This is a genomic window from Mesorhizobium sp. M0954, from assembly GCF_040319155.1.
GTDB lineage: Bacteria > Pseudomonadota > Alphaproteobacteria > Rhizobiales > Rhizobiaceae > Mesorhizobium.
The window spans coordinates 283,432-340,028 of sequence record NZ_JAMYNR010000001.1 but is presented as its reverse complement, the minus strand read 5'-3'; the positions used below and the strand labels follow the sequence as shown (position 1 = coordinate 340,028).

General features: G+C 62.0%; 51 protein-coding genes (2 of these 51 only partly in view). 24 read left to right on the top strand and 27 right to left on the bottom strand.

Features of this window, described 5'->3' with window-relative positions:
- Positions 1-1,076 carry the 5' portion of a PQQ-dependent sugar dehydrogenase gene (locus NKH93_RS01600; protein WP_352918167.1) on the bottom strand. It extends 256 nt beyond the left edge of the window, so 1,076 of the gene's 1,332 nt are visible here — the first part of the coding sequence; it begins with the start codon at positions 1,074-1,076; the stop codon falls past the left edge of the window.
- A gap of 399 nt (positions 1,077-1,475) precedes the next feature.
- Between NKH93_RS01600 and NKH93_RS01595 the strand changes: the two genes are divergently transcribed.
- Positions 1,476-2,435, top strand: coding sequence for a DMT family transporter (locus NKH93_RS01595; protein WP_352539483.1), 960 nt, complete (start codon positions 1,476-1,478; stop codon positions 2,433-2,435).
- Between the two features lie 68 nt (positions 2,436-2,503).
- On the opposite strand, the gene NKH93_RS01590 is transcribed toward NKH93_RS01595, so the two are convergent.
- Complete coding sequence (locus tag NKH93_RS01590) at positions 2,504-3,700, bottom strand: ROK family transcriptional regulator (RefSeq protein ID WP_352918168.1); 1,197 nt, start codon at positions 3,698-3,700, stop codon at positions 2,504-2,506.
- 143 nt (positions 3,701-3,843) lie between these two features.
- Between NKH93_RS01590 and NKH93_RS01585 the strand changes: the two genes are divergently transcribed.
- The 12 genes from NKH93_RS01585 (at position 3,844) to NKH93_RS01530 (ending at position 16,382) form a co-directional block, all read left to right on the top strand.
- Positions 3,844-5,109, top strand: coding sequence for an ABC transporter substrate-binding protein (locus NKH93_RS01585; protein ID WP_352918170.1), 1,266 nt, complete (start codon positions 3,844-3,846; stop codon positions 5,107-5,109).
- A 57-nt stretch (positions 5,110-5,166) separates the two neighbouring features.
- Entirely contained in the window at positions 5,167-6,105 is a 939-nt protein-coding gene (locus tag NKH93_RS01580; RefSeq protein ID WP_352466746.1) for a carbohydrate ABC transporter permease, read from the top strand.
- On the top strand, positions 6,098-7,000 hold the full coding sequence (locus NKH93_RS01575) for a carbohydrate ABC transporter permease (RefSeq protein WP_352539299.1): 903 nt from the start codon (positions 6,098-6,100) through the stop codon (positions 6,998-7,000). Before NKH93_RS01580 ends, NKH93_RS01575 begins: the two co-directional genes overlap by 8 nt.
- 10 nt (positions 7,001-7,010) lie before the next feature.
- Positions 7,011-8,108 carry an ABC transporter ATP-binding protein gene (locus NKH93_RS01570; protein ID WP_352918172.1) on the top strand — a complete coding sequence of 366 codons (1,098 nt, stop codon included), beginning with the start codon at positions 7,011-7,013 and terminating at the stop codon, positions 8,106-8,108.
- A gap of 4 nt (positions 8,109-8,112) precedes the next feature.
- Entirely contained in the window at positions 8,113-8,886 is a 774-nt protein-coding gene (locus NKH93_RS01565; protein WP_352994495.1) for an SDR family NAD(P)-dependent oxidoreductase, read from the top strand.
- Positions 8,887-8,923: 37 nt separating this feature from the next.
- Positions 8,924-9,925 carry a sugar phosphate isomerase/epimerase family protein gene (locus NKH93_RS01560; protein WP_352918174.1) on the top strand — a complete coding sequence of 334 codons (1,002 nt, stop codon included), beginning with the start codon at positions 8,924-8,926 and terminating at the stop codon, positions 9,923-9,925.
- Complete coding sequence (locus NKH93_RS01555; protein ID WP_352918176.1) at positions 9,922-10,734, top strand: SDR family NAD(P)-dependent oxidoreductase; 813 nt, start codon at positions 9,922-9,924, stop codon at positions 10,732-10,734. The genes NKH93_RS01560 and NKH93_RS01555 overlap by 4 nt, the downstream gene beginning before the upstream one ends.
- 198 nt (positions 10,735-10,932) lie before the next feature.
- A complete protein-coding gene (locus tag NKH93_RS01550; protein WP_352918178.1) occupies positions 10,933-12,180 on the top strand; it encodes an ABC transporter substrate-binding protein in 1,248 nt (415 codons plus the stop codon).
- A 4-nt stretch (positions 12,181-12,184) separates the two neighbouring features.
- A complete protein-coding gene (locus NKH93_RS01545; protein ID WP_352833859.1) occupies positions 12,185-13,138 on the top strand; it encodes a carbohydrate ABC transporter permease in 954 nt (317 codons plus the stop codon).
- 7 nt (positions 13,139-13,145) lie between these two features.
- The gene (locus tag NKH93_RS01540) at positions 13,146-13,961 is read left to right on the top strand and encodes a carbohydrate ABC transporter permease (RefSeq protein WP_352539303.1); all 816 of its coding nucleotides are present in this window, start codon (positions 13,146-13,148) and stop codon (positions 13,959-13,961) included.
- 22 nt (positions 13,962-13,983) lie between these two features.
- Positions 13,984-15,318 carry a sulfatase family protein gene (locus NKH93_RS01535; RefSeq protein ID WP_352539304.1) on the top strand — a complete coding sequence of 445 codons (1,335 nt, stop codon included), beginning with the start codon at positions 13,984-13,986 and terminating at the stop codon, positions 15,316-15,318.
- Positions 15,319-15,386: 68 nt separating this feature from the next.
- Positions 15,387-16,382 (top strand): LacI family DNA-binding transcriptional regulator, encoded by a 996-nt coding sequence (locus tag NKH93_RS01530; protein WP_352918180.1) that lies wholly within the window; start codon positions 15,387-15,389, stop codon positions 16,380-16,382.
- Between the two features lie 12 nt (positions 16,383-16,394).
- Here NKH93_RS01530 and NKH93_RS01525 read toward each other — a convergent pair whose 3' ends face one another.
- Complete coding sequence (locus NKH93_RS01525) at positions 16,395-16,835, bottom strand: DUF2267 domain-containing protein (RefSeq protein ID WP_352448133.1); 441 nt, start codon at positions 16,833-16,835, stop codon at positions 16,395-16,397.
- Positions 16,836-17,526: 691 nt separating this feature from the next.
- Between NKH93_RS01525 and NKH93_RS01520 the strand changes: the two genes are divergently transcribed.
- Positions 17,527-17,952, top strand: a complete 426-nt coding sequence (locus NKH93_RS01520; protein ID WP_352469607.1) for a VOC family protein — start codon at positions 17,527-17,529, stop codon at positions 17,950-17,952.
- Positions 17,953-18,028: 76 nt separating this feature from the next.
- On the opposite strand, the gene NKH93_RS01515 is transcribed toward NKH93_RS01520, so the two are convergent.
- The 5 genes from NKH93_RS01515 to NKH93_RS01495 form a co-directional block, all read right to left on the bottom strand.
- A complete protein-coding gene (locus tag NKH93_RS01515) occupies positions 18,029-19,225 on the bottom strand; it encodes a glycoside hydrolase family 172 protein (RefSeq protein WP_352833851.1) in 1,197 nt (398 codons plus the stop codon).
- 24 nt (positions 19,226-19,249) lie between these two features.
- Positions 19,250-20,092, bottom strand: coding sequence for a carbohydrate ABC transporter permease (locus NKH93_RS01510; protein ID WP_352682611.1), 843 nt, complete (start codon positions 20,090-20,092; stop codon positions 19,250-19,252).
- Positions 20,085-21,020, bottom strand: coding sequence for a carbohydrate ABC transporter permease (locus NKH93_RS01505; RefSeq protein ID WP_352767192.1), 936 nt, complete (start codon positions 21,018-21,020; stop codon positions 20,085-20,087). Before NKH93_RS01505 ends, NKH93_RS01510 begins: the two co-directional genes overlap by 8 nt.
- A 12-nt stretch (positions 21,021-21,032) precedes the next feature.
- Positions 21,033-22,388 (bottom strand): ABC transporter substrate-binding protein, encoded by a 1,356-nt coding sequence (locus NKH93_RS01500; RefSeq protein ID WP_023675491.1) that lies wholly within the window; start codon positions 22,386-22,388, stop codon positions 21,033-21,035.
- Between the two features lie 73 nt (positions 22,389-22,461).
- Positions 22,462-23,466: a LacI family DNA-binding transcriptional regulator gene (locus NKH93_RS01495; RefSeq protein ID WP_352918183.1), complete on the bottom strand. Its 1,005-nt coding sequence runs from the start codon at positions 23,464-23,466 to the stop codon at positions 22,462-22,464.
- Between the two features lie 893 nt (positions 23,467-24,359).
- On the opposite strand from NKH93_RS01495, the gene NKH93_RS01490 reads away from it, so the two are divergent.
- Positions 24,360-24,800 carry a hypothetical protein gene (locus tag NKH93_RS01490; protein ID WP_352918185.1) on the top strand — a complete coding sequence of 147 codons (441 nt, stop codon included), beginning with the start codon at positions 24,360-24,362 and terminating at the stop codon, positions 24,798-24,800.
- Between the two features lie 39 nt (positions 24,801-24,839).
- On the opposite strand, the gene NKH93_RS01485 is transcribed toward NKH93_RS01490, so the two are convergent.
- From NKH93_RS01485 to NKH93_RS01475, 3 genes are all read right to left on the bottom strand, one after another.
- The gene (locus tag NKH93_RS01485) at positions 24,840-25,514 is read right to left on the bottom strand and encodes a LuxR C-terminal-related transcriptional regulator (RefSeq protein WP_352448141.1); all 675 of its coding nucleotides are present in this window, start codon (positions 25,512-25,514) and stop codon (positions 24,840-24,842) included.
- Positions 25,511-26,953 carry a sensor histidine kinase gene (locus tag NKH93_RS01480; RefSeq protein ID WP_352926828.1) on the bottom strand — a complete coding sequence of 481 codons (1,443 nt, stop codon included), beginning with the start codon at positions 26,951-26,953 and terminating at the stop codon, positions 25,511-25,513. The genes NKH93_RS01485 and NKH93_RS01480 overlap by 4 nt, the downstream gene beginning before the upstream one ends.
- A 148-nt stretch (positions 26,954-27,101) precedes the next feature.
- A complete protein-coding gene (locus NKH93_RS01475; RefSeq protein ID WP_352818039.1) occupies positions 27,102-28,619 on the bottom strand; it encodes a S10 family peptidase in 1,518 nt (505 codons plus the stop codon).
- Between the two features lie 282 nt (positions 28,620-28,901).
- On the opposite strand from NKH93_RS01475, the gene NKH93_RS01470 reads away from it, so the two are divergent.
- Positions 28,902-29,399 carry a hypothetical protein gene (locus tag NKH93_RS01470; protein ID WP_352741965.1) on the top strand — a complete coding sequence of 166 codons (498 nt, stop codon included), beginning with the start codon at positions 28,902-28,904 and terminating at the stop codon, positions 29,397-29,399.
- 109 nt (positions 29,400-29,508) lie between these two features.
- Here the strand turns inward: NKH93_RS01470 and NKH93_RS01465 are convergent, their stop codons facing one another.
- A complete protein-coding gene (locus NKH93_RS01465; RefSeq protein ID WP_352469596.1) occupies positions 29,509-30,843 on the bottom strand; it encodes a four-carbon acid sugar kinase family protein in 1,335 nt (444 codons plus the stop codon).
- Positions 30,844-30,847: 4 nt separating this feature from the next.
- A complete protein-coding gene (gene oiaX, locus NKH93_RS01460) occupies positions 30,848-32,110 on the bottom strand; it encodes a 3-oxo-isoapionate-4-phosphate decarboxylase OiaX (RefSeq protein ID WP_352469595.1) in 1,263 nt (420 codons plus the stop codon).
- A gap of 181 nt (positions 32,111-32,291) precedes the next feature.
- Between oiaX and NKH93_RS01455 the strand changes: the two genes are divergently transcribed.
- Together NKH93_RS01455 and NKH93_RS01450 are read left to right on the top strand one after the other, a co-directional pair.
- Positions 32,292-33,005 carry a transcriptional regulator NanR gene (locus tag NKH93_RS01455; RefSeq protein ID WP_292663135.1) on the top strand — a complete coding sequence of 238 codons (714 nt, stop codon included), beginning with the start codon at positions 32,292-32,294 and terminating at the stop codon, positions 33,003-33,005.
- Positions 33,006-33,309: 304 nt separating this feature from the next.
- Positions 33,310-34,278 carry a GlxA family transcriptional regulator gene (locus NKH93_RS01450; RefSeq protein WP_352968944.1) on the top strand — a complete coding sequence of 323 codons (969 nt, stop codon included), beginning with the start codon at positions 33,310-33,312 and terminating at the stop codon, positions 34,276-34,278.
- Positions 34,279-34,354: 76 nt separating this feature from the next.
- Here NKH93_RS01450 and apnL read toward each other — a convergent pair whose 3' ends face one another.
- The 7 genes from apnL to NKH93_RS01415 all read right to left on the bottom strand — a co-directional run bounded on the left by apnL (position 34,355) and on the right by NKH93_RS01415 (position 42,698).
- Positions 34,355-36,262, bottom strand: coding sequence for a D-apionate lactonase (gene apnL / locus NKH93_RS01445; protein WP_352968942.1), 1,908 nt, complete (start codon positions 36,260-36,262; stop codon positions 34,355-34,357).
- The gene (locus NKH93_RS01440; RefSeq protein ID WP_352767585.1) at positions 36,259-37,293 is read right to left on the bottom strand and encodes a Gfo/Idh/MocA family protein; all 1,035 of its coding nucleotides are present in this window, start codon (positions 37,291-37,293) and stop codon (positions 36,259-36,261) included. The genes apnL and NKH93_RS01440 overlap by 4 nt, the downstream gene beginning before the upstream one ends.
- Before the next feature lies 1 nt (position 37,294).
- Entirely contained in the window at positions 37,295-38,359 is a 1,065-nt protein-coding gene (locus tag NKH93_RS01435) for an ABC transporter permease (RefSeq protein WP_023675478.1), read from the bottom strand.
- Complete coding sequence (locus tag NKH93_RS01430) at positions 38,356-39,900, bottom strand: sugar ABC transporter ATP-binding protein (RefSeq protein WP_352469590.1); 1,545 nt, start codon at positions 39,898-39,900, stop codon at positions 38,356-38,358. Before NKH93_RS01430 ends, NKH93_RS01435 begins: the two co-directional genes overlap by 4 nt.
- Positions 39,897-40,550: a DUF2291 family protein gene (locus NKH93_RS01425; RefSeq protein WP_352682588.1), complete on the bottom strand. Its 654-nt coding sequence runs from the start codon at positions 40,548-40,550 to the stop codon at positions 39,897-39,899. Before NKH93_RS01425 ends, NKH93_RS01430 begins: the two co-directional genes overlap by 4 nt.
- Positions 40,551-40,663: 113 nt before the next feature.
- On the bottom strand, positions 40,664-41,605 hold the full coding sequence (locus NKH93_RS01420; RefSeq protein WP_352469588.1) for a D-ribose ABC transporter substrate-binding protein: 942 nt from the start codon (positions 41,603-41,605) through the stop codon (positions 40,664-40,666).
- A 265-nt stretch (positions 41,606-41,870) separates the two neighbouring features.
- On the bottom strand, positions 41,871-42,698 hold the full coding sequence (locus tag NKH93_RS01415) for a phosphogluconate dehydrogenase C-terminal domain-containing protein (protein WP_352586635.1): 828 nt from the start codon (positions 42,696-42,698) through the stop codon (positions 41,871-41,873).
- A gap of 341 nt (positions 42,699-43,039) precedes the next feature.
- On the opposite strand from NKH93_RS01415, the gene NKH93_RS01410 reads away from it, so the two are divergent.
- The 3 genes from NKH93_RS01410 (at position 43,040) to NKH93_RS01400 (ending at position 45,543) form a co-directional block, all read left to right on the top strand.
- A complete protein-coding gene (locus tag NKH93_RS01410; protein WP_352918193.1) occupies positions 43,040-43,714 on the top strand; it encodes a DUF2161 domain-containing phosphodiesterase in 675 nt (224 codons plus the stop codon).
- A 146-nt stretch (positions 43,715-43,860) separates the two neighbouring features.
- Positions 43,861-44,286, top strand: a complete 426-nt coding sequence (locus NKH93_RS01405) for a hypothetical protein (protein WP_352918195.1) — start codon at positions 43,861-43,863, stop codon at positions 44,284-44,286.
- Positions 44,287-44,352: 66 nt separating this feature from the next.
- Positions 44,353-45,543, top strand: coding sequence for an NADH-quinone oxidoreductase subunit D (locus NKH93_RS01400; protein WP_352501918.1), 1,191 nt, complete (start codon positions 44,353-44,355; stop codon positions 45,541-45,543).
- Positions 45,544-45,829: 286 nt separating this feature from the next.
- On the opposite strand, the gene NKH93_RS01395 is transcribed toward NKH93_RS01400, so the two are convergent.
- Positions 45,830-46,261 carry a hypothetical protein gene (locus NKH93_RS01395; protein WP_023675469.1) on the bottom strand — a complete coding sequence of 144 codons (432 nt, stop codon included), beginning with the start codon at positions 46,259-46,261 and terminating at the stop codon, positions 45,830-45,832.
- Positions 46,262-46,745: 484 nt separating this feature from the next.
- Between NKH93_RS01395 and NKH93_RS01390 the strand changes: the two genes are divergently transcribed.
- Positions 46,746-47,705 (top strand): HlyD family secretion protein, encoded by a 960-nt coding sequence (locus NKH93_RS01390; RefSeq protein ID WP_352968939.1) that lies wholly within the window; start codon positions 46,746-46,748, stop codon positions 47,703-47,705.
- Positions 47,702-49,315 (top strand): DHA2 family efflux MFS transporter permease subunit, encoded by a 1,614-nt coding sequence (locus NKH93_RS01385; RefSeq protein ID WP_352539321.1) that lies wholly within the window; start codon positions 47,702-47,704, stop codon positions 49,313-49,315. Before NKH93_RS01390 ends, NKH93_RS01385 begins: the two co-directional genes overlap by 4 nt.
- A 320-nt stretch (positions 49,316-49,635) precedes the next feature.
- On the opposite strand, the gene NKH93_RS01380 is transcribed toward NKH93_RS01385, so the two are convergent.
- Together NKH93_RS01380 and NKH93_RS01375 are read right to left on the bottom strand one after the other, a co-directional pair.
- Entirely contained in the window at positions 49,636-50,388 is a 753-nt protein-coding gene (locus NKH93_RS01380; RefSeq protein ID WP_352469581.1) for a metallophosphoesterase family protein, read from the bottom strand.
- Positions 50,381-51,193: a nucleotidyltransferase family protein gene (locus tag NKH93_RS01375; protein ID WP_352539322.1), complete on the bottom strand. Its 813-nt coding sequence runs from the start codon at positions 51,191-51,193 to the stop codon at positions 50,381-50,383. The genes NKH93_RS01380 and NKH93_RS01375 overlap by 8 nt, the downstream gene beginning before the upstream one ends.
- Before the next feature lie 718 nt (positions 51,194-51,911).
- Between NKH93_RS01375 and NKH93_RS01370 the strand changes: the two genes are divergently transcribed.
- Positions 51,912-52,784 carry a hypothetical protein gene (locus tag NKH93_RS01370; RefSeq protein WP_352539484.1) on the top strand — a complete coding sequence of 291 codons (873 nt, stop codon included), beginning with the start codon at positions 51,912-51,914 and terminating at the stop codon, positions 52,782-52,784.
- 59 nt (positions 52,785-52,843) lie between these two features.
- Here the strand turns inward: NKH93_RS01370 and amaB are convergent, their stop codons facing one another.
- The 4 genes from amaB to NKH93_RS01350 form a co-directional block, all read right to left on the bottom strand.
- Positions 52,844-54,358, bottom strand: a complete 1,515-nt coding sequence (gene amaB / locus NKH93_RS01365) for an L-piperidine-6-carboxylate dehydrogenase (protein WP_352918198.1) — start codon at positions 54,356-54,358, stop codon at positions 52,844-52,846.
- 183 nt (positions 54,359-54,541) lie between these two features.
- Entirely contained in the window at positions 54,542-55,816 is a 1,275-nt protein-coding gene (locus NKH93_RS01360; protein WP_352918200.1) for an RNA polymerase sigma factor, read from the bottom strand.
- Positions 55,813-56,187 carry a YciI family protein gene (locus tag NKH93_RS01355; protein WP_254817007.1) on the bottom strand — a complete coding sequence of 125 codons (375 nt, stop codon included), beginning with the start codon at positions 56,185-56,187 and terminating at the stop codon, positions 55,813-55,815. Before NKH93_RS01355 ends, NKH93_RS01360 begins: the two co-directional genes overlap by 4 nt.
- Before the next feature lie 84 nt (positions 56,188-56,271).
- Positions 56,272-56,597 carry the end of a DNA topoisomerase IB gene (locus NKH93_RS01350; protein WP_352918202.1) on the bottom strand. The gene runs 793 nt beyond the window's last position, so the window shows 326 of its 1,119 coding nt (coding positions 794-1,119); its start codon lies beyond the right edge, outside the window; its stop codon occupies positions 56,272-56,274.

The following is a 56,597-nucleotide window of genomic DNA, read 5'->3' as shown; positions in this document are numbered from 1 at the left end:
TAGGCCGGACCGAGTTGCGCGCCTTTGGAGAAGGTCAGTCCGAGCGAGGCCGTATGAGAGCCCAGGGCGTAATCGGGCTTGATCGCTGCCGCCACGAGATCGGGGCGCTGCGGCTTGACGCGTTCGTCGACGTTCTGTCCGTAGTAGCTGTAGGGCCAACCGTAGAAAGCGCCGTCACGAACCGAGGTCATATAATCCGGCACAAGGTCGTCGCCGATCTCGTCACGCTCGTTCACAGCGACCCAAAGCTGGCCAGTCTCAGGATTCCAGGAGAGCCCGTTCGGGTTGCGCAGGCCCGAGGCGAAGACCCGAGTGCGGCGGGTAGACCGATCCACTTCAAGGACAGCGGCGCGGTTCTTCTCCGCGGCTATGCCGTTTTCTCCAACGTTGCTGTTGGACCCAACGGTGACATAGAGCTTGCGTCCATCCGGAGTTGCGATCACGTCCTTGGTCCAATGATGGTTGAGGTCCCCGGCCGGCAAGTCGATGATCTTTTCCGGCGACGTGCTGACTCGGGTCTGGCCATTGGAGTAGGGGAAAGCGACGAGCGCGTCGGTATTCGCGACAAAGAGTTTGCCTTTGGACAGCGTCATGCCGAAGGGCGAATTGAGGCCTTCCGCGAACGTCGTGCGCACATCCGCAATGCCGTCGCCATCGGTGTCGCGCAGGAGCGTGATGCGGTTGGCGCTTTTGGTCGCGGCGCCAGCCCGCTTCATAGCCAGGTCCATGAAGACCTTTCTAAGACTGAAGCCTTCATCATGCTTGGCAGGGGCATTGGTTTCAGCAACCAGCACGTCGCCGTTCGGAAGCACATGTAGCCAGCGCGGATGGTCGAGGCCGATGGCGAAGGCGTTCACCGTCAGCCCCTTCGCCAGGGTCGGCATACCTTCTTTCTGCCAGCCTTTCGCCTCGGCGATGTTAACAGTCGGGATCAGCGTCGGTCTTGGTTTCGGTAAAGTGGGGTTGGGGCCATAGCCGGTTATTGCCCCGGTTTTTTGCGCCGGAATGCCAGCGCAGCTTGCCATGACGGTGCCCAACACCGCTACGAGTACGCTTCCTCGGAAGCCGGCATGCATCGGACGTCCTCCGCATGGATCTGTGTCGCGCTCTTTGTGTAAACGGAAGTCAGTGGCTTATTCTTCCAATTGCTTCGAAACAGCGGCGCTCGTGATCCTAGGAACCAGGAATTCGCGACAGATCTGCTCTCGGTAGAAATATGGCGCGAGAAGATTGTGGCAACCGCGCGAATATCTGTCGCGCGATATGAATCTCACATTCGTGTCGCGCGAAATCGATACGGCTTGCGCTTTTCGGTATCGAGTTGCTCATGGGCCAACATGCGTTCGAATGGAAGGAGACCGTGAACGGCGGGACCCACAATGACCCACCGATTGCGCCAGCTGGTGAAACAGCTGTTGTTGCTGCTTAGCAAGACGCTGCCAATCTGCTAAAGTCTGCGGTGGGAGGAGACGGATATCCAATCGCTGCCGATAGCACATCCAAGTGTAGCGAAGGCGACACCCGGCGCATCACTTCCGCTCGCCTATTCCCTCGCGACGCTCTGCTGGCTCCTGTCGGCCGGCGTCTATATCGCCGCCAAGTGGGTTGCCCCCGAGATGCCGCCTTGGGCGCTCTGCTTCTGGCGGCTGACGCTCGCGTGCGCGATCCTGCTGCCTATCGTCCATCGTCATCACGGGGCGATGCTCGTGCTGATCCAATCCCGGGTGATCGAGGTGCTGGTCATCGGCACTATCGGGCTAACCTTGTGTCAGGGCATGATCTACACAGGCCTCAACTACACCAACGCGACAACCGCCGGCATCATCATGGCGCTGTCGCCGATCATGACCATGGTGCTTGCCCGCTTCGTGCTCGGCGAGCCCCTCGGTGTCTGGAAAGCGCTTGGAGCGCTGGTCGCTCTGGCCGGGATGGTGGTGATCGTGGCGCGCGGCGACCTTGCCGCGCTGATGCAGCTGCAGTTCAATTCCGGCGAGTTGTGGATCGTCGGCAGCGCGTTTTGTTGGGGCCTCTACACCGTGCTGCTGCGTCGCGCCAAATTCGCTATCGAGCTTCTGCCGATGGTGGTCCTGCTGCTGGGAGCCGGCGCGCTGGCCGCACTGCCCTTCTATCTCTGGGAACTGTTTTCCGGGGATCGTTCGGCGCTGCATGCGAACGGCCTTCTGGCTCTCGCCTATGTTGCCGGCCCCGGCGGCGCTCTGATGTACTATCTCTACAACCGCAGCGTCGAGACGCTTGGTGCGGGGCGCGCCAGCATGCTGCTCTATCTCCAGACCGCCTTCGTCGCCGTTCTCGCTTATCTGGTCCTTGGCGAAAGCTTGCACGACTACGATCTCGCCGGCGCCGCCTTCATCATCGCCGGCCTGCTGCTCGCCACCGCGATCAAGCCGAGGCAGCGCACGGTGCGTGTCGCGTAGGCAAACATCAGTTCCGCTGCTTCGGCGAGCAGCTCGCAAAATCAGAGCGCCACCCGAAGCAAGCCGGGTCACTGAAGTCGGCTGTTGTGACGCAGCACGAGGCCGACCGCGCCGAGCAATGCGTCGTTCTCCGTGTGCTTGCCAACGATTATCCGCGTGCGCAGCGCAGGCGCCACATCGCGGGACTTGATGAGCGTGTGGCGTTCATATGATGCGATCAGTGGCGCCAGGAGAATGTCGCCCGCCAAGGCCATGCGGCCGCCGATGATGATGAGCGGCGGATTGAGAACCGAACCGATCAGGCCAAGGCCACGGCCGGCGAACTCGGCGGTGTCCTCGATCATCCGCAGCGCCCTCACGTCGCCCTGCTCGGCCATCATGATCACGTCGTCCATCGTGACCGGCCGCCGCACGATGCGCGAAATCTGCTCGAGCGGTCGGGCAAAGCTGGCATAGAGCTCCAGGCATCCTCGATTGCCGCACCGGCAAAGGTCGCCGCCGGGATCGATGCTGATGTGCCCGAATTCGCCGGCGCCGCCGGCGATGCCGCTCACCAGCCGACCGTGGTGGACAATGGCCCCGCCGACGCCCAGATCGACCTTGAACAGCACGAAATCGTCCTGGCCGACGGCCGCACCCCACATCAGCTCGGCAATGGCCGAGCAGTTGCTCTCATTGTCGGCGAAGATCGGCTGTTCAAGGACCGGCCCGAACACATCGCGGATGTTGACCCCGGCCCAGGTCGGAACGATACTCGCGCGCAGCACCACTCCTTCGCGGCTGACTGGGCCCGAGACGGAGACCCCAACCCCCAGGAGCCCCGCCATCGGCAGACCGTTCTCTTCGTAGCATCGGGCAATTACTGACTTGGCGAGCTGGGCCGCCTGTTGCGGCTGGTAGTCCAGACCCATGGGGATAGTTTGTTCGGCAACGAAAGAATGCGAGACGTCGGCGACGACGCACCGCATCTCGTCGAGGCCCAGATGGATGCCGACGCAGGTGCCCGCAGCGGGATTGAGCGTCAATGTCGTGGCAGGCCTGCCGATACCCCTCGCCGCGTCATGATGGGCCGGGGATTCGATCACCATCCCGGACTTTCTCAAGCCGTTGAGCGCGGTCGAAACCGTCGACCGCGCCAAACCGGTAATGCGGGTAATTTGCGACGCAGAAAGCGCGCCGCGCTCGCGCAGGCATCGGACGATCAGGCTCTCCGGCGACGCGGACGGCCTGTCGATCAGCCAATTTCTAAGCGAAGGTTTGTTCATGATGGGCACAAAGGACGTTGACTGATAGCCCAGATATGTCATTTTGGAAAGAACGGAGATTACTGCATCTCGCCGGCCACGACCTCAAATCGCGGGCCACAAGCGGTCGATACGAACCGTGCATCATATAGGGGAGTGAAACGATGAAATACCTGAGGACGGCCTTTGCGGCCGCTACCGCCTTCACCTTGATTTCCGGAACAGCCCTCGCGGAGCCGAAGACCAACCTCTTGCATCAATGGGCCACCGGATCGGACGCCCAGGCTATCGCCAAGCTCGGCGAGATGTTTACCGCCAAGGGTGGCATCTGGCAGCAGACCTCCATCGCAGGCCATACGGCCAATACCCTGGCCAAACTGCGTGCTGACGTGATCGCCGGCAACGCACCTCCCGCTGTGCAGCTAAAGGGCCCCGAGATCGCCGAATGGAACGAGACGGGCATGACAGCCAATCTCGACGACCTGGCGAAAGCGGAAAATTGGGAGAAGGTCGTCGCTCCCGAATTGCTGCCGGTGATGAAGCCGACCGGGAATTGGGTGGCCGCGCCGATGAACATCCACCGCATCAACTGGCTGTGGGCATCGCCGAAGGTCATGAAGGACGCGGGCGTCACCGAGATGCCGAAGACATGGGCGGAATTCAACGCCGCCTGCGACAAGATCGTGGCCAGCGGCAAGATCTGCATTTCGCACTCGACCGCCGACTGGACCGACTCGACCGTCTTCGAAGTGGTCGTGTACGGTCAGGACCTCGATCTCTACAAGAAAGCCTTCGTCGAGGGCGACGTCGACGCCATGCGCAGCGACGGCATGGTCAAGGCCTTCGAGCAGTTCCGCACCATGACCTCGAAGTACATGGACCCCGGCATGAACGGGCGTGACTGGGATACCATGTCGCATCTGGTCGGCCGCGGCGAGGCCGCCTTTCACATCATGGGCGACTGGACGATCGGCCTGCTGACGGCCGGCGGCTTCAAGGAGGGCACCGACTATGTCTGCGCCCAGGCGCCGACCGATTGGGGCAAGCCGGGCTTCATCCTGAATTCAGATTCGGTCGTGTTCTTCAAGCAGAAGGACCCGGACTATATCGAGGGACAGAAGCTGCTTGCCAGCATCATCCTGTCGCCCGAATTCCAGACCATTTTCAATCAGACCAAAGGGTCCATTCCGGCGCGCCTCGATGTCGATCTTTCGAACGGCTTCAATCCCTGCCAGCAACTCTCGCAAAAGGATTTGCAAGCCTCGATCGCCGCGGGCACGCTCGTGCGTTCGATGGCGCACAACATGACGGTTCCGCAAAAGGTCCGCGGCGCAATAATGGATAGCATCACGGAGTTTGTAGCAACGCCGGATATGAGTGCGCAGGACGCGGCCAATGCGATGGCGGATGCGGCCGAAGCGCAGAAGTGACGCTGCCGATGATGGCCGGGGGCGAAGCTCCCGGCCAGACCTCGCCGGAGCAGCCCGATGTCCACCCATGATCTGATTGTACCAGCCGCAGCTGCCGCGGCCCGTCCGTGGCGCGAGCGCCTGGGCACGATGGTGCCCATTCTGGTGCTGGCGCCGTCGATAGCGGCGAGTTTCATCTATGTTTTCGTCTTCACGCTCTGGACGCTCTACATCTCGCTGTCCAATTCGTCGCTGTTGCCGACCTATGGGTTCGTCGGCCTGGACAATTACGCTTCGCTCTGGGCAAACCGGCGCTGGAACATCGCCTATACCAATCTCTTCCTGTTCAGCGGCTTCTATATCGTTGGCTCGATGGCCGTTGGCCTGCTGCTCGCGATCGCGATCGACCAGCGCGTCCGCGGCGAGGCGGTTTGGCGCACCATCTTCCTCTATCCGTTGGCGGTGTCCTTCATCGTCACCGGTACGGTGTGGAGTTGGCTCTATAATCCTGTCGACGGTATCCAGGCCTTCGTTCGCGGGCTTGGCTGGACCGACTTCAGCTTCGCCCTGACGGCCAACCGCAACACTGCGATCTATGCGGTGATCATAACCGGTATCTGGCAGTCGTCCGGCTTCGCAATGGCACTTTTCCTGGCCGGTCTGCGGTCGGTCGATCCGGATCTCGTCAAAGCCGCGCAAATCGACGGCGCGTCGGTATTCCGGACCTATCGGAGGGTCATCCTGCCAACCATCGCTCCGATATTCCTGGCGGTGGCGGTCATTCAGATACAATTCGCCATCAAGACCTTCGACCTAGTGGCGGCGTTGACGCGAGGCGGCCCAGGTGTGTCCACCACCTTCCCCGCCATCTATGTCTACGACCTGATGTTCCAGCGCGGCCAAATCGGCGAAGGTGCCGCCGCGGCGATGATGATGCTCGCGGCGGTCGCGGTGGTGCTGGTGCCGTACTCCTTGTGGATCGTCTGGCGCCGGCGGGCGGAGGGCCGCAATGGCTGAAATTGGCCCTAATGCCCGTTTTGATCCGGAAGAAGCCGCTGCCACGCGCCGGCATTTCTGGAGCCGCTTCCTTGTCTATGCCGTGCTGACGCTTTTCGCGGTCGTCTATCTCGTGCCGCTACTGGTGGTGATCTTCAACTCGTTGCGCGAGCAGTCGGAGATTGCCCGCAACGGCCTCATCTCCGTACCGCGCAGCTTCCGGTTCGATGCGTGGGCGCAGGCCTGGGGATCCTACTGCGTCAGCGGTACCTGCGAGGGAATGAAGCGCAATTTCTTCAACTCCCTGGCCATGACGATCCCCGCCACCATCATCTCGACCATTCTCGGCGCCATGAACGGCTACATCCTCTCCAAATGGCGCTTCAGGGGCTCCGAACTGATCTTCAATCTGATGCTGCTCGGCGTATTCATGCCCGGCCAGATTTCGTTGATGCCGTGGGCGTTCCTGCTCGGCAAGCTCGGCCTGACCAATTCCACATACGGGCTGGTGTTGATCCACGTCGTCCAGGGCATCTCGTTCACCACCCTGTTCTGCCGCAATTTCTACGTCAGCATACCGGACGACCTGATCAAGGCGGCACGCATCGACGGCGCCGGGTTCTGGCGGATCTTCCGCAAGATCATCCTGCCCCTGTCGCCGCCCATCCTGATCGTCACCGTCATCTGGCAGTTCACCGGCATCTGGAACGAGTATCTGTTCGGCGTCGTCTTCACATCGGGCCAGCAGCAGCCGATCACAGCGGCACTGGTCGCGCTCACGGCCGGCGGCACGACCGCGCGTGCTTACGATGTGATGAGCGCAGCCGTGCTGATCGGCGCGTTGCCTCCGCTGCTGATCTATCTGTTTGGTGGAAAATACTTCGTGCGCGGCCTCACCCAGGGCGCCATAAAATGAGGCGTCGCCCATGTCCGCGTTGATGATCCGCAACCTTCACAAGAGCTACGGCTCGCTCGAGATTCTTGCCGGCATCGATCTCGAGGCTAAGACCGGAGAATTCGTCGCCCTTGTCGGCCCGTCGGGTTGCGGCAAGTCAACCTTGCTCGCCATGATCGCCGGACTGGAAACCGTCACGTCGGGCGAGATATGGATCGGCGACCGGCTGGTGAACTCGGTGCAACCCAAGGACCGCGATATTGCGATGGTGTTCCAGTCATACGCTCTCTATCCCACCATGACGGTGCGCCAGAACATCACCTTCGGCATGGAGAGCCGCGGCGTGCCAAAAGCGGCGCAGGCGGAAGCTGTCAAGCGGGTTACCGCACTCCTGCAGATCGAACAGCTGCTTAAACGCAAGCCCGGCCAGCTCTCGGGAGGCCAGCGGCAGCGCGTTGCGATGGGGCGTGCCCTCGTGCGCGACCCGAAGCTGTTTCTGTTCGACGAGCCCTTGTCCAACCTCGACGCCAAGCTGCGCGTCGACATGCGTACCGAAATCAAGAAGCTTCACCATCGCGTCGGCAAGACCACGGTGTATGTCACCCATGATCAGGTCGAGGCGATGACGCTTGCATCCCGCATTGCGGTGATGAACCAGGGCTCGGTACAGCAGTTCGACACGCCGAAACGGATCTACGACCGGCCGACCAACATGTTCGTTGCCGGTTTCATGGGATCGCCGGCGATGAATTTCATTCCCGCCCGGCTTACGGGCTCGACCAGCATCTCGGTACGCGCCGCTGACGGCAGCGACGTCAGCCTCGCCCTTGCCGCGCCGATGCCCGCCGGCGCGCCAAAGGACGTCGTGCTCGGTATCCGGCCGGAACACATCTACCGTTTCACGACCGATCTGAAGTCGCGCAAACCTGCTGTAGCGTCCATGCAGGCGCCGGTCGAATTGGTCGAGCCTACCGGGGCCGAGACGCTTGCCGTGCTCAGGCTGGGTGACCTGGAGATCACCGGCCGTTTCGAGCCGGATGACGCTCCCGTCATGGGCGAGACGATAACGCTCGGCATCGACATGTCGCGCGCCTGTCTGTTCGATCCAACAACCAAGGCGCTTCTGTAGTTTGATGTCCGTACAATTCGCGACTTATCCAAGCTTGACCGATCGGGTCGTGCTGATCTCCGGCGGCGCCTCCGGTATTGGCGCCGATATGGTCCGCGCCTTCGTGGCGAACGGCGCCCGGATAGCCTTTCTCGATGTGCAGGACGAACCAGCGGAGGCGTTGGTGCGCGAGCTCGCTGGTGCCGCCGGGCAGGCTCCGTTATATCTCCATTGCGATGTGACCGACGTCGATGCGCTAAAGGCGTCGGTAGCACGCGTACGCGCGCGGCTTGGTCCGGTCGCCGTCCTGGTGAATAACGCAGCCAATGATCAGCGCCATCCCCTCGACGCGATAACGGCCGACTATTGGGACCGCAGCTTCGATGTCAATCTGAGGCATCACTTCTTCGCCGCGCAGGCAGTGCATCCGCATATGAAGGAACTCGGCTTCGGCTCGATCATAAACTTCTCCTCCATTGCCTGGCGGTTCGGAGCGGACCAGATGGTGGCCTATGCCACCGCCAAGGGGGCCGTGGTGGCGCTGACGCGTGCGTTGGCGCGGTCATTCGGACCGGATAACATCCGCGTCAATGCGATCGAACCCGGCGCCGTCATGACCGAGCGGCAGCGCGAGCTGTGGTTCAAGACGCAGGAGGCAGTCGACCAGACGGTGCAGCGGCAATTGATCCGCCGCGTCCTGCTGGGCGAGGAGATTGCACGCACGGTGCTCTTCCTGGCAGCCGACGACAGCCGCATGATCACCAAACAGTCCATTACCGTCGATGCCGGTCTGCGCTAGTGACGCCTCTCCGCTCTCCATTGGAACCGCCAAGCTGATGCTTCGTCTCGGCCTCAACCCCTACGGACTGACCTATCATCTCGGACTGCAGGGCCGCGGCACGCCGCGGCACAATCCGCACGGCGCGGGGCTGGAAGGCTTCATCACGCTGGGGCAGGAACTGGGCGCACGCACGCTCGAGATCTACGAACCCTGGTTGACCGACTTGACTGACGCCGAAATCGTCGCGCTGCGCAGGCGTCTTGCCGCGCTGGACATCGTCCCGGTGGTGAGCGGCGGACTGGTGGTGGCAGGTCCGCTGGACACCGCCTTCCGGGCTGCGCGCCTGCTCGAGGCGACGACGATCCGTATCGCACTGACGCCTGTCCTGTGCGGCGACCGCAATGCGTGGGGTCCGAAATGGAGCGAGTTCAACGCAACGATTCGCGCTGCCTTGACGGAATGGGGGCCGCGTGCGGCGGCCGAGGGACGCGTGCTCGGCATCGAGAACCATCAGGACTTCGGCAGCGACGAACTGGTTGCGTTCTGCGAACTTGGCGGACCGGGTGTCGGCATCACCTACGACACCGGCAACACCTTTCCTGTCGGCGAGGCGCCGCTTGCCTTCACGCGCCGGATCGCGCCCCATGTCCGCCACGTTCACCTCAAGGACTATCGCGTCCAGTTCACGGATGAGGGCTACCGTCTGGTCCGCTGCGCGATCGGCGACGGCGCCGTGCCTTTCGCCGAACTGGCAGCCATCCTTGGCGAGCACCACGACACGCTGACGGCGGTGCTTGAGCCCGGCGCGCTGGAGGCTCGTCACGTTCGCTGTCTCACCGACGACTGGTGGAACGGATATGCGCCGAAGACCGCCCGCGAATTCGCGGCCTGCCTGAGTGCTGCGCGCCTGAACCGCCTTGGGGACGACGCCGACTACCGCACGCCATGGGAGCGCGATGATGACGGTGCGCTCGTTTCGTACGAGCTCGACATGATCCGGCGCAGCGCCGCCAACATGATGAAATTCGATTTCATTGCAATGGAGAAATCAGCATGACTGCCCGAGAACTCAGCGGCCTGACCGCCTTCGTCACCGGCTCGGGACGCGGCCTCGGCCGCGTGATGGCCGACCGCTTGGCCGAACTTGGCGCAAACGTCGCGGTCCACGACCTCGATTGGGCCCGGCCATCTCAATATGGCGAATTCGCGGACCTCGGCGACTCTGCCAGGGGCTTGGAGAAGCACGGGACGCGCATCACCGCGGTCACCGGCAACATCGGCGACAAGCAAGCTGTCGCGGAAATGAAGAGGAAGATCGAGGCGGAGCTCGGCGACGTGCACATCTTGGTAAACTGCGCCGGCGGCGACATCGGCGCCAAGGGCGTAAAGCCCAATCCCAACAACGCACTGGACATCGACTACGAAGACATCAAGGTTCTAACCGAGAACAACCTCATCGGCACGATGCTGGTCTGCCAGGCGTTCGTTCCGCCGATGGTCAAGCGTGGCTCGGGCTCGGTGATCAACATCGCCTCGGCGGCAGCGCATATCGGCTGCTCGCCCGAGGTGGTCTACTCGACGCTCAAGGCGGCTGTTGTCCATTATACGCGCTGCCTCGCCAAGGAACTGATCGACGATGGCGTACGCGTCAATGCGGTGAGCCCCGGCGCCACCAAGACGGCGCGGTTCCAGGCGAGCCGCGTGGTCGATCCACAGCGCATGGATTCGAGCAAGAAATCGCTGAACCGGTATGCGGAGCCTGAAGAGATCGCCGACGCGGTTGCCTTCCTCGCCGGTCCGCGCGCGCGCTTCATCAACGGGCAGGTAATCCGCGTCGATGGCGGTTTCACGATCTTTCCAGGTTAGGCCGCGATCGTCCAGATCGGGTACCGGCAGCAACTTCGGCATCGCGCGCTGTAGATAGCTCCGCCCGAGTTCGGCCAGAACTATGCACTGCATTACAGTCGGAGCTTGACAAAAACTGCGGTATAGCGGGTATATTAATCGAATAATATGTCGCCATCCATTGTGAGGAAGGCGGTGGCAAACCTGGAGGAGACCAAGATGCGCCGCTACAAGTCAGTCGGGTTCCTGCACGGTGTGGTTTTAGGCGTGGCCCTGACGACCGCGAGTGCAGCCCATGCCGAGACCCTGACGCTCTATTGGAACGCCGGCCACGCCTATCAAGCTTATGCCGACGCAATAGCAAAGTTCGAGGCCGATCATCCCGGATGGTCGGTGCAGTGGGAGAAATTCCAGTGGCCGGATATGCGCACCAAGCTGGTGGCGGATTTTGCGGCGAAGAGTCCGCCCGATCTTGTCGCCGAACCCGGCGGCTGGGTGCAGGAATTCGGCCAGCGGAATCTGCTGCGGCCGCTGAACGACTTCATCCAACAAGACGGCAAGACGATCGGCTATCCCGACGACTGGCAAGCCTATTCCGTCGAGCGTAACAAGCTCGGCGACCAGTACTATGGCGTCCAGATCCACCTCACCTGCGCCACCCTCGTCTACAACGTCGATATGCTGAAGCAGGCGGGCTTCGACGCGCCGCCTGCGACCTGGGAGGAGTTCCTGAAGGTTGCCAAGGCGACGACGACCGGCGCCCGCTTCGGCTTCGCTCCCAACCCGAGCATCGGATATTACTCGTCGTGGCTGCTGCAGAACGGCGTGACCTACTACGATCCCAAGACAAACAAGGTCAATCTCGACAGTCCAGAGGCGATCGAAGCGATCCAGTTCCTCGCCGACCTGATCCACAAGGAAAAAGCAGCGACCAAGCCGGCGGCGGGTGCTGACTATGAGGGTCCGCAAAAGCTGTTCACGGCCAACCGGGTCGCCATGATCATAACCGGTCCGTGGGACGTGAAGCCGATCCGCTCGGGCAACCCGAAGCTCAACTGGGCGGTTGCGCCATCACTCAAGCACAAGGTGCAGGCGACGTTCGCGGGCGGCGTCAGCGTGATGATCCCTAAGGACGCCAAGCACCCGAAGGAGGCCTGGGAGTTGTTGAAGCGGCTCGTCGCGCTCGACACGGAACTGGCGGCTACCAAGGAAGCGGGCATGACGATGCCGCGCAAATCCTGGGCCAACAACGCCGAGGTTCAGGCCGATCCGGTCATCGGCAGCTTCAGCAAATGCCTGCCTTACGCGCAAGACGTCACCGCCGAGCTGCGCCTCACCGGCAAGCACGCGCGAATCGAGAAGCTCCTGCAAAGCGCGCTCGAGGATATCATCTACAATCAGAAGCCAGCAGCCGAGATCATGCCGAAATTCGCGGCCGAGGCCAACGTCATCCTGGCCAACAACTAGGCCGATGTTTATCAGCGGCAGCACCGATACGGCCGATACGGACATTCGCGTCGGCGCGATGCCGACCCGGCGAACTGGCCGCTTCAGCCGGCGCACCCGGCAAACGCTTCTCGCTTACCTGCTGCTGTCGCCAGCAATCCTCTATTTCTCGGTCTATTTCTTCTATCCGATCGGACTAGAGTTTTGGGCGAGCCTGTACAGCGGCCAGCCGCTGATCGGCGAGAGCCGATTCGCCGGATTGGACAACTACGTTGCTGCGCTCGGCGACGCGCGCGTTCGGCAGTCGCTCTTCGTGACGCTGGCCTTCGCGATAGGCGTCACCGCGGCCAGCATCGCCATTGGCCTCGGACTGGCGGTCGTGCTCAACCGGCCGATCCCGGGGCGCACTCTGATCCGCGCAATCATCTTCTTTCCCTACATCACCTCCTTCGTGATCGTCGCGTTGATGTGGCAGGCAATTCTCGATCCCTACACTGGCATCTTGAACAGCTTCCTTGCCGAGCTTGGGCTGCCGACCCAGAATTGGCTCGGCGACACCTCGACCGCGTTGCCGACCCTCATCGCCATCACGGTCTGGAAGGATGTCGGCTATGCCATGCTGATCTACCTCTCCGCGTTGCAGTCGATCCCGTCCGACTTCTATGATGCCGCATCCATCGACGGCGCCACGCCGACGCAGCAATTCCGCTATCTGACCTGGCCGTTGTTGACGCCGACCACGCTGTTCATCGCGGTCGTCAGCACGATCAGCCAACTGCAGGAGCTGGCGCCGGCCTACCTGATAACCAAGGGCGGACCGGCCGACGCGACGCGGTTCTTCAGCCTGCACGTGTTCGAGGCAGCCTTCTTCGAGCTCAACATCGGCTACGCCTCGGCGCTGTCTTTCCTGATGTTCCTGCTGATCCTGGCCATCACCTTCGTTCAGTTCCGCCTGCTCAACCGCGAAACCACCTATTGAGGTTGGCATGACATTGGCAAAAACGCTCCCGTCCTACCTACTGCTGCTCTTCTGCGTGGCGCTGTCGATCTTTCCGTTCCTCTACATGCTTTCGCTGTCGCTGCAGAGCGATGCCGACGTCTTCAGCGGCATTCCGATTCTGATCCCCGAGACGTGGCAATTCACGAATTACATCGACATCTGGCAGAAGGCGCCGTTCGCGCGTTTCACGCTCAACAGCTTCATCATCGCCGGCGGGATTACCTTCCTCCATCTGATCTTCGATCCGTTGATCGGCTACGTCTTCGCGAAGATGGAATTCGCCGGTAAGCGCGTCATGTTTGTCGCGGTGCTGTCTACGCTGATGATCCCATTCTTCATCCGCATGATCCCGCTCTATGTGCTCACCGCGCGGATGGGATGGCTCAACACCTATCAGGGCCTTATCCTTCCATTCGCCATGAGCGCCTATGGAATCTTCCTGATGCGGCAGTTCATCCGTCCGATTCCCGACGAGTTGCTTGACGCTGCACGGATGGACGGCTGCTCGGAACTCGGCCTTTACTGGCGCATCGTGCTGCCGCAGGTCCGTCCGGCACTGGCGACGCTGGCCCTCCTCACCTTCGTGTTCCAGTGGAACGAATTCCTCTGGCCGCTGGTCGCCGTCAACACCACCGAAATGCGGCCGATCACGACGGGACTGACGCTTTTCAACCAGGAATTCTTCACCCAGTGGAACCTGACGGCGACGGGCGGGATCATTCTCTTCATCCCGAGCCTGCTGCTGTTCCTCTTCACGCAGCGCTACTTCGTCCGCAGCGTGATGCTGGCAGGCATGAAATGACCATTCGGAGCCATTGCACCCTATGACGTCCCGCCGACCGAACGTAATCGTCTTCTTCACCGACCAGCAGCGTTGGGACACCGTTGGCGTCCATGGCAATCCGCTCGAGCTTACGCCAAATTTCGACCGCCTCGCCGGGACCGGCACGTTCGTGGCGAATTCGTTTACCTGCCAGCCCGTTTGCGGACCCGCCCGCTCCGTATTCCAGACGGGGCGGTACCCGACCATCACCGGCTGCTACCGCAACGACATCCCACTGCCGAAGAGCGAGCGCACGCTCGCGCATCATTTCACCGCGGCAGGTTATGACACCGCCTACATCGGCAAGTGGCACCTGGGGTCCGCCGAGCCGGTCACCCAGGAACAACGCGGCGGCTATCGCTACTGGCTGGCCTCCAACATCCTGGAGTTCACTTCCGGCCCCTTCGACACCGTCGTCCACGACAATGACGGCAAGGCGGTGAAGCTGCCGGGATACCGCGTCGATGCCCTAACCGACGCTGCAATCCGCTATGTCGCATCGAGGGAAGACGAGCCGTTCTTTCTATTCCTGTCCTTCCTCGAGCCGCATCACCAGAACCAGACGGACAACTACCCTGCCCCGCTCGGATACGAGGACAGGATCCGCAAGAAGCTCGCCATTCCCGGCGATCTCGCCGCACTTGGCGGCACGACAGCGGAACATTTCCCCGGCTATCTGGGCATGGTCGCACGCCTCGACGAGGCGTTTGGACGGCTGATCGAGGCGCTCTACAGCCTTGGCCGGCTTGACGACACGATCATCCTCTTCACCTCCGACCACGGATGTCACTTCAAGACTCGCAACAACGAATACAAGCGTTCCTGTCATGAGGCGTCGATCCGCGTGCCGACGCTATTCCACGGCCCCGGCTTCCAGCGCATCGGCACATATGAAGGCCTGGTCAGCCTCGTCGATCTCGCGCCGACCCTGCTCGCCGCGGCCGGCCTGAAAGTGCCCAATTCGATGCAGGGCGTCTCGCTGCTCGACGCACTGCAGGGCGAACGGCCGCCGCGCGACGAGATATTCATTCAAATCAGCGAGCACCATGTCGGCCGCGCCTTGCGCACCAGACGGTGGAAATATGAGGTCGAGGCACCGGGAAAAGACGGCTGGCGGGATTCCGGCAGCGATTTCTATGTCGAGGCGAGACTCTACGACCTCGATGCCGATCCAAACGAACTAATCAATCTCATAGCTTCGCCCGATCACGCAGCGACGCGTGCATGGCTGCGAGGCCGCATCGTTGCCCTGATGGAGGAGGCCGGCGAGGCAAGGCCCGAGATCCTTGCCGCCGGGCATGGAAGCTGGAATGAAATCCGGCTGAGCGACAGCTGATCATGTCACGTCGCGCAGCGGATCCAACAATGCACGAGAGAAGTTCCGATCGCAGAAAGGCGCCGACCATGGCCGATGTCGCCCGGCGCGCCAATGTATCGACCGCTGCCGTGTCGTACCTGCTCAGCGGCGACAGCACGCGCCTGAAGTTCGTCGGCAAGGAGGCGCGGCAGCGCATCCTCGAGGCCGTCGCTGAGCTCAACTATGTGCAAAACCGCACCGCGCGGCAGCTGCGCCGCCAGCAGGCCGAGCGAATCTGCCTTGTACTGCCTCGTCTCGGCGTGCCGTTCAGCGACCGGATCGCGCAGGATATCCAATCTGGAGCGGCGCTGAGGGGATTTTCGACAATTATCACCGCGGGAGACACCTGCGAACGAACCGACCGGATCGTGAGGGAAATCGAGAGCGGGCTGGCAGACGGCATTATCGCCGACTGGCAGCATCTCTCCGAGCCCGAGGTGATGCTCTTGGCCGCGCGCCTGGCGGCCGCGGGCCGGCCAGCGGTGATCTTCCATCCGACCATCGAGCCGGCAGGCTTCTCGGTTGTGCGCCAGCATACCGGCAGGGCCGTCTTCGAGGCACTCGACTACCTCTACCGAGCCGGCCATCGCTGCATCGCCTATATGGTGCATGAGCAAGCGGTGGACGGGAGCCGTCTCGCCGCCTATCGCAGCTTCCTGCAAACACGCGGCCTTCCGCTGCGAGACGACCTGGTGATCGGCGGTGCAGAGGCGCGCAAGGCTGCGTTTGCCAATGCTACGGCGCTGGCCGCCCGCGCGGATCGGCCGACCGCGCTTTTCGTCGAATCCGATCTTGCCGCCGTGACCGCCCTGCACGCATTCGAGGAGGCCGGCCTCTCCGTGCCCGGCGACATTGCAGTCATCGGCTGCGGCAATATCGACGAGGGCGAATTCAGCCATCCGGCATTGACGACAATCGGCCCCGAAACTGCCCACTACGACCATCTTGCCGATCATCTGATCTCATTGATCTCGGCAACACCGGGCGCAATACCTACCCTTTTCAGCGTTTCGTGGCAGTTGGTCCGTCGCGCGTCCGCATGAGCAGGATCGCCGCTATTTGACGCCCACGCTTTCAGGCCAGAGGACCTGGATTTCCTTTGGCAGCGCATCCCGCACCTTTGCCGACTGGCCAAGGTCTATATGCCGTGCAAGCACACGCAGCACTGAGCGTGCCGCATCCTCGGGATCGACAGGACGGGTCGATTTCAATTCATCGGCGATGTGTTGCAGGAACTTCTCGAGCGAGCGTGTCTTGTCGGGCATGTCGGCGGGCCGATAGCGATCATAGTAGGCGCCGCGCACGAGCAGCGGCAGTTCCGCTCCCAATTTGGCCGCCAGTCCGATCTGCAGCCTGTCGCGAAGGGTTCGCAGAACGGCGCCCAATGTATGCCAGGCCACGTGTCGATCCGGACCAAGATCCGCCATGATCTCGTCAAGCCAGATGTTTGTTATTTGCAGCGTTTTGTCAAAAACGTCCAAGCCGGTTGCGCTCATCGTCGCCTCCTCGAAAGGTTCTGCGGGCGAAACGGCGACCGGAGATTATTGTTTCGTGGTCCTGTGAAAATCGTCCTGGCAAAGCGGCGGAAACCGGTTCGGTCGGAGAGCCTGTCGGCGTCAGGTCTGCTCGACACTCTGCATCTGCTGGATTTCGGCGATCTGTCGGAAGCGGCCGTTTTCACCCCGTTGAGTGCAGTCACAGCGGCCAGATTGTCACCCTTTTCATCCCACCGAACGGGCTCGCGATAAGCGATTCCCTTGAAACGGATATTGTGCACCGCCGCCAGAACGTCGCGCCGGCTCGGATGTCCCTTGGATACAGTGCTGGCGTCTTTGATCGCGGCAAGGAGAAGGCAGGCCGAATCGTAGGCATTCACGGCATAATTGCGCTTCGGCTTCGCCGTCCGACGATCTCGCCGGCTTCGGCGAGCGTCGCTTCCAAGCAATCCCTTCGCGCGTCAACCACGCCCGTTCAACCTTCCCACAGTTGTATTCGGCGCCTGCGTTCCGATCATTAAAGTCGGCCTTGCTGATCCGAAAGGTGGTTGTCCTCCGCCTAACTGAGCTTGTGCTCATCGGTTCCGAACGCCGTCTCAGCAATGAGACCAGTCCTCACGTTGCCCGAGCCCGGGTATCTCTTGACTGACTGAGCGGCCCGCGCCGACAATGGCATTGGGAAGATGGCGGGATGGCGCCCACGGTGTTCGGCACCACTTGGCGATCAAGCTGCGAAAGGGCTGTCATGGATTGGAAGCTGGAGCTGGTCCCGGTCCCCGTATCGGACGTCGATAGAGCAATTGCCTTTTATGTTGGGAAGGTCGGCTTTCATCTCGATCACGACCACACCGTAAGCGACGAGATACGTTTCGTGCAATTGACGCCGCCCGGTTCGGCCTGTTCGATTGCCATGGGCAAGGGCCTCGTCGACAGCCCCCCGGGATCCATAAGGGGCCTGCAACTCGTCGTGCCCGATATCGATGAGGCTCACCGGTACCTGGCCGCTCAAGGTATCGAGGTCAGCGATATCAAGGATTTTCCCTGGGGCAGATTTGTCTTCTTTGAGGATCCCGACGGCAACACCTGGTCTGTCCAGCAACTTCCACCTCGCAGCTGAGACGGCACGCTGCGGCAGGGTCGTGCCCCGACACAGATAGCGCGGGATGCACGGTTCAATTCGAACGCATCCCGGCCTAACGCCTCTTCTCGTCGAAGGCGGCATTCCAATTGTGATAAGGCGCGCGATAGGTGGGGATGCGGTCCTCGACATCGACAAGCGCTTCGAACGGTTTGTGCGGTTCGGCCTGATACCAGAAGGCGACCGACGAAATGTCGTCCGAGCGGCGATTGGCGTGACCGTGCTCGATGGTCACCCGGATGCGTTTGTGGAAGATGACCGGGTCCTCTATGTGCCAGCGATAGAGCGTAACCGGCTCGGTCCAGTTCGGCCCGCCGGCGGCGATGATGCCGTGATAGGGCGCGCTGTAGTCCTGTGTCGGGCACCATGCCGTATTGAAATAATCTTCCGTGCCGGTGCCGTGCAGCGTCGGCGGCCAGGCATCGTTGGCGCCGGGGCCGGTCTCGCCGCGATCGTCGATCAGTTCGGCCTTCGGTCCGATGCGCGGATCGGGCTTGCGCACTGTATCCGGCACGGAAATGCCCGGCTCGCCATCGACGAAGATCATGTCGTCGCCCTCGCCATACCAGTCCCATAGTGCGGAACGCCGCCGCGAATAGACGGAATAGAGTACGCCGACATAGTGGCCATGACCTTCCGCCTCCAGGATGGTGTAGTTGCCGTTCCCGTCGGTGTTTTCCCCGCCAAACAGGACCTGCTCGTTGGCCAGCCCCGTCTCGTCTATGCCGTCAGGTCGCTGCTGCCTGTATTGGGCGTGGAAGCGGCCCAGGCCTTCCTCGAGTTCCTCATGCAGTTCGAGATCGACATAGTAATAGAAAAGCAGGTCGTCCTCAGCCTCATTGGTGACGGTGAAGCGCATGTGGCTGGCAAACGGCATCGGAAAGTAGCAGTTGAAGGCCTTGCCATCCTCTGGACTTGCCTGCACCGGCAGGCTGGCAAAATTGCGGGTGCGGGCATGGCCCATGCCGAAGAAATCGCCGATCGGCGTTTCGATGCTCGGATGTGCCTCACCATCCCAATAGGCGCGCAATACGATCTTGCGCAGGAACGCCTCGCTCTCGCAGGCGAGCGTCGCCCAGATATGCGTGACGATGCCGGCACCGTCATGCTCGGCAATCACCACCGTCTGGCCGGGTTCAATGTGCAGCCGGTCGTCATTGCCGCCGGTGCGGTCGTAGCTTGAGAACCGGCGGGTTTTGGCGTCGCGCAATTTGGCGAGCCCGCGAAGCGGCGACAGGCCGGCATTATCCATGTGTTTCTCCTCTTGCTTCAGCGGTTATTTCAGGCCGCTTGTCTTGATGGATTCCATGATCTGGCGCTGGAAGATCACGAAGAGGACCAGCATCGGCACGGCGACGATGGTCGAGGCGGCCATGACATAATTCCAGGCGGCGGCGTACTGGCTCTTGAAGTTCGCAATGGCTACCTGCACCACCCAGAGGTTGAGGTCCGATGTGATCGTCAACGGCCACAGGAAAGCGTTCCAGTTGGCGAGGAAGAACAGGATCGCCAGTGCCGACAGGATCGGCCGGCTGAGCGGCAGGATGATGCTCCAATAGATGCGCCAGTAGCCGGCGCCGTCCATGATCGCGGCTTCTTCCAGTTCCCTGGGCAGCGACAGGTAGTATTGCCTGAGCAGAAAGATGCCGAACGCGTTGAAGATCGCCGGAATGATCAGCCCGGCATAGCTGTCCAACATGTGCAGCGTCCGCGTCAAAATGAACAGCGGCACGATGATTACTGGCAGCGACACCAGGAAGGTCGAGAACATGGCGAGGAACAGAATGTCGCGGCCCGGAAAACGCAGCCGTGCGAGCGAATAGCCGGCCATCGAATGGAAGAACAGCGCAGCGACGGTTACTGTGGCCGACACAAAGAACGAATTGAAGAGATAGCGCAGGAACGGCACCTCGGTCAGCACATAGAGGAAATTGCCGAGCGTCGGCCGTTCCGGAATGAGGCTCGGCGTGAAGACGTCGCTCGCCGGCTTGAGCGAGATGACCAGCATCCAGACAAGCGGGAACACCGTCATCAGGCCAAGCGCTGCGGTCGCCAGCATCCAGGCAAGCCTCGCCGCTCGTATCTGCGAACGGCCGGAATGAGTTCGGCCGTCAGTCATGCTCGAAACGTCCGCCGCGCGTCAGCACGAAGAAGAAGACCGTGACCAGCATCAGCGCCAGCACCAGCAGCGATGCCATTGCCGATGCATAGCCGAAGGCGCCGAACTGGAACGCCTGCTTGTAGATGTAGATGATCAGCACCGAGGTCGAATTGACCGGCCCGCCTTTGGTCATCACATAGATCAGGTCGAAGACCTGGCCGCCGGCGACAGCCGCGACGAGCGAGACCAGGAGGACGAAGAAGCTGGTCGGCTTAAGCAAGGGCAAAGTAATGTACCAGAAGCTTGTCACCGGCCCGGCACCGTCGATCTTTGCGGCTTCGTAGTACTCTGCCGGGATGTCCTGGAGCCCGCCGAGGAAGATCAGCATGTAGAAACCCATCAGGAACCAGACGCTGACCAGCACCAGCGTGAACAGCGCCAGATTTGGATCGCCGAGCAGCGAAATTCCGCCGAGACCGACGAGCGGCGCCAGCCGGCTGACGATGCCGACCTTTTCGACCAGCATGAGCTGCCACACGAGCGCCACCACGACCAGGCTGACCATCTGCGGCGCAAAGAACATCGAGCGCATGACCGCGTTGAAGCGGTTGGTCTTCTGCACCAGAAGCGCCAGTCCCAGTCCGGCGACGTAGAGCGCCGGCACCAGCATGACGGCATAGGCTACCGTCACCTTCACGGACGACCAGAACAGCGGGTCGCCCCACATGCGCCTGTAATTGCCGAACCCGACGAACCTGTAGCCGCCGAAGCCGTTGACCTCGAAGAACCCGACGGCGAGCGACAGCAGCATCGGCACGCCGACGAACACCAGTAGGCCAACCGCATCGGGCAGGACGAACAGCCATGCGGCGCAGCGCTCCCTTTGCTTGGCGGTGAGGCCGCGGGCGGAATTCGCGCCCGCGGCTGGCGGTTTCAACTGATCCATGCTGGAAAGGGCCTAAAGGATCGGCGCGCCGGAATAGGAAGCGAGGAACGCATCGAGTTGCTGACTGGCCGTCGTCGCCGCCTGCTGGGCATCAACCCCGCCAAGCTGTGCCGACTGGATGGCGTCGGAGATGATCTTGTACGCCTCCGGCGGAACCCGCGGCTCGGCACGCGTTCCCGGGTGGATCTCCTTGGCGAAGGTGCCGAACTTGCCCGTGCTGAAGACATCGGCGCCGGCCTTCAGCGCGCTGTTGCGCGGCGGCATGTCGCTCTTGGCGACCGTGCACCAGTTGACGACACGGTCGATCGAGGCCTGGTCCATCGAGGCCAGCGCCCAGGCGCAGAACTGGGCGGAGGCATCTGGGTTCTTGCCCCCGGCATTGGCGACGAAGGCCCAGCCGCCGCCGACAGTGACGTATTTGCCATTGGCCGGCGTCGGCAATTTGAAGATGCCGTAGGGCACGTCCTTGGCGTTGTTGTCCATCGCCGAAATGCCCCAGATGCCGCAGTTCTGCATGGCGCACAGCCCTGCCCCGAGATTGGCGACTATGTCGAAACCACCGCCGACCACTTGACGCGGCGCCACGCCGGTATTGATGGCATCCTGCCAGAGTTTCAGCGCCTGGACGGTGGCCGGCGAATCGAAGGCGCTCTTGCCGTCCTTGCCCTGGAATTCGCCGCCGCCCTGCCACAGGAACGGATACCAGGTGAAGTTCTGGTAATAGCCGGGAGTCGTTTCGAACAGCACGCCGTAGCGACTGGGCGTCGTCAGCTTTTTGGCGACCGCCAACAGCTCGTCCCAGGTCTTCGGCACGTCGTTCTCGTTGAGCTTTGCATCCTCGAAGGCTTTGACCGAATAGTAGAAGGCCATCGGCTCGACTTCCATCGGCACACCGTAGATCTTGCCGTCCACCATGCGGTTGGCGATGACGCTTTCCGGGAAATCGGCTTTGGCGGCATCCTCGATATGCGGCGTCAGGTCGGCAAGCACGCCGCCATTGTAATAACGCAGGAAATCGCCGGGGCTGATGAGGAAGATGTCAGGACCCTCGCCCGACGCGAAGGCCGTTGCCAGCTTGGAACCGGAGATGTACTCGCTGTTGACGACATATTCGAGCTCGACCTTCTGGTCGTGGCCGTCGTTCCAGTCGGCCACCAGCTTCTCGAACCACTGGACCTGCGGCTTCACGTCTCCGCCAGGCGCATAGAACTGCCAGAATTTCAGCGGCGCTTCCTGAGCGCGCACGGCCATCCTGTTGATGAACGGGAAGCCTGTGAGGCCGGCGGCAGCGAAAGTGGCGCCGCCCTGGATCAGCCGACGGCGATTCAGGCTGGCCAATGGCCGGTCGCGGGTCGTTTTGTCAGTCATCAATTCCTCCCTTGGATGTTGTTCGGTCGAACGTTGGCGAAGGGACCTCCGTTCCCTTTGCCGGCATCTGGCGTCACGCGCTGTCGAATGGGCTCAACGCGCATGGGATCACTTCGGTGCGCGGCGCGCCCTCGACTTTGCCGCCCAGCCGTTCGAGCAGCATTTCCGTGGCGCGCTTGGCAAGCATTGTCGGACTGTTGCCGACACAGGTCAGCTTCGGCCTGACATATTCCAGTTGAGGCAGGTCATCGAAGACTGCGATGGCGATATCCTGAGGGATATTGATCCCATGGTCGTAGAATTCGGTCAGCGCACCGGAGGCCATCAGATAATTGGCGAAGAACATCGCCGACGGCAGGTTTCCGCCGTGCTTCTCCCTGAGCCAGGTGACCGCTTCCCGCCCTGACGGGGCAAGATAGCTTCCCTCGAACCGCAGATCGGCGGAGATTGGCACACCATTGTCGGCGAGCCCTTTTTCGAAACCGGCGGCGCGCGCCATCGCCTCCTTGAAAAAGGATGGCCCGGTGACATGGGCGACGCGGCGATGGCCCCTCTTCGCCAGATACTCGCCCATCAGATAGCCGCCGCCGAAATCGTCCAGCTGGACGCTGTCGACAGCATGGTTCGGCAGATGGCCGATGAAGACGGCGGGCAGATCGAGGCTGAGCAGTTCGCTGTGCATGCCGTGCAGCGCGAAGTCGGCAACGATGACGCCGTCGACCCGCTTGCGACCGATCTGGCGCAAATACTCGCGGCCGTGATCCTGTGAATGTCCGCCCGGCACGTCGGTGTTGAAGATCAGCATGTCGAGGCCGACCACTTCGAGCGTCGACTGCGCCGTTTTCACCAGCTCCGGATAGAACGGGTTGCGGATGTCCGGGATCAGCATCGCGATAATGTTGGTACGGCCGGTGCGCAGGCTCTGCGCCTGCGGGTTCGGGGTGTAGCCGAGTTCGTCGATCGCCGCTTGTACGCGCTCACGCAGCGATTTCGATACCCGGTCCGCATGGTTGATGACATGCGACACGGTCGTGCGCGACACGCCCGCTCGCGTGGCAACTTTGGAAATCGTGCTCATGGTGACAGGCTATGGGCACTTGAATGCATTTGCAAATCGATTTTACCGATGTCTCGCAAACTAGGGCCATCAGGCGATTATACAAATGCCAAAAGAAAAGGCCGGGTTGTTAAGCCCGGCCAAGTGTGAAGGTCTATAACCTCCAGAGGGGAACGCGCCGGACGCAATGGGAGGAGACATCCGACGCAATTCGCATATGGGTCTGCATTGGTGGCGTTTCAACGATGCGGCAGTAGACCAACGGCGTTGCTGCCATAGAGCCAGAAACGCAAAGCATTCGAAGGGGCGGTGGATCGCAGCTGCCAGTTGGACACAAAGGTCGCCGAATGCAGGGCAGGCTCCTGGCATAGGGACTTCAGTCTGTAAGCCTATCGACCAAGGACCCGCACAGCCAAACTTTGGTCCGAGGCTGCTATCGCAAAAGCCCGAAATGCGAGAGTTTCAGGAACTGAGTTCCGAGGAGCCCCGTTGCGATGCCGACTGTTACAGGAGGCCGCCATGGACCCGAGCATTCACCAGGCACGTTGGCTGCTTTTTCCGTTATTTGGCCTGTGTTTCGGGGTCGCGGCCATTGGATTTATTGTTGGCTGACGGTGGAAGTCGGCGCTACCGCGGAGAGACGCAACCAAAGGAAGGCAAAAGACTTGCGCAGTAAATAGTCCCTTCCTGCGCTAGCGAGACCCACCAGTTACCATCGTGGGACTGGTGGGCCTTGACGTTCCGGACGCAAACCATTGTTTTAAGCATCACACGAATTCGAACAGGAGGCAGTACGACAGAGCCGTATGATTAAGGGGAGTTCCGACATGCGACGGGCAAGTTCATTGATGACGACCCGGAAACGAAGGACCGGATCTTCACGAGGACGTCGTGTCGGCATTTCTGTAGTCGTCTTGACCTTCATTCTCGTCGTAAGCCCCTATCGCGTCGTGTTCGATGGCCCGCAGGCTGCCTGGGCCAAAGATGGCGGGAACGGCAACGGCAATGGCGGGAACGGGAACGGGAACGGGAATTCGGGCAATTCGGGTGGAAACTCCGGCAATTCGAACTCGAACGCTGGTGCCGGCAAGGGCAAAGCAAAGTCGCAGGACGACAATCTCCCTGATCCCGCCCCTGCGGTAAACCCCGATAGCAAGCCAAAACTCTTTGTCAACGCATCCACAGGAGACCGGGTCGAGGTGAGCGGCCCGAGCATTGGCGTGGTGCATTCGAACGGACTCAGCGAACGCATCGACAGCGACCAATATGAAATGCGGGATGCCGAGGGCCGCATCATCATTCGGCGCCTGGCGACGCGTTCCGATCGGGACAGGTTGCTTGGAATGATCAACTGAGGGCCAGTTCACATGGCCGCGCAGTGCGGCAATTTCGGCTCAAGCATGATCGCGAACAGGCGGATGGCGGCGCTCAGTCGCGTCGCGCAAGGTCATGGCAGCTTCGGTCCTGTTGCTGACGTTGAGCTTGGCCAGGATTCGCGTCATGTGGTGCTTTATCGTCTTTTCATGGAGGTTCAGCCGAAGCCCGATCCGCTTGTTGCTCAGTCCCGCGGCAACCAGCGTCAGGATCTCCCTTTCGCGGCTGGTGAGGTCGGCAAGTCCGTCAGCTTTCGCCGGCTCTTTTGATTGAGCCGAGAGATCGGCCAACAGGCGCGCCGACAATTGTGGACAGACATATCGTTCGCCCGACGCTACCGTGCGCAGGATCGCAGCCAACGTCCTCGACCCGACCCCCTTCAGAACATAGCCCCTTGCCCCGCTCTGCAACGCGGTCATCACGTGCTGGTTTTCTTCCGAAACGGTCAGCATCACAATTTTCAGTGCCGGATGCCGCTCAAGGGCCGGTCCGATCACGCCAAGGCCACCTCCAGGAACCGAGATGTCCATCAGCAGAATGTCGGGCCGCTGGTCTTCGATTATCCGCAGGGCATCGTCTCTGCTGCTTCCTTCACCGACGATCTCGAACCCGCCGATCTGATCGAGCGTGCGCACAACGCCTTCCCTGAACAGCGGGTGGTCGTCGACGATGGCGAGCTTGATGGCTACTGTCATGTCTGCCCCATTTCAACGATGTTGAGGGCCATTCTTACGACTGTGCCACTCTGTGAGGAAGTTACGGTAAACTGGCCCCCGAGGCTTTCCACCCGCTCGCGCAGCCCTACGAGTCCCAGCCTCTCGGGACGCACGATTTGCGGGTCAAAGCCGGCGCCGGCGTCGGCCACTTCGATACAAACGCGCTCGCCGTCGAAATGTTTCTCGACCGACTGACCTTCACCTCCGGCATGACGGAATCCATTGTTCAGCGCCTCCTGGACGAAGCGGAAGATGCAGATCTTGGCCGCCGGCGACAATGGCGCATGGCCGCCGGTCATCGATAGTGTCACTTTGACGCCGGTTCGTTCTTCGTGCGCCCGTACGGCAAGCTGGAGAATTTCACCCAGTTCGGCATGCTCGATATGCGGCAGGACAAGGCCCTTGCTGATGCTCCTGATCTCGCGCATGGCATCGTCCAGATGTGCTTTGATGGCCAGCAATTCCTGTGCACGCTTCGATTGCGGCGTAGCGGGATCGGCAATGACGGGGCTGTCGATCCCCAGCGCCGCGAGAGCAACCAATTGCGCCGGGCCATCGTGCAAGTCCGCACCGATGCGCCTGAGATAGCGTTCGTTAAGTGCGGTGGCACGCTGCGAGGCACGCTGCACCCGCAGCCTCAACAGTCTGTTTTGCGCAAGCAGATCGGAAAGCTCGGCAATGCGCTGCTTCAACGAGCGGCTCTGCGAACTGATCATGCGGCTGCCACGGAACACGATTGCCGACAGCCCGAGAAAGAAGGCCGCTGTGACGGCGGCAACGTCCAGCCAGGTTCGAATGAGTGCCTGATGCAGGTTTCTTTCAAAATCAGTGGCGACCTCGTAGAATTCTGAAACGGCCACCACTTCCCCTGACCATGGCTGCAGCACCGGATTGTAGATCTCGAGAAGATGCAAGCCGCTGGCCCTTTCGGCCTCGCTGTCCGAATCGTCCAGCTTGTCGAACTCCGAGACCATTTGGCCTGCGAATGCCGCCCGGAGATTGTCGCTGGGTTCAAAGCGCTTGCCGATCAATGTCTTGTCGGTCGAATACAGGATGGTTCCGTCGCGACGCCAGAGCTTGAAGGATTCGAGCCTTGTGCCGAGTGCCCCTTGTCCCAGCGTTTCATCGAGCGCGTGGGCGACGCTCTCGTCGAGCACTTCGCTCTTGCGCATATCCGGAAGCAGCGGCGCGATGACGCTGTCCACGTAAAGAGCCGTTGCGGAAGCCGAATTCTGCGTGACCACGGTTTCTATATGGTTCGTGACGGAAATCCCCACCACCACCATGGCTGACAGGGAAAATAGACCGCCCGCGAGCAGGAACTGCGTTGCCAGCGACAGCGCATTCCAACGGTCAACAAGGCTTGTCAGCCTGTGTGGCTTGGTGTTCCGAATGGCCCGCTCGGCAGCACGCCGCACCAGTGGCGCGATTCTGGAGAGCCGGCTAATCCGTTGTCGAACGTCGCTGAAAGACGCCATCCTAGGTGTGTAACCGATCAATCGCGATGGAACTAGGGCCTGATGAGAGGGCGAACAGCGTATCCGGCGCTTTTTTGGGCAAACCGTCTCATTGCGTCGTTCGGTAAAGCTCGGACGCGGCCTGCTTCAGTGCCGCCCGTCCATCCGGCCTCAGATACATCATGTGCCCGCCCTCCAGCACCTCGGTGCGAATGGGCTTTGCGCCGGCAAGCGAAGGAATTTGACCAAGCAGGTAGCGCGAGCCCATGTACGGCGTCACCAGGTCGCTGTAGCCGTTGACGATCAGCACGCCGAGGCTGGGGTTTAGCACGCGCGCCTGTTGAAGGTCGTCCATGACACCCGCATAGCCCTGACGCGTCGCGCTCGTCCCATAGTCCCAATTGCCGCTGACTTCACGGTTGAGAAGCCGATAGCTGATATCCGTGCGGAAGTTCAATTCATCACGCACATAGCCGACGAAAGCGGAGGTGAGCGCCGGCACGCTTCGGTCGAGCACCGGATCGGGACCCTCGACTCCCAGGCTCTCTGGCGCCACGTCCGCTGTCGCGATGTTGCCGTCATAGGCGCTGAGAACATTGCCCTTTGCCCGTGCAAACTCCTTGGCGAACAGCCCTATGGGAATGCGTGCAAAGTGCCGCTGGACGAGATCGAGCGGCAGACCGGTGATTGCGGCGACACGCTGGCTCGCCAGGCGTCCACCCTGCTCCAGCCCACCGGCCAGCGCGGCCAGATAATCGCCGAGCGCATAGCGTTCGACTTCCGCCAGCCGCTCCTGCAGGGCCGGGCCGGAAACGCCTTCGCTGTGTAGGCGCACTGCCGCCAGCGACGGCAGTTCCAGCGCCCAGTGGAGCGGCTGGAACTCGTCTGGGCGCACCAGCGTGAATTCGAGCGCCGGCGAAATCAGCACGACGCCACTCGGGCTGATGCCGATGTCTTCCTGAAGCTTCCTGGCGAGCAATGCTGCTCGAAAGCCGCCATAGCTTTCGCCAGCCAGGAAGACAGGCGATGCCGTACGGTTCGTCTGCGCCAGATAGAGCCGGATAAACGCGCCTATCGACGCGACGTCCTGGCTGACGCCCCAGAAGCTGTGTGCTTCTGTGCCGGGCGCTTCACGGCTGTAACCGGTTCCAACAGGGTCCACAAAGACCAGGTCGGTCATGTCGAGCCAAGTGTCGGGGTTGTCGAACAGCCTCTGCGGCGGCGGCAGGAAACTTCCATCGGCCGCCGTCGCCAGGACCCGCGGACCGAGCGCGCCGAGATGAAGATAAGCGGAAGCTGCTCCCGGACCGCCATTGAACACGAAGGTGATCGGGCGCCGCGGATCCGGTCCCGTTTCTTTCCCGGAATGCAGTGCATAGGCGACGTAGAAAATCTCGGCGGTGATATCGCCTTTGCCGGACGGCAATGACAGCGTGCCGGCCTTGGCCTCGTAATCGAGCGTGCGTCCGGCTATGACGATCGAATGATCGGAAGTCTGCGGCGGTGGCAGGAGCGAGAGAACCCCGCCTGTGGGCGGCGGCCGCTGGGCCGTCTCCGCGTGACCCACCCCAACTCCGGCAACCAACAGCAGAAGAGCGAGGGCGATTTCTTGCAGCTTGATAGGCATGACGTCTCCGGAGCAATTGGCTGGAAACTAGCACACCGTCGGCCGAACCAAAGTCACAGCACCGTGCGCCAGTACATCTGACAAGAAGAGGGGTCGGATTTGGAAATCCGATGCCCAGGCGGAAGATAGGGCGCGAGGGTCACGGCAGCAGCCTCAACCTCTTCCAGCAGATGCGTGCGGCGGATTGGCGGACCAAACGACTTCGTGAATTTTCTGCCGGTTGACTCGATTGGCCCACTTCCTAGGTTGGCATTCGGGGCTCCCGTGCAATCCGAAGTTGGTATGACATCTTTCCACACCCGAAAGCTTGCCTTTCTCCTTCTATCGGCAAGCGCCGCCATCCTGTCTTCCTGCGTCATGCCCGACGACACGTCGAGCACTGCGAAGGAAGACGCCACGGCGGCGGCAGCCCGCAGGGAGATGGTCGGCCTTAGCGAGGCGGACGTTCGAATGTGCGCCGGCTTTCCGACCGCCACTGCCGATGTCGGCAAATCCGGCCAGATCTGGACCTATCAGCGCGTCGTTCAACGCGGCAATCTCAACATTGTCGTTCCGACCGTGGCCATTGGCCCGGTCCCGGCGCTGGGAGGTTCCGTCAACGTCGCCCCCGGCGGCTATTGCAACACGCAAATTCGAATGGTTGACGGTCATGTTGCCGAGGTTGCCTACGCCGGCGACAACAACCTGCCGAACAACCGCGATGCGCTCTGTGTCAGCACGGTAGACGCCTGTGTCGCCTACGCCCGTCAGTATCATCCAGGCAGGACAATGGGCAGATAGCGTGATGAGTGGCATTGCCGCTGATCTGAACGCCTGAGATTTCTGGTTTGCCGGCTAGTATCCTCGATCCCGATCGAGCATCACCGATTTGACCTGACATTCCCCGCTCTCAACCGCCGACCCCATCGCGAATAGCGGAGAAATAGCGGTCGGTTCCGACCTGCCCACCCTTGAGGGCAATTTCCAGCCCATCGATCGCCTTAATGCTTGAATGCGCCACACAAAGTGGCGAGCCCGGCGATGCCGGCAGCGGCATTCGCACAGTCAGCGCGTCTACGCCCATCTGGCCAAGTGCATGGCTCGACGTGTCGCCGCCGGCGATGACCACGCGCAGTAGCTTCTCTTGAAGCGTCAGTTCGCGGAGAACCTCGCCAAGGCCGTGGCCGAGCTTATGGCGGGCGCCTTCCCGGAGATCGATTTCTGCACCGCGGTCGGCCGCAGGCCCGAGCGCGGTGTAGAGGATGACGCTGCGCCCGGCCCGTAGGCTGGAGCGGCCGGTTGCCACCGCGCGCGCAATCGCGTCGTTCGAAGCCTCAGAAACCAGTTCGACTGGGTCGAGCTCGATCCCGTCGAAGCCGTCGGCCAGAGCATAACGGATCTGTCGTTCCGTCGTCGGCGAGCAGCTCCCCGAGACCACGGCGATCCTGTCGGCAGCGCCCGGCGGCGAAAAGGCGGATTTGGTATCCACGATCCGGTTCGCTGCCCATTCGACCAGCAAGGCATATTCGATGCCTGAAGAGCCGACGACGAAATAACCGCCCGGCTTGCGAGCGCGCCAAATCTCCTTGCCGGCAAGTGCCTGGGTTTCCAGGCTATCGACATCGACAAGCACAATACCTGAGCCATTCTCCACAAGCCGGTCGAATGCTTTCGACCGCGACGCAGACTGCAGCGTCGCCAGGTCGACCAGGCCCGAGGCGAGGCTGGTCTGGCGCGACAGATGGATCAGCAGGTCGGATTCGTCCATCGGCGTGGTCGGATGGCGGCTCATCACGGGATGGCGGTCGATGCGGAAATATTTTTCGCGATAGGCCGCGAACAGATGACCGAAGGCGGTGTAGCGCTTCAGCTGCGGCGCGCCGACCACCAGCGGCACGCCCTCTTGCCGGAAAACCGAGCGGCCGATTTCGATCGCCCGGCCGATGCTGCCGATTGCCGGGCTGGAATCGAAGGTCGAGCAGACCTTGTAGTGGCAGATCTCGGCGTTGACGGTCTTCAGCCAGGCGAAGGCATCTCGCAGATGCGTGTCCATCCACTGCGGCGTCTCGCTGCGGCTGGTGCCGGCCAGCCCAAGGGCGCGGCAATGCGCAAATTGCGAAAGCAGCGCCTCGTCCGGCTGGCGCATGAACAGGACGGTCGGCACGCCGCCGAGCTCGAGCGCCTCCATAACGTCGGTCGAGCCGGTCAGGTCGTCGCCATAGTAACTCAGAAGCAGGTTTTGCATGGCGTCAGGCCGCCTCGCCGCCGCCGAACTTCTCGATCGACCGCGCCAGCTCGACATGGCTCAAGGCATAATCCGCCAACGAAATGTCCTGGACCGCCGCCTGCCAGGCCTGCTGCACGGCGCGCACGCCGGCGCCCGGCCCGTCCGGGTGGCTGACGATGCCACCGCCGCAGAGATAGAGAAGATCGACCGTCCGGCCGGTTCGCTGGAAGGTTTCAGGCGCCTGCCCGCCCCACTGGCCGGAGCCGGCGACCGGCAATGCGCAATCGGCCGGCGAAAAGATCGGCGTGGTCACCGCCTTGAAGGATTCGACGAAGGACCAGTCGGGTTCCCAGTATTTTGAGGCGATGCCGTTGATCTGGAACTGGTCGACGCCGAGCAGCCGCCAGAACTGCTGCCAGACCTTGAAATCCATGCCAAGGCCGGGATGACGGGTGAGAATGTCCCAGCCATTGCGGTGGGCATGGAGCACAAGGCTGGAGCGTTTTCGAAGGTAAGCCATGCCGCCGAAACCGATCGAATTGATATTGACCACCGCGCAATTGCCGCCGGCCTTTGCCACCAGATCGTGGTTTCGCATCATCTCGTCGGGATCGGCATGTGAAATGCCGAAGGCATACATGACCTTCTTACCGGTCTTCTGCTCGTGGTCGAGGATCAGCGGCATGATTGCCCTCACCCGCTCCGACAGCGGCGAATAGGCCGGGCTCATCAGCTTCTCGTCGTCCTTGATGAAGTCGACGCCGGCCGCAATCAGCTCTTGCACCATTGCGGCCGTCTCGTACGGGCGGAGTCCCAGCGCCGGCTTGACGATGGTCCCGATGATCGGACGATCCACGACACCGGTCAGCCTGCGGCTGCCCGTGACGCCGAATTGCGGGCCCGGATGCGCGCCCCGGTACTCCTCGGGCAGCCTCATGTCGACGACACGAATGCCGGACAGGCCCTTGATCGAAAAGGTGCCGCCGATGACGATGGTCATCAGCGCCGACAGGTCGGTGCCGATGGCGTCCAGCGGAAAGGCGATGTCGACGTCGGCGCGCTTGACCGGGCCGTTGCGCGCTTCGGGACCGGTTTCGGGAAGAGACGGCCGATCCGCATCCGGCAGATGCCGTATCGCCAGGACTCGCGCTGCGACCCTGGCCTTGAGCTCTTCGGTCTCGCCGGCCAGCGCGACGAAGGTTCCGGTCGACTGGTCGCTTGCGATCTTGGCCGCCAGCGCCTCGATATTGCCCGGCGTTTCGATGCGATAGGTGAGAACAATCATATTCGCGCGGCCTGCCGGGTGGTTCGAAAAAGGTTCCTTGGCCCTTGAAATCTGGTATAATGAGTACATAAGCTTTGCAAGCCCTATCCGGCTTGGCGGTAAGGGCGAGCCGGCAGCAGGCGTTCCGGAATTCACGGCGGAAATGCTAGATAGGGGCCGGTCAAAGGAGTGATTCGCGACGATGAACCGTTCGGAGCCGATCGTCCGGCGCAAGCTTTCCGACGAAGTATTCTTGAGACTGAAGCGCCTGATCACCAGCGGCGAATTGCTGCCGGGTGACGACATGCCGTCGGAGCGCGAATTGATGGAGCGCTTCGAGGTCGGCAGGCCGGCGATCCGCGAGGCAATGCAGGCGTTGAGCAATATGGGCCTTGTCGCGATCTCGCATGGCGAGCGGGCGAAAGTGCTGCAGCTGACCGCCAAGTCGATCATCAAACAGGTCGACGGTGCCGCCAAGATCATCCTGTCGTCGTCGAAGGACACGCTGGAGCACCTCAAGAACGCGCGTATCTTCTTCGAGCGCGGCATGGTCAGGGAAGCCGCGGAGAAGGCAACCGCCGAGGACGTGCAGCGGTTGCGGGCAACGGTTGCCGAGCAGCGCAGCCATCGTGGCGACTCGGAAGCCTTTATATCCGCCGACATGAAATTCCACACCCAGATCGCGGCAATATCCGGCAATCCGATCTATGTCGCCGTCAGCGAGGCAATGCTTGGCTGGCTAAAGGAATACCACACCGAAATGCTGATCTGGACTGGCAAGGAAAAGTTCACGCTGACCGAGCACGAAGAGATCATCGGACGCATCGAGGCCAAGGATGCGGATGGCGCCGAGAAGGCGATGATCAAGCACCTCGAACGCTCGCGTGCGCTTTACGTGATGAACTCCGGCAGCTGAAAATCAAGAGCAAGGTCCCGACCGCAGCGGCCGGCACCTTGCTCTCGGCCTACTGACTGACCACAGATCAGCCTGAGCCCGGACCGACGCAGTTTTCTGTTGCGTCTGAATCCGATGTATGTGCCGCGTGTTTTCATTCAACGATTTCAGCATTTGCATCTTCCCAGCCATGGATTTCCGCGGCCCGCTTTCGTCAGCAAGCCCGCATAGGCCCTCCTGGAGGCGCCGCGCTTGTTCTGGGATTGGCAATTCTTGCAAAGACTATGCTAGGCTTGCCATCCGAGAACGATACTGGAGTACCGCAATGGCTGACAGGGGCCTCCACGTTGTGATCTGGCTGCCGTCGAATTTCTATTCGGCCGTCGTCTCGACGCTCGTGGAAATGTTTCAGCTTGTGAATGACGTCTGCCGTTCGCAGGTTCTCTCCTGTGAGTTCGTTTCAAGGAGCGCGCCGTCGGCATCGAGCACCGGAATTTCCTTCCCGACAAAGGCTCAACCATCCCGGAAAATGGATGTCCTGATTCTCATTGCCATGCCGGGTGTCGAGATTCCGGAGCTTCTGCGCTCGCTCGACGAGGAGAGTGAGCATTCAAAACCGCTGATCGCGCTCGCGCAGCAGCAGGACGCAATCATCGCAGCACATTGCGGCGCGTGTTATCTGCTCGCCACTTCGGGATTGTTGGACGGCAAGCGCGCAACGATATCCTGGTGGCTGAAGAACGAGGCAAGCCGCCGGTTTCCGCAAGTGCGATGGGACGCTTCCCGCCTGCTCATTCGCCAGGACCGCCTTTACACATGTGGAGGCGGGTTTTCCGGACTCGAACTCGCCAGGGCTTTGCTGATCGATCTGGGCTTCGAGAAGGAAGAACGGATCATTCGAAAACTTCTGGTTCTTCCTCCGCCGCGCAAATTCCAGAGTCCCTACGAATTTCCTCTCGACAAAATTTCGAACGAGGCCAGCCCATTCGAGAACAAGCTGCGCGAGCTCTCGAAAGACAAGATGTCAGAAATCGATTTGAAATTTCTTGCAACCGAATTGGCAATGTCTTCGCGAACCCTGTCTCGCAGGGTTTTCGACGAGCTCCAGACAACGCCGGGAAAATGGATCCAGGAAAGGCGGCTGGAGTTGGCAAGGTCCATGCTTGAGGAAACGAAACTGAGCGTCTCAGAAATCTGCTATCGGGTGGGATATCAGGACGTCGCTTCGTTCAGCCGTCTTTTTTCCAAGACAACTGGAATGGCACCAGGCGAGTTTCGAAAGCAAGTCCGGTGACAAGTCGGCAGCGGAAGTGCTGCGGCTACGGGCAACCGCTGCGGAACTGCGGCGATTCATGAACCCCGGCGTGACTTCAGCCAATCCGGACGATTGCGTAGGGCGTCATGACAAGACGGTCTCGGCCCGACGCGTCGCGCTGAATCTGGCGTGACGTTCGTCCATCCCAGATCTTCAGAGGACCCCGATCGGAGCCGAGCCCGGAAACATCGACTGGAAGGTCGTCCGGAGTAAGGTTCGCCAGCCAGACGATGATCTTGCCTGTCTGGGAGTGGCCGGCCAGTGCCAGCACCCGCGTCTCATCGGTCGTTGTCGCCGCCACATGCGCATGGCCGGCCAGATCGCAAAGTCCTTTCACCGCGTGGAAAATCGGCCGGGGTGTACCTTCTTTGACAGGTTCGCCCGACGAGGCCAGCACGCCGAATGGTCCGGTGAAGCTGCAGAGCGTCAGCATTTCGAGCCCGGCCGGCGCAACGCGCGCGGCATAGCCGATCGTCCATGCGGCCCCGAACAGCCCGGCATGGCGAGGGTCGCGGTTGGCCATGGCAATGCGCTGACTGTCAGGATTAGCCTTGGTCGCGCCGCCATAAGGGTTCTGGCGCATGGCAATGGTCGACGGCCCGATCCGATAAGGTATTGTTCCGAAGATCGTTCGTACTGACGCCGTGATGAAAGGCAATGCCTCCAGCGATTGCATGACGCTGAGATCGTCGGCGGCGTGCACGATCGGGCAGGTGCAATGCGTGACGAAATCGAGCAGGTCGGCCGGCACACGCTTGCGATTGAGTTCGGTGAAATAGCTGAACATGCCGCCGCCGAGGCGGCTGTCGGGAAAGGCGCGCCGCGCCGCGGCGTAGACGTCTTCGAGCGGCGGGCAGTGCGGCCACGCGCTGCCCGGTGGCGTCGACTGCCGGTCGACCGAGGGCGAGACGGCAATGGCCGAAAGCTTGAGCCCGGCCTGGCGCACCCTGTCGGCGACGCCTGAAAGCTCGGCGTCGAGATCGCCGTCGCCGGCAATGACACATTCGAGCGTTGTCCGGACCGGATAGGCGGCGGCGAGCCGGGCGTAGGATCGCAAGGCGTCGAGCCCATGGCCACGCGTCGGGTCGTAGTGGAACATCAATTGCTGCGGACCAAGCTCGCACAGCATCGGCAGCTTGCCCAGCGCCGCCTCGACCTCATCCGGGTAGATGATCACGCCAACATCCGGCAGCGCCGGTCCGGCTTGGCCGAGCGTGACGCGAATTGGTTCCGCGATTGCCGCAGCGGCCGGCACTTTCCCGCGACCCTCTATCCGCAAACTAGTGGTCTGGCGGAAGGTCTTGCCGGCAGGCAGCACATAGGGCCATGGCAGCGCGAGCGGCCGGACATAGGTCTTGTAGGAGGCATCCGACCAGTTGCGCTGGTCCTCCATCTCGAAAATGTCGCCTTGCATCCGGCATTCGGCGGTGACGCCCGGCCGGACCTCATAGGTGATCGCCCGCAGATCCTTGAAAGGCTGCCAGGGATCGATCAGCTCCGGAAGCCGCGTCGCGACCACGCTGCCATCGGTATGCTCGACCGTGACCGGGCTGCCGGCCAGCCCGGCAATTGGATGCAGGATGCAGAAGCCGCAGCGATTGGTCTCGAAATCGTTGTCGGGAAGAGCGCTCACGTCGAAGATCAGCTGGCCATCGGCCGAGCCCTTGATGGTCGCACGGAAGTCGAGCCGGCTTCCCTCTGGTCCGAAGCAACCTGCCGAATAGCTGACGAAGAAAGCGTCATCGCCCTGGTCGATGATTAAATCGGTGAGCGCCGGCTCGTAGGTGCCCCAGTCGCGATCCCTGACGATGAAGGCGACGGCGCGCAGAACCTCGGTGCCGCCATGCCGGATGGTGCGCAGATTGCCGTTGACGAAGTCCGCCGTCAGCGCGCCGGCGCGCAGCCTGACCGGTTCGGCTTCAACGGCACGTGTGCCGTAGAGGAGGAAGGCGTCGGCTGTCATTTCAGCAAGGCGTCGAGTTGCACCGGCTCCCGGCTTGCGGCGCCAGCGTACGCAGCCTCGACCAGCGCTAATGTCTTGAGGTTGTCCGCGCCCGAGGTCGCGGGCTCGGTTCCCTTGGTCAGGCAGTCGACCCAATGCTTTTGAATGGCGACGACGCTTTCCTGGATGTTGTGCCACGGCCGTGATGCCCAGGCCAGCAGCGGTGGCGAGACGTCGCTCACAGCTGTCCCGCTCCTGCCGGTGACGGTGAGCCGGTAGCCCTGCGCCAGCCGGATCGTGCCGTCGCTGCCGTCGATCTCGATCAGCGTCTCCGGAAACGGCTCGGTAGCGAGCTTGCTCGCGTAGCTGCAGTCGACCACGGAAGTGGCGCCGCCCGTGTGGTCCATCAGCATCGTCGCAACGTCCTCGCCGGCAATGCCGGGATTGATGCGCGCCGTTCGCGCAGTGACGGTCGAGACGTCGCCCAGCAGGAAGCGGGCTATGTCGAGGATGTGGATACCCAGATCCTCGATGATGAAGCGCTTTCCCGTCGCCAGATAAGGCTGGCCGGAAAACACGTCATAGGCAGAGCGGAACGAGATCCGTCCGAAAAAGGGGGTGCCGATTTCGCCGCTGTCGAGCACGGTACGCACCGCCTGGATCGGCGACTGCCAGCGAAAATTCTCATGCACCATCAGCGGCACGCCGGCGTCAGCACAGGCCTTTACCATCGCCTTGGCGTCGGCAAGCGTCGGCGCAAACGGTTTTTGGCAGATTGCCGGAACGCCGTGCTGCGCCGCCATCTCCACGAGCATTCTGTGGCTTGGTGCCGTGGTGGCGATGTCGACGAAATCCAGCCTTTCGCCGGCAAACAGCGCTGCCGCGTCGGTATAGCGCCGTGCGACCCCGAACTGGTCGCCAATGATCCGTAGCCGGTCCGGATCGCGGTCGCAGATGGCGGTGATCGAGGCGCCCTCTATATCGCGCCAGGCATGCATCTGGTTGATGGCAAAGAAGCCGCAGCCGATCAGCGCTCCACGCAGTTCCGCCATGTCAGCCGGCCTTTGCCATCTGCATCAGCGTGACACGGCTCTGCAGCCGGCGCTGTGCCTGGTCGACGACGACGGCGACGATGATGACGAGGCCCTTGATCACCATCTGCCAGAACGAACTCACTCCCATCATCACCAGCCCGTCCGAAAGGATGCCGATTACGAAGGCGCCGACAATGGTGCCGCCGATCGTGCCGCGACCGCCCGACATCGAGGTGCCGCCGAGCACCGCCGCGGCAATGGCGTTGAGCTCGAAGCTCTCTCCGGTCGCCGGATGCGACGCCATCAGCTCCGACGAGATGATCAGCCCGACGATCGCCGCGCAGAAGCCGGAGAACATGTAGACGAACATCTTCACCATATTGACGCGGACGCCCGAAATCCGCGCCGCCCGTTCATTGCCACCAACCGCGAAGATGTGGCGGCCGAGCGGGGTGTACTTGGCGAGATAGGCCGCCCCTAGCGCAACGACGAGCAAAATCCAGAGCGCAACCGGCAGGCCGAGCAACCGGCCGGCGCCGAGAAAGCCGAATCCGGTGGTGCCGAGCTCCGGCTTGCCGACGAGATTAGGGAAAGTACGGCCGTCCGACGACAGCAGCGCCAGGCCGCGTGCGACGTAGAGCACGCCGAGCGTGGCAATGAAAGGCGCAACGTTGAGCCTGGTGATCAGCAAGCCGTTGACGGCGCCGATCAATATGCCGACGGCAAGCGTGATCAGCGCGATCTCGAAGACGTTGAAATAGATGGTGTAGCCGACCTGCAGGTCGATGCCGTTGAGCACGAGATAGCCGGCCACCATGCCGCACAGGCCGACGATCGAGCCGACCGACAGGTCGATGCCGCCGGTGATGATGACGAAGGTCATGCCCATTGCGAGGAATGCGTTCAGCGCCACATGCTTCGACATCAGGATAAGATTGGCGGCCGATAGGAAATTGGGGGCGGCTATCGAGAAGAATAACAGCACGGCGATCAGCGCGATGAACGTCCTCGCCTTCATCAGCGTCAGCAGGACCGAGCCGCCCGACATGGAGTTGACCGCCGCCTTGGCTGGGATGTCAGTCATGCGTCTTGCTCTCCGTGCGGGACCGGTCCGTGGCCGAAGGCGGAGGCAGCGACGAGTGCGGCCTCCGTCGCCTCGGCGCGGTCGAACATGCCGGTCAGTTTTCCATTGCTCATCACCGCGATGCGGTCGGACAACGCCATCACTTCGTCGAGATCGGAGGTGGCAAACAGAATCCCCAGGCCGTCGCGCGACAGCTTGCGCATGGTGCGGAACACGTCGGCCTTGGCGCCGACGTCGATGCCGCGGCTGGGCTCGTCCATCAACAGCACCTTCGGCCCGGTGAGCAGCGCCTTGCCGATCACCACCTTCTGCTGGTTGCCGCCTGACAGCGACGAGACTTCCTGCGCCGGATCGGCGACCTTGATCGCCAGTTCGCGCACCGTCCGGGCCACCGCCTGTCGTTCGGCGGCACCGCGAATGTGGAACAGGCGCACGAACCGCGACAGGCTGGCCAGCGTCAGATTGCTGGCGACGGAGAGGATTGACACCAGCCCTTCGCGCTGGCGGTCTTCGGGGATCAGCGCCAGGCCGCGCCGGATGCGCCGCGTCGTGTCGCGCTCGTGCACTTTCTTGCCGGCAATGAATATCGTGCCCGTCGAATGGCCGTGGCGGCCCATGATGCAGTCGAACAGCTCGCTGCGTCCGGCGCCCATCAGGCCATAGATGCCGAGAATTTCGCCGGCGCGCAGCGACAGCGAGACGTGATCGACCGCAAGCCCGCCGGTGACGCGCGGCAGGCAGATGTCCTCGGCGCGGAATATTTCCTCGCCCGGCACATGGCCGTCGGCCTTGGCGAAGTCCTTGGCATCCGAGCCGATCATCTGCCGCACGATCCACTGGGTGTCGACGTCTTTCATCTCCGCCTGGCCGGTGATGCGGCCGTCGCGCAGCACCGTGATGGTGTCGCCGATGCGGATCAGTTCCTCGAGCCGGTGCGAGATGTAGACGATTGCCACGCCGCGTGCCTTGAGGTCGGCAATCACCTTGAACAGGATCTCGACTTCCGCCGCGCTGAGCGCCGAGGTCGGTTCATCCATGATCAGGATGCGCGCATCGAGCGAAACCGCCTTGGCGATCTCGACCAGCTGCTGCTGGCCGATGCGCAGATCCTCGACCAGCATGTCGGGCCGGATGCCGGCTTCCAGGCGTTCAAGGAACTCCGCCGCGCGGCGCTCCTGCTCCTTGCGGTCGATCTTGCGGAAGCGGTTGGTGATCTCGCGGGTGGCGAAAATATTTTCGGCGACAGTCAGATTGCCGAACAGATTCAGCTCCTGGAAAACCATGCCGATGCCGCGGCTCACGGCATCACCGGAAGACGAGAATGAAACCTCCTCGCCGTCCAGCAGGATGCGCCCGAGCGTCGGTTGCTCGACGCCGGCGATGATCTTCATCAGCGTCGATTTGCCGGCTCCGTTTTCGCCGACCAGCACGTTGACCGCGCCTTTGCGCACCTCGAAATTCGCCCGCTTGACCGCGACGGTGCCGGAATAGACTTTCGAGACGTCCTCCAGCTTCAGGATGACATCTTGATCGCCGCTCATGACTTCGGCCCGATCTTTGCCTCCGCCGGCGTCACCAGCGGCAGGTCCTGGCCACTGCCCGGCGTATAGGCGCCAAGTACCTCGACGCTGCGGCCCTCGAGTGCCTCGCGCGGCAGCTTGGAAAGCACGGTCTTGTCGGCATAGGCGTTGAAAGCCTTGCCGAACTGGGCGAAGTCGATCTGGTTGGTGAAATCGTTGAACTGGATGAAGTCGAGGCTGTCGCGCAGCGCGGTTCCGCGCATGGCGGGTCCGATCTGCACCCGCGCGTCCGCCTTGCCGTCGCCGTCGGCATCGACGTCCATCGTCGCCGCGCGTGACTGTGTGTTGGCTGCCACGACCTTGCCCTCGAGCCGAACGGCGAAGGTCCATGGCGAATTCGCCTGCTTCTTCGGGTTGCCGTATTTGGCGCCGGCAGCGGCGGGATCGGTCTTGGCCAAGGTGTGAACCTCGGCAAACGGCCCGGCCTTCTGCTGCAGATAGGGTATGACTTTCGCCGCCCAGATGTCCGCGACCATCTTGTCGGGATCGAATGCGGAGCCAGTGCCGCCGTTTTCCGCCGACGGCGTCGGCAGGATCTTGCAGGCGGTCAGGCTGCCTATTGCTGCGAGGAACAACGCGACAAGGATCGGCCGGGTCAGCGTGTTGAACATGTCGGCTCGTTCGGCATGGCGGTCAGGAGCACCCAGAGAAATGGAGGCAAGGGCGAAATGGAAGCAAGGGACGAACCGGAGGCTCGTCCCTTGCTGCTTGATGTTACGCCGGCTCAGTTGGTGAGCGCGAACGTCTCCAGCTTGGCGGCATTGTCGCCATTGACCAGGACGCAATCCATCAATTGCTTTTCCTCGGCCGGAGACTTCTTGTTCTTGATGAAGTCGTTGGCCTGCTCGACCGCCATCTGCGCCTGCGCGAAGGCCGGCTGCAGGACTGTCGCCTTGATGCCGCCGGAGGTGATCGAGTCGCGCACGTCGTTCGACCCGTCGAAGCCGACGACGATGACGTCCTTGCGGCCGGCAGCGGCAAGTGCCGCATGAGCGCCCATCGCCATCGTGTCGTTGCCGGAGATCACGCCCTTGATATCGGGATTGGCCTGGAGGATCGATTCCATCTTTGAATAGGCCTCGGTCTGGCTCCAATTGGCCGACTGCTGCGCCACCATCTTCAGGTCCGGATAGTCGTCGATGACGTCGTGGTAACCCTTGGAGCGGATGCCGGCATTGGTGTCGGATTCCTTGCCGACGAGCTCGACGAAATTACCCTTCTCGCCCATCAGCTTGACGAATTCCTGCGCGCCGAGCTGGGCGCCCTGATAATTGTTGGAGACGATCTGCGCGACGGCAACGCCGGTGGCATTGATCTCGCGATCGATCAGGAAGGAAGGAACGCCTGCGTCCTTGGCCTTCTGCACCGCGGCGACGGTGGCGTCGGCGCCGGCATTGTCGAGGATGATCGCCTTGGCGCCGCGGCCAATCGCCGTGTCGATCAATTCGGACTGCTTGTTGGCGTCGTCGTCATGGACGAGCACCAACGCCTCGTAGCCGAGTTCCTTGGCCTTCGCCTCCGCGCCGACAGCTTCCGCCTTGAAGAACGGATTGTCATGCGAGGGCGTGATGATGGCGATCAAATCCGCCGCATAGGCGGGTGCGGCGGTGCCAAGCGCCAGCATGCCGGCAAAAGCCGCAAGCGTCATTCTGCGTGTCAGTTTCATGTATTCCTCCCGTTGAAAATCCGTGCCTTATCCCAAGGCTATATGCATTCGATTTCGTTAGCCGGCCGTAGGCGGCGGGTCGCGTCAGATTCACAAGCCCTTGGCCGGCTTCACCTCGAAGGATCGCTCCCCCTATCCTCCACTCATCCAGCGCCTGATCCTGCGGCGAAGCTTGACGGTCCGATCCATCAAACAGCTAAGCCAACTGGTATAATGAGTCAATGACAATTTCAGGTGACATGTTCCGGAGAACGCGTCGCTGCCCTCAAGTGATGCGCTGAATGCTCGCGGCAATCTCCTCCGGCTCGAACACCCGCTTCCAGTCGTCGCGCATCAGCACCGGCTTGCCGAACTCTATCGCCTTGTTGCAGGCGTCGGAGAACACGCCTTTGGTTTCGCCGAAGATGACGGCGCCAAGCACGTTCATATGCCCAAGCAGGAAATCGAGCGCCGCCTGCTTGTCGACCCCGCGCGCCACCACCTCGTCGACGGCCTCTTTCATGATGACGAGCAGCGAGGCGCACACCGTTTCAGAAAGGCCGGGCTCGAGCAGCGCCATCTGATCGACCGTGACGCGATGCGAGCGCATGACCGGCGCCCAGATGATCTTTGCGATCGCCTCACCCTTGGCGAAATCTTCCTCGGGTCCCTGCATCAAGGCGCTGACCATGTGCTGCTTGGCCTTGACGCCGCCGAAATAATCCTTCTTGGCCGCCATGTCGGTCTCGTCGTTGAAGATCGGCGGATGGCACGGGTGGGTGACGAAATAGGTCAGGTCCGGCCGCTTCGGCAAATGCCCGGCGAAAGGTGCCGCGGCGTCGAGCACGACGACCATCGTGCCTGATGCAAGCTTGCTCTCGATACTCGCCGCGACCTTGCCGATGTGCGTGTCCGGCACCGCCAGGATCACCACATCGGCTCCATCAAGCGCCTCATCGGCGCTGACGGCATCGATGCCGAGGCCCGACTTAAGCCGCTCGCGGCCGGCGTCGCTGACCTCGACATGGCGTATCGTATAGGGAGATCCGCGAAAATTGGTCGACAGACGGTAACCCATTTTGCCGCCCGCACCAAACAGCGCAATCGTTGTCATGTGTCCGTTACTCCTGAATTCCAACGACGGCCCTGCCGATCGTCATCCCATTGACTTGTATGCACATTGCCGCCGGTCGGCGGATTAGAGAACGCAGGGGAGCCGCCGCTCAAATGACGATGCCATGGACGATGTCTCGGGCGCCCGGATGTCCAGCACAGCGCAGCTACGCGGAGCATGCTACCTTAGGTACACATTATACCAGCATACCAAATTGGCAAGCGGCCATGGCACGGCTCTGACCACTTGCTTGGCCGTCGTTTACCTCCTGTTCAACGGCAAGGAGCGATCATCGCGCTGAACCGCCGATCGGCGGAATGATTCGCAGCCGACAAAGGCCCATGCTCGAAACTTCACTCTACAGCCCGGTCAAGACCTTCCTGGAAGGCCTGGGATTTATGGTCAAGGGCGAGATCGGCGGCTGCGATCTGCTGGCGCTGAGTGCCGACTCTCCGCCGATCGTCGTCATCTGCGAGCTGAAGCTGAAGTTCAACCTCGAACTGGTGCTCCAGGGCGTCGACCGTATGGCGGCGAGCGACGAGGTCTGGCTAGCGGCATGCATGTCGGCCCGTGGCAAGGGCCGTGAGAGCGATGTGAGATACCGCAATCTCTGCCGTCGGCTCGGCTTTGGCCTGCTTGGCGTGCGACCGAACGGCGAGGTTCAGGTGCTGCTCAGCCCGACGGCATTGGCTCCGCGTCGGGATCCCCGGCGCCGCTCGAAGCTAATTGACGAACATCGGCGTCGGCAGGGCGATCCTGTCGCCGGCGGCGGCTCGCGTGCGCCGATCATGACCGCTTATCGCCAGCAGGCGCTGGCATGCGCCGCAGCCCTCGCCGATGGCCCAAAGCGGCCGCGTGACTTGAAGCCCAACCTGCCGAACGCGCCTAAGATCCTGCTGCACAATGTGTATCGCTGGTTCGCGCGCACCGATCGCGGGATCTACGAACTGACCGCTCAGGGCCGTGAGGCGTTGCAGCGCTGGCCGCAGCCCGATCGCAGCCACACCGCTGCCTGAGACAGGCAACGCCGGATTTCGCGCCCTGCTTTCCGCGACAATCACGGCTTTCGGCAAGACATCACCTCGTCACGGAACCATATTTCGACACGATGGTTTTGTCGTCACCGAATTGATCGTCCGCTGAGCAAACGGAAGGAACGGCTATGCGCCTATCGACGACAATTGCCACACTTTCGGCACTGGCCCTTGCCTCGCCGGTCTATGCGCAATCCGTGGCACCAGAGCTTGCCCCTGTCCCGCCGACGGCCCCGCAAACCCTGCCAGAGCAAGCCACGCCCGAAGGGACCACTCCCGACCAGGCTACACCTGACCAAGCCTTCTCCGCCCAGAATTTCACCGCAGTGACAATCGTGGCGATGGAGGATCTGCCTCCTGACATCAAGGCACAGGCGGAGGCCGTCGTCACCCAGACCAGCGCCGAGGATTTGCGCATCCTGCAAAGTTCGATCGACGCATCGCCGCAGGCGGCATCGGCGCTGGCGGCGAACGGGCTTAATTCCACGCAGGTCGTCGCAGCCAATATCGACGGCGACGGCACGCTCACGCTGATCATCCAGACGACGACGTGAGCGGCTGAAAGCGGACAAGCCGGCTCCGGCACGGAACCAAAGCCCGCTTGATCGCGGAGGACTGTCATGGCCGAGGCTGCAGTTCGCAACTTCACCATCAATTTCGGGCCACAACATCCCTCCGCTCACGGCGTCCTGCGGCTGGTGCTCGAACTCGACGGCGAGATCGTGGAACGCGCCGATCCCCATATCGGCCTGCTGCATCGCGGCACCGAAAAGCTCATCGAGTACAAGAACTACCTGCAGGCCTTGCCCTATTTCGACCGGCTCGACTACGTCGCGCCGATGAACCAGGAGCATGCATTCTGTCTCGCCGCCGAGAAGCTCCTCGAAATATCGGTTCCGAAACGCGGACAGCTCATCCGCGTGCTTTTCTGCGAAATAGGCCGGCTGTTATCGCACCTCCTCAACGTCACCACGCAAGCCATGGACATCGGCGCGCTGACGCCGCCGCTCTGGGGTTTCGCCGAGCGCGAGAAGCTGATGGTCTTTTATGAGCGCGCGTCCGGCGCCCGCATGCACGCGAATTATTTCAGGGTCGGCGGCGTGCATCAGGATCTGCCGCCGGAACTCCTAGACGACATCTGGAAGTTCTGCGATCCGTTCCTCAAGGTCTGCGACAATCTCGAAGAGCTGTTGACCGAGAACCGCATTTTCAAGCAGCGCAATGTCGATGTCGGGGTGATCGGCCTCGATGATGCCTGGGCCTGGGGCTTTTCCGGCGTGATGGTGCGCGGATCGGGCGCGTCCTGGGACCTGCGCAAGGCGCAGCCATACGAATGCTATTCGGAGATGGATTTCGATATCCCAGTCGGCAAGCATGGCGACTGCTACGACCGCTATCTCGTCCGCATGGAGGAAATGCGCCAGTCGGTCCGGATCATGCGGCAATGTCTGGAAAAGTTGCGCTCACCAGAAGGCCAGGGACCGGTCGCGATTCCGAGCCACAAGATCACGCCGCCGCCGCGTGCCACGATGAAGCGCTCGATGGAAGCGACGATCCACCACTTCAAACTTTATACCGAAGGCATTCGCGTGCCGAGCGGTGAAGTCTATGCCGCCGTCGAGGCGCCGAAGGGTGAATTCGGCGTCTACCTCGTGTCGGACGGGGGCAACGTTCCCTACCGATGCAAGATCCGCGCACCTTCCTTCGCCCACCTGCAAGCGATGGATTTCCTGTCCCGAGGCCATATGATCGCCGATGTTGCCGCGATCATCGGCTCGCTCGACATCGTGTTCGGAGAAATCGATCGCTAGTTTAGCCAGGTCGCAGGATCTTCCCCGATCGCAGGATCATTCGTCGTTAGTAGCCGCGCAGGCAGGCCTGGACGGCGCTCGACCGCCGGTCAGACGAAGGCTCTCACCTGTGGCGGGCCAGCTCAAATTCTCACATCAAAGACGGACGCATGGCCGCGACAAGGCGCAGCCAAGCGTCGAGGAGTTTCACAATCTGCGCGGCCCGACGGCGCACGAGCCCTTCCAAGTTCGGAAGCGCTCTCCACGGCGCGGAAAGAACGCGTGTTCCGCCGTTCCTCGTACCGCCTCAATGCACGATCAAGCCCTTCATCCAGGCAACAAATCTGTTGCCGCGAACTATCCCGCGCACCCTGGCAGCGGCCCATCTCGCTTGCATCGTAGCGCCGACATGGCAATGGCAGACGATTTGGTGCAACTGCCGGTCGCTCAGTTCGAAGAAGCGCTTTGCCTCACCATAGGTATCATCGCTGAGGCCCATGGCACGCAGAACCGGATCCTCGAAGGCGACAGTGAGCGGCGTCCCAGCGCCACGCGATCTGTCGCGCGCTTCCCTGTTCATATATTCGGTGCCTGGAAGCGCCCCAAGGCATCGCGTCGGGTTTTGTTCGAGAAGTTCCGCCCAACGTTCAATCCGCTGGGTTCGAGTCATCGCCGGATACGCCGCGAAGGACTCAACTTCCGCGACGGCCTGCAGTTGGTCGAGTGTTTGATGTTTCATGGTCGGCTCCTGTCGACAGGTGAATTCGCCCACGCCTATATGAGCAATTATCGCGCCATGGAGCGCTGACAAGGCCGGACCGCCGCAACATGAGGCGTACGGATCACCTGCCCGGTGAAGCGGCGCTCGAATTCCGACGCGCCCCCGCCTGTGTTCGATGTCGACCGGTTAACCGAACCCGTTTCCGGACAGGAACTTTTGCGGAAGCTTGCCGTTTGGCTTTGCGTCCGCTTCGGCGGCTGCAATATCAATCTTGAAAGCAATTCCGTTGGACACGAAGCCTCAACGCGTCGAGCAAGACGTCGAGCCTGTAAATGAAACCCGGGAGCAACCGGCCCCGGTTCGAGAATCTCGTGAGCGATCGGCAGAGCCCCGGCAGGAAAAACCCGACGGGAATGCCTCGCAACGAAAGGCCGGTCTGCTCGGCTTTCCCAGGCGCCATCCCTATGCGGCCGCAGCCATCGCGCTTGCGCTGTTGCTCGTCGTGGCAGGCATCGCGATCTGGTGGCTGAACGCTCGCCAGTACGAATCGACCGACGACGCCTTCATAGATGCGCGCACAGTGACGATCGGTGCGCAAATAGCCGGCCGCCTTACCGAGCTGGCGGTTACCGACAATCAGCATGTACAGGCGGGCGATGTCCTCCTGCGTATCGACGACAGCGACTATCAGGCAAACCTGAAGCAGGCCGATGCCGGCGTCGCCGCGGCCGAGGCCGAAATCGTCAATGTCGCCGCCCAGATCGAGGCTCAAAACGCAAAGGTAAACGCTGCCCAGAGGCAGGTTGCACAGGCCAAGGCAGCGCTGGATTTCGCCAAGGCCGAGGATCAACGCAATCGCGAACTCCTGGCCAGGGGCACGGCAACGCAGCAGCAGGCGCAGCAGGCGGCATCGACGTTGCGTCAGGACCAGGCCGCGCTGGACAGCGCCGAGGCCAATGTCGCCTCCGCAAAAAGCCAGGTTTCGGTCTTGCAGGCACAGGCCAGGAGCGCCGAGGCGCAGCTCGAGCAGGCCAAGGCCAGCCAGGAGCAAGCCCGCACGACGCTGTCACGCACGACTATCACAGCACCCGCAGCCGGGCGGGCAACGAGCATTTCTGCGGCTAACGGCACCTACGCCCAACCTGGCCAGGTATTGATGATGTTCGTTCCCGACGAGGTCTGGATGAAGGCCAATTTCAAGGAGACGCAGCTCGATCTGATGCGGCAGGGACAGCCGGTCGACATCGACATCGACGCCTACCCGGACAAGTCCTTCCATGGTCGCGTCGACAGTATTCAGGCCGGCAGCGGCACCGCCTTCAGCCTCCTGCCGGCCGAAAATGCCACCGGCAATTTCGTCAAGGTGGTACAGCGCGTGCCGGTCAAGATCGTCTTCGACAAGCCGCCGGATGTGCTTCTCGGGCCGGGCCTGTCGGTGGTGCCGACGGTCAAGGTGCGATGAGCGGCGAAACCGCCAGAAATCAGGGTGAAAGCCGATCCGCCGCCGGGACGCACAATCCCTGGCTTATCGCCGTCGTCGTCTCCATCGCCACTTTCATGCTGGTGCTCGACACCTCGATCGCCAATGTCGCCCTGCGCAACATCGCCGGCAGCCTGGCGGCCGGAATGGACGAAAGCACCTGGGTGATTACCACCTATCTCGTTGCCAACTCGGTGATCATCCCGGTCAGCGGCTGGCTGGCAAGCGTCATCGGCCGCAAGCGCTACTACATGCTCTGCGTTGCGACCTTTACCGTCGCGTCGCTGCTGTGCGGACTGGCGCCCAACCTGGAACTGCTCATCCTGTTCAGGGTCCTTCAGGGACTCGGCGGCGGCGGCATGGCGCCAAGCGAGCAATCGATCCTTGCCGATACCTTTCCGCCAGAAAAGCGCTCGCAGGCCTTCGCGCTTTACGGCATTGCCGTCATCGTCGCACCGACGGTCGGGCCGACGATCGGCGGCTGGCTGACCGACCATTTCTCCTGGCACTGGATCTTCTTCATCAACGTGCCGTTCGGCATCCTGTCGCTGGCCCTGGTGCAATGGCTGTTGGTCGAACCGGACGTACTCGAACGCGAACGCAAGGAACGGCTGAAAGGCGGCCTGAAGATCGACGGGATCGGGTTCGTCCTGGTAGCGACGGCATTGGGGTGCCTGGAGATTTTTCTCGACCGGGGCCAGCGCTACGATTGGTTCGCCTCGGATTTCATCACCACTTTCGCAGTGATTTCCGCGATCGCGTTCCTGCTGCTTATCCCATGGGAACTCAGTCGCAGCGATCCGGTCGTCGACATGCGCCTATTATTCACGCGCCAGTTCGGCACGGCGTTCCTGGTCATGATGGCGGTCGGTGCTATCCTGTTCAGCACCACCCAGATCGTGCCTCAGCTGCAGCAGACGACATTTGCCTACACCGCGACGCTCTCGGGCCTTTCGATGATGCCGGGCGGCATCGCCATGTTGATCTTGATGCCGGTGTCCGGATTTGTAGGCAGCATCGTGCAGCCCAAATATCTGATCATGATGGGCATGTCGGTGGTCGCAGTGGCCCTTTGGCATATGACCTCGCTTACTCCGGACGCCAGCTTCCGCTTCTTTGCCTTTGCCCGTGTTTTCCTGATGGTCGGGCTGCCGTTCCTGTTCATTCCCATCTCGACCGCGGCCTATGTCGGCCTGCCCCCGCAGAAGACCAACCAGGCATCTGCGCTGATCAACGTTGCACGCAATATCGGCGGCAGCATCGGCGTCTCGCTGTCCAACACCGTCATTGCGCAAAGCTCCCAGATCCATCAATCGAATCTGGTCGGCCACACCGTGCAGTCGTCGCCCGCCTATCAGCAGGCGCTTCGGCAGGCGACCGAGCATTTCGTCGCCCAGGGTTCGCCAATGGTCGAGGCGAAGCAGCAGGCGATCGCCTGGCTTGGTCAGTTGATCGCTCGCCAGGCCACGCTGCTCGCCTATGTCGATGTCTTCCGCTACTGCGCGGTGGCAACCGCCCTGCTCGTTCCGCTGGCGCTGCTGCTGCGGTCAAGCAAGTCAGGCGGCAGCCAGCCGAATCCGGAGATGGGCTGACCCGCAGGCGCGACGGTGTAGTTCCAAAAACGGGCAAGCCGGGAACCAGCCGACCCGTTGCGTTGTTCTGCGCCAAGAGGAGATGATTACGATGGCCACTATTCCCACACCCGAGCCAACACCGACCCCGGTGCCACCGCCTCCCATCCCCGATCCCAAGCCCGTGCGTGAGCCGGACCCCGACAGGCTCCCCGACGAAGATCCCGTTCCCAACCCGGATGAAAACGACATTCCACCGAAGCGGATGGCTGTTACCCGGCAAGTGCCATGATCGTTCTGCAGCGTGCACGGGCGATTGCTTGCGCCAGTGGCGCTGCCTGTCAGATTTCGAGCATGGCGTAGGGGCGGCCCGTCGGCTTGGCGACATGCATGGCAACGTTATAGACCGACGCCCCGCCCGGCGTACGGCCCTCGTAGGCGCCGCGATGCGCATGACCATGCACCACCGCACTGACCTGGAACCGGTCTATTGTTTCGGCCAGGCGTGACGAACCGAGAAATGGGAAGATCTCCAGCGGCTCGCCTTCGACCGTCTCGACGACAGGCGCGTAGTGCAGAACGACAAGCGTGCGTTTGGCGCGGACCTGCCGCATCGCGTTTTCAAGCCGCATCGCTTCGTTCACGCTTTCCGCCACCATCGACTTGATGGCCGGTTCGCCGAAGGAGCCGAGCATGCGCGATCCAAAACCGCCAACGAAACCCTTGACCCCGACGAACCCGACCTCGTGAATCTCCGTCGCCTCGCCATCGAGCAGATGAACGCCCGCCTGGCGCAGAATGTCGGTGACCTGCTCGACGGCGCCTGACTCATAGTCGTGGTTGCCAAGTACGGCGACGACCGGGATCGTGCAGGCACGCAGTTCCTCGGCAAGGATTTCGGCCTCCCGAGGCTTGCCGAGATTGGTAAGGTCGCCGGTCAGCACGAGAACCTGGGCTTCGCGCGACATCTCGCCGAAAAGATCGCGGTACGACGCCTGGTCCTCCTTGCCGACATGCAGATCGCCAATGGCGGCGATCTTGAGTGTGCCGCCGTTTTCCGCCTTTGCCGAAGCAGGTTTGAGTTCGTCAGCCATCGCTATATTCTCCTTCACCGCCGACGTCGGCAAAGCCCCATTCCTTGACGTCGATCTCATAGTCGGTTCGTGAAAGCATGCGCCCGCGGCAGATCCGCATCCGGGAAGGCGGCAGTTCGCGCTGTTTGGCCAGCCGGTCGAGCAATTCGTCGAGCAGCCACGCCGGCACACGGTCTCGCTCCGTCGGATAGATCCATCGGAAGTTCAAGAGATGCATCAGCAAGACTTCCCAATGGACTTCCATGTAGGAAAGCAGCCTTTGCCAATCGATCTGGTCGTGCGCCTTGAGGATGGTGTGCGCGACGTCGGCGCCATCGTGGCGGCGGCGGTCCTGGATGAAGCTTTTGGACCAGATAAGCTCGGTTGGGCCGATGATCCGCACCTGGCTGCCCAGCAATTCGCCCTGACGGGCGTGCTCCAGCCACAGGTCGTCGACGGGCATTGTGCCGTTCATCGAGGCGAAAATGACGTCGAAAAAATGCGTGCCCTTGAACACTTTGCCGAGCCACCGGTCGTCCTCGACCACGACGGCGTAACCGATCCGCTTGAAATGGGCGAGGATGCGCGGGCAGTCGCCGGCCTTGCAGAAAATATCGAGATCCTTGGTCAGGCGGGTGATCCCGGTATAGGCGCTTACGGCATAGGTGCCGGCGACGAGAAAGGGGATGCCGGTCGTGACAAGCTCGCGGATCGCCTCGATATAAAAGACCTCCGCTTCGGCATTGCGAGGCGTCGGGGCGGCTTTTGGATCGACCGACGGAACGGATGCCGGGATGGCGCTTTCCGGTGGGGGATTAATGATCATAGCTATGGCTCCTGGCCCGGCAGACCAGCAGCCGCCTGTATCTAATAGCCAAGCACGCCCAATGGTTCCCGCCGTTACGCGGCACTGCCGCTCCCGCCGCTGCATCAGGCGAACACATCGCCGTCGCAGGCCTTCGAAGCGGTCATGGCTGTCGCCGTCGCGGCAGTGATGAAAAGACATGCGACCGGTTATTTTGGCGTCAGGATCGCAGTGCAATCAGCCTCAAGCGCGTCGAGGCGGAGTAGGCCCGCTATCATCCTCAGGTCCGGAAAGGATTGGCTTCAACATGGTTCCGGAGCTGTCGGAGGCGCTGCGCACCCGGCGCAACAGCCATTTGAGCGCCCGTAGCCAAACCGACTCTGTTTTCCGTAACGGTGCAGGCGGCGTGGCGAAAAGGCCATTCTCCATTTTGTAGTTCCTCACAGTCTCAGTCCAAATCAGCGTTCTTCAACGAGCAAAGCTTGTGTTGGTTCCGCGTCGCCATCGGCGGGAGCACGGGCTGGACGGGGCGAGGCCATCATTGGCGGGTTCGAGCGGGCTAGCCTTCTGCAGGGAGATCAGCGCCTCGCGAGATCAGCCTCGGCGATCAAGTGGCGGAATTCAGCTACCAGCCGGCGGGATTCGGCTCGTATCCTGATGCGCCGGCTCTGGACACGACCCGCGAAGGCTGAAATTGTGATCGTATTTCCAGTTGCAAATTTGGTTGGGCTCGGCGGGGATGGCGCTGGTTTCTGAAGACATTGCCCGCCATCCGGCGCTGCGTCGCCATGTCCAGGCTCAGTCGCGGACGCTTCTCCAGACCTATGAAGCGAACCCGCGGCTGGCCTCCGTATTCGCCACCCAACAACGTTGGCTGATGGCCCATATCGGTCTTGCCTTGTATTTCAATCGAGAGCCGGACGATCATCGCAAGGGACTTACGTCCGCACGGTTCATGGACGACATCTGCCGGCATTCGGTGGCCAGCCGCAACACCGCCGACGCCTTCCTGAAGGAGATGCTGCATTACGGCTTCATCCGGCATCTGCCGATCAAATGTGGGCGCATCCGCCCCTTTGAGCCGACCGCGGGCACTCTGGAGACGGTTGCCGGCTGGGTCATGGCTCATCTCAGAACGCTGGACAGCCTGGACAGCCTGGACAGCGGATTTCGACTGGCTGCATTCGTCGCACAACCGGACATGCTCGCCAAACTGCAGCCGCTGGTGGCCGACGGCCTGCTTTCGTCGCATGCCGTGCGGGAGCCGAGACAGACCTTTTCCTTGTTCACCTGGCTCGACAATGGCGGCATCGTCATGGATTGGCTGATGTCCGGCGTCGACCCCGATCATGCCGACCTGGACCGAATCCCGACCGGTGTCGTCTCAATTGGAGATTTCGCGAACTGGCTCAAGCTTTCCCGCACCCACCTGTCACGCAAATTGCGCGATGCCGAAGAACTCGGCAGCATCGGCTGGCTGGGCCAGCGCGGTCACTCGGTCATGTGGGTGTCGAGCGAGTTCTATCAGGAATACATGACCGCCCAGGCCATCAAGCTCGCCATCATCGATGCAGCCTTCGACAACTGTGTTGTAACTTCGCAAGCCAGCTGAACCGCGAGCCGACCGCCGTCGTGGCAGCCTTGGCGCCGCCGCGACGGAGATCTGGCATTTCAATCGATGTCGAACGACACGCCCTGCGCAAGCGGCAGCGCCTTGGAATAATTCACCGTATTGGTGGCGCGCCGCATATAGGCCTTCCAGGCATCGGAGCCGCTCTCGCGGCCGCCGCCGGTTTCCTTCTCGCCACCGAAGGCACCGCCGATCTCGGCCCCTGACGTGCCTATATTGACGTTGGCGATACCGCAGTCCGATCCGTCGACGCTAAGAAAGCGCTCGGATTCCTGCAGGTCGCGGGTAAAGATCGAGGATGACAGCCCCGCTCCCACCGCATTGTGTTCTTCTAGCACGGTGTCGAAGTCCGAATATTTCATCACATAGAGGATGGGCGCGAAGGTTTCCTCCGTCACCGGCGAAACCTGCCGCGGCATTTCGACCAGCGCCGGACGCACATAGTAGGCGTCGGGGTGACCGTTCTCGACCCGCATTCCGCCGGTTATCTTACCGCCATGCGAAGCCGCCTCCTCCAGCGCCTTCTGCATATTCTCGTAGGCAGCCTTGTCGATCAGCGGGCCAACCAGAGCGCTTGTCTCCAGCGGATTGCCGACCGAGACGCTCTCATAAGCCTTCTTCAGGCGCGGAACGAGCTGGTCATAGACGCTCTCATGCACGAACAGGCGCCTGAGCGTCGTGCAGCGCTGGCCGGCCGTGCCCATGGCGCCGAAGGCGATAGCGCGGAGCGCCATGTCCAGATCGGCCGTCGGGCAGACGATGCCGGCATTGTTGCCGCCGAGCTCCAGCACGGCACGGGCAAAGCGCTTCGCCAGCCGTGGGCCGACATCCCTGCCCATGCGCGTCGAGCCGGTGGCCGAGACCAGCGGCACCTTGGGATGATCGACCAGGATCTCGCCGACGGCGCGATCGCCGATCAGCACGGGCGCCAGTCCCTGCGGCGCGTCAGCACCGAAACGCTTTACCGCGCGTGCAAAAATCGCCTCACAGGCGAGCGCCGTCAGCGGTGTCTTCTCCGACGGCTTCCACACCACCGCGTCGCCGCAGACCAGCGCAAGTGCTGCGTTCCACGACCACACCGCGACCGGAAAGTTGAAGGCCGAGATGACGCCTACGACGCCGAGCGGATGCCAGGTCTCCATCATGCGATGGCCGGGACGCTCGGTGGCGATGGTCAGGCCGTACAATTGCCGGGAAAGACCGACGGCGAAATCGCAGATGTCGATCATCTCCTGCACTTCGCCAAGACCTTCGGATGGGATCTTGCCGACTTCGATCGATACCAACCGGCTAAGCTCGGCCTTGTGTGTGCGCAATTCCTCGCCGAGCAGCCGCACCAGTTCGCCACGCTTGGGAGCTGGCACCTGCCGCCACGCCAGGAAAGCTCTGTGGGCATTGTCGATGGTCGTTGCCGCATCGGCCGGCGAGATGGTCTTCAGCGCGGCGATCTGCTCGCCGGTCACCGGGCTGCGCACGATAAGATCGCCGCCCGTAAGCGCGCGCTCGGCAACGCCCAGTTTCGCCAGAAGCCCGGCCGTTTCCTTCGCAATCGTCATTTTCATCCCTTTCAGATTCCGTCGCTCATATGGCGTCGGTCCAAGCCTTGCGCCATACCCACTCCCTGCCGGTCGGCACACCAGGCGCTGTCATGGCGTGGCATTACGCGTTTCAGGGAGAAATCGCCACCCCGGCATGGTCCAAGCCGGCGTCCGACTGTTGAACCAGCCAGATAGAGCGAATCAGTGTGCCGTCTTGGCGGTTTCCCGCACGGCGCTTTCTTTCATCAGCCGGTCGATATGCATGCGGATATGCGCTGCCTCGGCGGCCGTATTGGCGAGCGCGATGGCGCGGTCGAAAGCGACACGCGCCTCCTCGCCGCGGCCAAGCTGCATCAGCAGTCCGCCCTTGAGGCCGAAGAAATGGAAATAGCCGGAAAGCCTTCCCTCCAGCGGCTCGATCATGGCGAGTGCGGCTTCCGGTCCACGCACCTTGGAGACCGCGACGGCGCGGTTGAGCATCACCACCGGCGACGGCTGCATCTGCTCGAGCAGGCCGTAGAGCAGGTCGATCTCGTTCCAGTCCGTGTCCTCGGGCTTTTCCGCCCGCGCATGCAGTGCGGCGATCGCCGCTTGCACCTGGTAGGGACCGGGCTTGCGATGGCGCAACGCCTTATCGACCAGCGCCAGGCCTTCATCGATCATCTTGCGGCTCCACAGGCTGCGGTCCTGGTCTTCGAGCAGCACGATCTCGCCGTTCTCGTCGAAGCGAGCCGGCGAGCGTGCATGCTGCAGCAGCAACAGCGCCGTCAGCCCCATGATCTCCGGCTCGGTCTGGAACAGCCTGAGCAGCAGCCGGGCCAGCCGGATCGCCTCTTCGCAAAGCGGCGCACGCGCCGAAGCCTCGCCGCTGTTGCTGGAATAGCCTTCGTTGAAGATCAGGTAGACCATGGCGGCGACGGCGGCGAGCCGTTCGGAGCGCTCGACCGCTCCCGGCGTCTCGAACGGCACCCCGGCGTCGGCGATACGCGCCTTGGCGCGCGTGATACGCTGCTCCATGGCGCTTTCACCGACGAGGAAGGCGCGGGCGATCTGCTTGACCGTCAGGCCGGAGACGATGCGCAACGCCACCGCGATCTGCTGTGTGGCCGGCAGGTCGGGATGGCAGCAGATAAACAGCAGCCGCAAAATATCGTCGCGGTAATGCGCCCCGTCCAGCCGCTCGGCGACGTCGCTCTCGGCATCCTCCAGATCGGAGATCTGGTCCTCCTCCGGCAGCGGCGCCTGCTTGGCGCGCTTGCGCACCGCATCGATGCCGCTGTTGCGGCCGACGAAGATCAGCCAGGCTGCCGGATCGCGCGGCGGACCGTTTTTCGGCCAGTTGTTCAGTGCCCTCAGGCAGGCGTCCTGGAATGCTTCCTCCGCCGCGTCGAGGTCGCGGAAGTAGCGCAGCAATGCCCCCATCGCCTGCGGGCGAGCGGTGCTGATTGCCGTGCTGATCCAGGCGAGTTCGGTCATGCGGAAACCTTGGCGGGATTGAACAGCGAGACCGGCCGGATTTCGTAGGAGCCGCCGCTCGGGTTGACCTCGGAAAGCTCGCGCGCGAAGTCGACGGCCTCATCGAGGTCGGCGCATTCGAGCGTGTAAAAGCCGAGGAACTGTTCCTTGGTTTCGGCAAACGGGCCGTCGATGACGATCGATTCGCCCTTGACCTTCCTCAGCGTCGTCGCCGCGGTCGTCGGCAAGAGCCGCGCCACCGGGCCAAGCCGGCCCGCCTGGGCATATTTTTCCTGCACACCCAGAAGTTTTTCCATGACGGCGTCGTCCTGCTCCTTGCTCCAGGAGCAGACGACGTCTTCGGAGGCATAGCAGAGGATCGCGTAGAGCATGGGTCGTCCTTTTCTCTGTCAAAGGACGAAACACTAGGACCGATGCCGACACGGCGTCGACAAAAAAATACGCTCCGTCCGGCGTCATTCCCTCGCCTTCAGCCATCTCAAGACCAAGGCCTCCTCGTCGTCGAGCCCGGCGATCGAGCGCTTGCCTTGGTTGGCATCCGCCATTTCGTCCAGCAGCCGTCCTTCGGGCCAGGCGCGGAACACTTCCGGATGGATGTAGCATTGGCGACAAACCGCGCGCGTATTGCCGAGCCGCTCGGCAACCTTGTCGATGACATTGTTCATCACCCGCTTTTGCTGCGCCTGGCTTTCCGGACGTTCGGTTTGCGCAAACAGCGACGCCGCATGGATGGTGCCACCCCAGGTTCTGAAGTGCTTGGAGCTGAACTCCGCTCCGGCAT

Excerpts from the sequence above, each read along its gene's own strand:
- NKH93_RS01425 (WP_352682588.1), bottom strand. The coding sequence starts at position 40,550 with ATGTTCAACACGCTGACCCGGCCGATCCTTGTCGCGTTGTTCCTCGCA.
- NKH93_RS01530 (WP_352918180.1), top strand. The coding sequence starts at position 15,387 with ATGGCCGATGTCGCCCGGCGCGCCAATGTATCGACCGCTGCCGTGTCG.
- oiaX (WP_352469595.1), bottom strand. The coding sequence starts at position 32,110 with ATGATTGTTCTCACCTATCGCATCGAAACGCCGGGCAATATCGAGGCG.
- NKH93_RS01435 (WP_023675478.1), bottom strand. The coding sequence starts at position 38,359 with ATGACTGACATCCCAGCCAAGGCGGCGGTCAACTCCATGTCGGGCGGC.
- NKH93_RS01575 (WP_352539299.1), top strand. The coding sequence starts at position 6,098 with ATGGCTGAAATTGGCCCTAATGCCCGTTTTGATCCGGAAGAAGCCGCT.
- NKH93_RS01360 (WP_352918200.1), bottom strand. The coding sequence starts at position 55,816 with ATGACCGAACTCGCCTGGATCAGCACGGCAATCAGCACCGCTCGCCCG.
- NKH93_RS01560 (WP_352918174.1), top strand. The coding sequence starts at position 8,924 with ATGCTTCGTCTCGGCCTCAACCCCTACGGACTGACCTATCATCTCGGA.
- NKH93_RS01500 (WP_023675491.1), bottom strand. The coding sequence starts at position 22,388 with ATGACTGACAAAACGACCCGCGACCGGCCATTGGCCAGCCTGAATCGC.
- NKH93_RS01450 (WP_352968944.1), top strand. The coding sequence starts at position 33,310 with ATGGCTGACAGGGGCCTCCACGTTGTGATCTGGCTGCCGTCGAATTTC.
- NKH93_RS01485 (WP_352448141.1), bottom strand. The coding sequence starts at position 25,514 with ATGACAGTAGCCATCAAGCTCGCCATCGTCGACGACCACCCGCTGTTC.
- NKH93_RS01565 (WP_352994495.1), top strand. The coding sequence starts at position 8,113 with ATGTCCGTACAATTCGCGACTTATCCAAGCTTGACCGATCGGGTCGTG.
- NKH93_RS01415 (WP_352586635.1), bottom strand. The coding sequence starts at position 42,698 with ATGACAACGATTGCGCTGTTTGGTGCGGGCGGCAAAATGGGTTACCGT.
- NKH93_RS01370 (WP_352539484.1), top strand. The coding sequence starts at position 51,912 with ATGGCGCTGGTTTCTGAAGACATTGCCCGCCATCCGGCGCTGCGTCGC.
- NKH93_RS01525 (WP_352448133.1), bottom strand. The coding sequence starts at position 16,835 with ATGAGCGCAACCGGCTTGGACGTTTTTGACAAAACGCTGCAAATAACA.
- NKH93_RS01430 (WP_352469590.1), bottom strand. The coding sequence starts at position 39,900 with ATGAGCGGCGATCAAGATGTCATCCTGAAGCTGGAGGACGTCTCGAAA.
- NKH93_RS01380 (WP_352469581.1), bottom strand. The coding sequence starts at position 50,388 with ATGGCTGACGAACTCAAACCTGCTTCGGCAAAGGCGGAAAACGGCGGC.
- amaB (WP_352918198.1), bottom strand. The coding sequence starts at position 54,358 with ATGACGATTGCGAAGGAAACGGCCGGGCTTCTGGCGAAACTGGGCGTT.
- NKH93_RS01540 (WP_352539303.1), top strand. The coding sequence starts at position 13,146 with ATGACATTGGCAAAAACGCTCCCGTCCTACCTACTGCTGCTCTTCTGC.
- NKH93_RS01550 (WP_352918178.1), top strand. The coding sequence starts at position 10,933 with ATGCGCCGCTACAAGTCAGTCGGGTTCCTGCACGGTGTGGTTTTAGGC.
- NKH93_RS01395 (WP_023675469.1), bottom strand. The coding sequence starts at position 46,261 with ATGAAACATCAAACACTCGACCAACTGCAGGCCGTCGCGGAAGTTGAG.
- apnL (WP_352968942.1), bottom strand. The coding sequence starts at position 36,262 with ATGACAGCCGACGCCTTCCTCCTCTACGGCACACGTGCCGTTGAAGCC.
- NKH93_RS01405 (WP_352918195.1), top strand. The coding sequence starts at position 43,861 with ATGCGCCTATCGACGACAATTGCCACACTTTCGGCACTGGCCCTTGCC.
- NKH93_RS01410 (WP_352918193.1), top strand. The coding sequence starts at position 43,040 with ATGCTCGAAACTTCACTCTACAGCCCGGTCAAGACCTTCCTGGAAGGC.
- NKH93_RS01555 (WP_352918176.1), top strand. The coding sequence starts at position 9,922 with ATGACTGCCCGAGAACTCAGCGGCCTGACCGCCTTCGTCACCGGCTCG.
- NKH93_RS01520 (WP_352469607.1), top strand. The coding sequence starts at position 17,527 with ATGGCGCCCACGGTGTTCGGCACCACTTGGCGATCAAGCTGCGAAAGG.
- NKH93_RS01465 (WP_352469596.1), bottom strand. The coding sequence starts at position 30,843 with ATGCAAAACCTGCTTCTGAGTTACTATGGCGACGACCTGACCGGCTCG.
- NKH93_RS01570 (WP_352918172.1), top strand. The coding sequence starts at position 7,011 with ATGTCCGCGTTGATGATCCGCAACCTTCACAAGAGCTACGGCTCGCTC.
- NKH93_RS01355 (WP_254817007.1), bottom strand. The coding sequence starts at position 56,187 with ATGCTCTACGCGATCCTCTGCTATGCCTCCGAAGACGTCGTCTGCTCC.
- NKH93_RS01515 (WP_352833851.1), bottom strand. The coding sequence starts at position 19,225 with ATGGATAATGCCGGCCTGTCGCCGCTTCGCGGGCTCGCCAAATTGCGC.
- NKH93_RS01505 (WP_352767192.1), bottom strand. The coding sequence starts at position 21,020 with ATGGATCAGTTGAAACCGCCAGCCGCGGGCGCGAATTCCGCCCGCGGC.
- NKH93_RS01535 (WP_352539304.1), top strand. The coding sequence starts at position 13,984 with ATGACGTCCCGCCGACCGAACGTAATCGTCTTCTTCACCGACCAGCAG.
- NKH93_RS01440 (WP_352767585.1), bottom strand. The coding sequence starts at position 37,293 with ATGGCGGAACTGCGTGGAGCGCTGATCGGCTGCGGCTTCTTTGCCATC.
- NKH93_RS01475 (WP_352818039.1), bottom strand. The coding sequence starts at position 28,619 with ATGCCTATCAAGCTGCAAGAAATCGCCCTCGCTCTTCTGCTGTTGGTT.
- NKH93_RS01375 (WP_352539322.1), bottom strand. The coding sequence starts at position 51,193 with ATGATCATTAATCCCCCACCGGAAAGCGCCATCCCGGCATCCGTTCCG.
- NKH93_RS01580 (WP_352466746.1), top strand. The coding sequence starts at position 5,167 with ATGTCCACCCATGATCTGATTGTACCAGCCGCAGCTGCCGCGGCCCGT.
- NKH93_RS01510 (WP_352682611.1), bottom strand. The coding sequence starts at position 20,092 with ATGACTGACGGCCGAACTCATTCCGGCCGTTCGCAGATACGAGCGGCG.
- NKH93_RS01495 (WP_352918183.1), bottom strand. The coding sequence starts at position 23,466 with ATGAGCACGATTTCCAAAGTTGCCACGCGAGCGGGCGTGTCGCGCACG.
- NKH93_RS01545 (WP_352833859.1), top strand. The coding sequence starts at position 12,185 with ATGTTTATCAGCGGCAGCACCGATACGGCCGATACGGACATTCGCGTC.
- NKH93_RS01590 (WP_352918168.1), bottom strand. The coding sequence starts at position 3,700 with ATGAACAAACCTTCGCTTAGAAATTGGCTGATCGACAGGCCGTCCGCG.
- NKH93_RS01455 (WP_292663135.1), top strand. The coding sequence starts at position 32,292 with ATGAACCGTTCGGAGCCGATCGTCCGGCGCAAGCTTTCCGACGAAGTA.
- NKH93_RS01400 (WP_352501918.1), top strand. The coding sequence starts at position 44,353 with ATGGCCGAGGCTGCAGTTCGCAACTTCACCATCAATTTCGGGCCACAA.
- NKH93_RS01385 (WP_352539321.1), top strand. The coding sequence starts at position 47,702 with ATGAGCGGCGAAACCGCCAGAAATCAGGGTGAAAGCCGATCCGCCGCC.
- NKH93_RS01585 (WP_352918170.1), top strand. The coding sequence starts at position 3,844 with ATGAAATACCTGAGGACGGCCTTTGCGGCCGCTACCGCCTTCACCTTG.
- NKH93_RS01470 (WP_352741965.1), top strand. The coding sequence starts at position 28,902 with ATGACATCTTTCCACACCCGAAAGCTTGCCTTTCTCCTTCTATCGGCA.
- NKH93_RS01420 (WP_352469588.1), bottom strand. The coding sequence starts at position 41,605 with ATGAAACTGACACGCAGAATGACGCTTGCGGCTTTTGCCGGCATGCTG.